This window comes from Pseudonocardia hierapolitana, assembly GCF_007994075.1.
Lineage (GTDB): Bacteria > Actinomycetota > Actinomycetes > Mycobacteriales > Pseudonocardiaceae > Pseudonocardia > Pseudonocardia hierapolitana.
The window spans coordinates 2203770-2260480 of sequence record NZ_VIWU01000001.1 but is presented as its reverse complement, the minus strand read 5'-3'; the positions used below and the strand labels follow the sequence as shown (position 1 = coordinate 2260480).

Sequence of the window (56711 nt, the reverse complement as noted above, 5' to 3'; positions counted from 1 at the left end):
GTCGTCGGCGCCGCCGTGCAGGCCGCGCAACCGGTCGTCCACGGCGTCGCGCGCGGTCAGCATCACCACGCCCGCGTCGCTGTGGCGACGCACGACGTCGAGCAGGGCGAAGCCGTCGCGGCCGGGCAGCATGACGTCGAGGACCACCAGGTCGGGGCGGAACGTGGCCAGGTCGTCCTCGAGACTCCGCCCGTCGGGGCGGCCGGTGGCGCCGAACCCGGCCTCGCCGAGGCCGGCGACCACGGCGGTGCGGATCGCCTCGGCGTCCTCCACCACCAGCACGCGCGCGGTCACGACGCCCATTCTCCCGACGCCCGCCCCGGACAGCCTGAAGATCGGCTGAAGGTGTGGGCGGACTTCAGGCCGCCTTCAGGAACGGGCGGAAGCGTCAGTGGGGAGTTCAGCAACGTCCCGAGGGGAGAACCGAGATGAGCACCACCGAACCACCCACGAGCAAGATCGAGGAGCCGCGCCGGTCCTGGCGGCCCCGGCTGCGCAGCCGCGGCGTCGTGATCACCGCGGTGGTCGCGGCGCTGGTCGTGATCGGCGGCGTCACGGCCGCCCTCCTGCTGCCCGACCACGACCGCGACCGCTTCGGTCCCGGCTTCGACCGGGCCGGCTGGTCGGGCCAGGGGCCGTGGGAGGGCGGCCGCCACGGCGGATGGGGCCCCCACGACCGCGACGACTTCGACGAGGACGACTTCGAAGGCCGCGGACCTGGTGGTCGCCCGTTCGGCCTCGCTGACGAACCGGTGGTCACCGGCACCGTCGCATCGGTGGCGGGCGGCTCGATCGTCGTGAACGTCGACGGCGCAGGTCAGCGCACCATCCGCACCGACAGCGACACGCGGGTGCGCGGCTCGTCGAACAGCGGGCTGGGCGACCTGCAGGTCGGTGAGCGCGTGGTGGTCGGGGTCGAGGGCACCGGTGACGCCGCGACCGCCGAGTCGATCTGGGTGCCGCAGGCGAGCGTCAGCGGCACGGTCACCGCGGTCAGCGGCGAGACCGCCACCGTCACCTCGGTGGACGGCCTGCCCGTCACCGTGAACACCACGGCGCTGACCCAGAAGCCGGTTGTCGGCGACGTCGTGGTGCTCACCGGCACCGCGGACGCCGGGACGATCCGCGCCGACGGGATCCGGGTGCTGCCCAAGGCCTCGTGACGACCCGACCGCGCCCATGATCCGCTGTGTCGGTTGTCCATTGCTGTCGCTGCAGCAATGGACAACCGCCGGTTCGGATCATGCCGCTCGTGCGCGGTGAGCACGGGCCCGTCGAGTCGAGGTTCGCCCGGGCGTACGTGGACGTACACGGCCGCACCGGGCCGGCCCCGCAGCGTCGCCCGGCTCATCCCCGCGCCGAGCAGTCGGCTGCTCACGTCCAGATCGGTCCGGGGGTGCCGCCGTCGACGGTGATGACGGCGCCGTTGGCGGCAGTGGCCCGGGGGGACGCCAGGAATGTGACGACGGCAGCGACCTCCTCGGCGGTCACGGGCCGGCCGAGGCCGTTGTTCGAGGCCGCCTCGCGGAACGCGGGGTCCTGCTGAACCCGCTCGGTGAGGGTCAGGCCGGGATGGACGCAGGTGACGGTGATCCCGCTCCGCCCCAGCTCGTCGGCGAGGTTCTTCGTCAGCGCGACGACGGCGATGTTGCGCACCGACCCGGTGATCGAGCCGGTCCTGCGGGCGTTCATCCCGCTGATGTTGACCACCCGTCCGCCCCTTGCGGCGAGGAGGTGGGGCACGGCGGCGCGCACGACGCGGGCGTAGCCGAGCGCCTTGGTGTCGACCTGGCGGAGGAAGTCCTCGTCGTCGAGGCCGGAGAGCCCTGAGGGCCTCCCCGGCTCAGCACGCGGAGCAGCGCAGTTGACCAGGGCGTCGAGGCGGCCCAGCTCGGCGACCGACTCGTCCACCGCCGCGCGCACCTCGGCGTCGGCGGTGGTGTCGGCGCGCACCGTCACGGTGCCCGGGCCGACCACCTCCGCTGCTGCCGCCAACGCTGCGGTGTCCCGCCCGAGCAGAGCGACCCGGGCACCCTCCGCCGCCAGCGCCGCGGCCACGGCGAGGCCGATGCCGCGGCTGCCGCCGGTCACGAGTGCCGCCGTGTCGCGCAGTCCCAGGTCCACTTCCACCCTCCGCCTTCAACCGGTCCACCACCTCGCCGATCAGTCTGGCCGGTTCACTGGGTCCCCGGCGAGCTGACGGAGGCGCTCCTCTCCTTCCTCACCTGACCCTGCGCGCCGATCACCGCACCCGGATCGGCCAGCACGTCCTGCACGACCGTGGTGGCAGCCCCCCGCAGGGCGGCGTCGGCGCCGAGTGCCGAGTAGCGGACCTCGACGCCTGCCCGCGAGAAGGCCCGGGCGGCCAGCTCGGCGCGCACGGCGTCGAGCAGGAGGGGGCCGACGCCCGGATAGCCGCCGCCCAGCACGACGGCCGGGACGTCGAGCAGGTGCACGGCGCCGGTCAGGGCGATGCCGAGCGCCCGACCGGCCGCTCGGACGGCGTCGGGACCGGTCAGGGCCTCCAGCCCGGCGACGGTCTCCAGACAGCCCCGGCCGCCGCAGTGGCAGGTCCGCCCGTCGGGCTCGACGACGACGTGCCCGATCTCGCCCGCGCGCCCGCCCGCTCCCGCGAACAGCGCGCCGTCCAGCAGGATCCCGGCGCCCACGCCGATCCCCCCGGAGACGACGACCGCGTCGGCCGGCCCACCCGCCCACCGCTCCGCGAGCGCGGCGAGGTCGGCCTCGTTGCCCGCGCGCACGGGCAGGCCGCGTAGCTGCGTGCTGAGCGCGGCGCCGACGGCCACGTCGACCCAGCGCGGGAGGTTGGGGGCGCGCTCCAGCACCCCGTCCGGCCCGACGACGCCCGGCAGGGCCACCGTCGCGCCGGCGATCGGGAGCCCGGCCTCGGCCACGACGTCGGCGGCGAGCGCCGCGAGGCGGCCGAGCGCGGCGTCCGGTGCGTCCTCGCGGTGGTCCGACGGCGCGGTGCGTTGCACGCGCACCGTGCCACCGAGGTCGACGACGCAGGCGCCGACCGTGTCGACACCGACCTCGAGACCGAGCCCGGCCGGCCCGCGCGGGTCCAGCCGCAGCGGGCTCGCCGGCCGGCCCGGACCGCCGCGCGCGGCCGCGAGCTCCGTGACGAGCCCGGCCGCGATCAGCTCCTCCACCAGGGACGACACGGTGCCGCGCGTGAGCCCGGTCCGTGCCGCCACCCCGGCCCGGGACAGCGGCTCCGGCCCGGCGACCTCCCCCAGCACGAGCGCCAGGTTGTGCCGCCGGACCGTGTGCTGCCCCGCGGGAACGCTCACCCCGACTCGCCCGCGCTCATCCAGCGACTCGCGTTCACGAGCCGAGGCGCGGCGCCGTCAGCTCGCGTACCTGCGCGTAGCGCTCGCGGACCGCGGGAGTGGGGTCGGCCTCGAACGTCTCCGTGTCGGCCGCATCCCACGCCGGCGGGGCGTCGCCGCCCGCCAGCACCCATGCCGCCTGCCGGGCGGCGCCGTCGGCCACGTACTCGCCCGGCGTGGGCCGCAGCACGGGACGCCCGAGCACCGCCGGGGCGATCCGGGCGAGGGCCTCCGAGCGCGCACCGCCGCCCACCAGGAACGCCCGCTCCAGCGGCACGTCGGCCGCGAGGAACGCGTCGAGCGCGTCGGCGAGCCCGCACAGCAGGCCCTCGACCGCCGCGCGCGCCAGGTGCGCGGGTGTGGAGCTCGCGAGGGTGAGCCCGTGCAGGGCGCCGGTGGCGTCCGGCCGGTTCGGCGTGCGCTCGCCCTCCAGGTACGGCACCAGCACGAGCCCGTCGGACCCGGGCGGGGCCGACAGCGCGAGCCGGGACAGCGCCTCGTGGTCGACGCCGAGCATCCGCGCCGCCGCGTCGAGCACGCGGGCGGCGTTCAGCGTGCACACCAGCGGCAGGTGCTCTCCGGACGCCGACGCGAAGCCGGCGATGATGCCGGTCTCGTCCGCCGTCGGGGTCGGGCTGATCGCGGACACCACCCCGGACGTGCCGATCGAGATCACGACGTCCCCGACGGCGGCGCCGAGCCCGAGCGCGGCGCCCGCGTTGTCGCCGGCTCCGGGCCCGATCAGCACCCCGTCCGGGGTGCGGCCGGCCGCCTCGGCCGGGCCGAGCACCCGCGGGAGGCGGACGTCGGACCGCCCGAACGCGCGCTCCAGCAGGTCGAGCCGGTACCCCCCGCTGACGCCGGAGAAGTAGCCCGTGCCGCTGGCGTCGGAGCGATCGGTGACGAGGTCGTCCAGCGACCCGGTGCCGAGCAGCTTCCAGGTGAGCCAGTCGTGCGGCAGGCACACCGCCGCGGTGGCGGCGGCGTGCTCGGGCTCGTGCTCGGCGAGCCAGCGCAGCTTCGTGGCGGTGAACGACGCGACCGGGACGCTGCCGGTGGCCTCGGCCCACACCTTCGCACCCAGCTCGGCGACGAGGTCGGCGGCCGCGCCCGCGGAGCGGGTGTCGTTCCACAGCAGCGCGGGCCGCACCACCTCGCCCGCGTCGTCGAGGCAGACCATGCCGTGCTGCTGGCCCGCCACGGCGATGGCCTCGACGCCCTCGAGCCCGCCTGCCTCGGCGATCGCGGCCTGCAGCGCCTCCCACCAGGCCGAGGGGTGGACCTCGGTGCCGTCCGGGTGCTTCGCGTTGCCCGAGCGGACCAGCGCGCCGGTCTCCGCGTCCCGGATCACCACCGTGCACGACTGGGTCGACGAGTCGACCCCGGCCACGAGGGTCATCGGGCGCCCAAGAGGTGCTCCACCGCCAGCTGGTTGAGCCGGACGTAGCCGTAGCCGCGCTCACCCGCCTTCACGGCGTCGTAGTCCTCGAACGCGGACCGGTCGGCCTTCAGGTCCGCCACGGTCTCGCCGGGGTTCAGCGTCGGCTTCGCCAGCTCGGCAACCCCCGCCACGGCGAGGGCCTCGGCCACCTCCGGGTCGGCGCGGAACGCGGCGGCCCGCTCCTTGAGGATGAGGTAGGTGCTCATGTTGGCCGCGGCCGATGCCCAGACGCCGTCGAGGTCCTCGGTGCGCAGCGGCTTGTAGTCGAAGTGCAGGGGGCCGTCGTACTTCGGCCCGCCGCCGGGCGCGCCGTTCTCCAGCAGGTCGACGGTGGCGAACGCGCTGAGCAGGTCGCCGTGACCGAACACGAGGTCCTGGTCGTACTTGATGCCGCGCTGGCCGTTCAGGTCGATGTGGAAGAGCTTGCCCGCCCACAGCGCCTGGGCGATGCCCGCGGTGTAGTTGAGCCCGGCCATCTGCTCGTGGCCGACCTCGGGGTTGACGCCGACGATGTCGCCGTGCTCCAGCTCGGCGATGAACGCGAGCGCGTGGCCGAGGGTGGGCAGCAGGATGTCGCCGCGGGGCTCGTTCGGCTTCGGCTCGATGGCGAAGCGGATGTCGTAGCCCTGCTCCTTGACGTACGCGGCGAGCAGGTCGATGCCCTCGCGGTAGCGGTCGAGGGCGGCCGCGATGTCCTTGCCGGAGTCGACCTCGGCGCCCTCGCGGCCGCCCCAGAACACGTAGGTCTTGGCGCCGAGCTCGGCGGCGAGGTCGAGGTTGCGGATGACCTTGCGCAGCGCGAACCGGCGCACGCCCCGGTCGTTGCTGGTGAACGCCCCGTCCTTGAAGACGGGGTGGGTGAACAGGTTGGTGGTCATCGTCGTGACGACCGTCCCGGTCTCGGCCAGGGCCGCCTTGAACCGGGCGATGATCCGGTCGCGCTCGGCGCCGTCGGTCCCGAACGGGATGAGGTCGTCGTCGTGGAAGTTCACGCCCCACGCGCCGAGCTCGGCGAGCCGGTGCACCGACTCGACCGGGTCGATCGCGGGCCGGGTGGCGTCCCCGAACGGGTCGCGCGCGGGCCAGCCGACCGTCCAGAGCCCGAAGCTGAAGCGGTCCTCGCGGGTGGGCTGCGGCATTGGGAAACCCCTTTGTTCGACCATCGTACAAACTCTGCAACGGTAGCGTGCTGCGGGTGCGTCTGGCTACGTGGAACGTGAACTCGGCCCTCACCCGCCTGCCCCGGCTGTTGCCATGGCTCGACGAGCGCGCCCCGGACGTGGTGTGCCTCCAGGAGACCAAGCTGACGGACGAGGCGTTCGCCGAGACCTTCGACGCGCCGCTCGCCGAGCGCGGGTACGCCGTCGCCCATTTCGGCGAGGGCCGCTGGAACGGTGTGGCGCTGCTGTCCCGCGTGGGGCTCGACGACGTCGTGCGGGGCCTGCCGGGGGAGCCGCGGTTCCCCACGCCCGACTCGCCCGCCGAGGCCCGCGCCGTGACGGCGACGTGCGGCGGTCTGCGCGTCACGTCCGTCTACGTGCCAAACGGCCGCACCCCCGACGACCCGCACTACCTCTACAAGCTCGAATGGCTCGCCGCGCTGCGTGAGTCGGTGGCCGACCCGGTGACGGCCGTGGTGGCGGGCGACATGAACATCGCCCCCACCGACGAGGACCTGTGGGACCCGGCGCTCTTCGTCAACTCGACGCACGTCACCCCGGCCGAGCGCAAGGCGCTCGCCGAGATCAAGGGCCTCGGCCTGCACGACGTCGTGCGCGAACGCTGGCCGGCCGACCGGATCTTCACGTACTGGGACTACCGGGCCGGGCGGTTCCACAAGGACCTGGGCATGCGCATCGACCTCGTGCTCGCGGGCGCGGACGTGGCCACGCGCGTGCAGGCCGCGTGGGTGGACCGCAAGGCACGCAAGGGCAGCGGCCCGAGCGACCACGCGCCCGTGATCGTCGACCTCGACACGGCGCCGGACGGCGACGCCGGGCCGGTGGTTCCCCCGCCCTCGACGCCCGCGAAGCTGCCGCACCGCCCCTGATCGGGGCGTGATCCAACTCCGGGCGGGTACTGCTGCTCGATGACCGTGCTGGAGAACCGTGAGCTGACCGTTCTCGATCCGCGCACCGACGAGGTCGTCGGGCGCGTCCCGATCGCCTCGCCCGAGCGCTGCGACGAGGCCGTGTCGTCCGCTCGGCGGGCCGCGGCCGGCTGGGCGCGCACCCCGGCGGCGGAGCGCGGCGCGGCCCTGCACGCCGCCGCGGCCGCCGTCCGGGCCGCCGCCGACGAGCTCGCCGCGCTGAATGCCCGGGAGACGGGCAAGCCGGTCGACGACGCCCGGGGCGGTGTCGACGCGGGCATCGGCACTCTCGTGCAGTACGCCGAGCTCGGGCCGGTGCACCGCGGCCGGAGCCTGCACGGCGGCTGGGACGCCACCGACCTGATGGTGCCCGAGCCCCGTGGCGTCGTGGCCGTGCTGACACCGTGGAACGACCCGGTCGCCGTCGCGGCCGGGCTGATCGGGGCGGCGCTCGCCACGGGGAACACCGTGGTGCACAAGCCCAGCGAGCGCTGCCCCCAGACCGGCCGCCGGTTCGCCGAGCTCGTGGCCGCGCACCTGCCACCGGGTGTCCTCGAGATCGTCGACGGGGACGGGGCGGTCGGCGCCCGCCTCGCCGAGGCCGAGGTGGACGTCGTGGCGCACGTCGGCAGCACCGCCACCGGTCGGGCCATCGCCGAGGCATGCGCCCGCACCGGCGCCCGCGCCCTCCTGGAGAACGGTGGCAACGACGCGTTGGTCGTCGACGCCGACATCGACCCGGAGTGGGCCGCCGCCCAGGCAGCGCTCGGCGCGTTCGCGAACGCCGGGCAGATCTGCGTGTCCGTCGAGCGGATCTACGTGCACGCCTGCCTGGCCGACGCGTTCCTGGACGCGCTCGTGCGGGAGGCGGAGCAGTGGCGGGAGCGGATCGGTCCCCTCGTCGACCGGGCGCACCGCGGGCACGTCCACGGGCACGTCGAGGCCGCTCTCGGCGGCGGCGCCCGAGCGCTGACCGGCGGCGCCGTCCCGGACGGCCCGGGCGCCTTCTACCCGCCGACCGTCCTGATCGGGTGCGTGCCGCACATGTCCGTGATGAGGGACGAGACGTTCGGCCCGGTGGCCCCGGTGCGGGTCGTCCCCGACTTCGCCACCGCGCTGCAGGAGGCGGGCGCCGACCGCTACGGCCTCGCGGCCACCGTGCTCACGTCCGACATGGCGCACGCCCAGCGAGCGTGGCGCGAGCTGCCCGTCGGCACGGTCAAGGTCAACGACGTATTCGGTGGCGCGCCCGGCGGGGCGTCCCAGCCCCGTGGCGCCAGCGGGTCCGGCTTCGGGTTCGGGCCGGAGCTGCTGGACGAGATGACCGCGGTGAAGGTCGTGCACCTCGCCCCGGCCCCGGGACCCGCCTGAGGGACACACATCCGGGCGGAGTTCGCCGGTCCCGGCTGCGGGGCGACCAGGATGGCGCAACGGTTTCGAGGGTCCACCGACGAAGGAGGAGCCGTGCGCACCCGTCCCATCAGGCAGGTCGCCGCCAACGCGGTCGCCCTGATCGCGGTTCTCGGAATCGTGTTCGGCGCCGTCACGGCGTGCGGATCGACCGATCAGGCCCAGCTCCCCACCCCGGTCACCACCGGCCAGCCAGGTGGGCTGGACTCCGCGCTCGGGATGGGCGCGGACGGCGCGCTCGGGGCGGCCGGGTCCACCGCGGCGGCCATCGCCGCCCTCGGCGGTCTCGGCCAGGCGCAGGGCGACGCGCAGAACGTGCGCACCCTGGGCGCCCAGTACTCCACCGACGGGCAGGCGCTGCTCGACCAGCTGAAGGCGGGCGCGGAAGGCGGCCTCGACGCCGAGCCGACCGCGGAGCAGCAGGCCACCCTCGCCGACCTGCGCGCCCGCAGCGGTGAGCAGTTCGACCAGGGGTGGCTGCGGGCAGCGGATCAGCTCCAGCAGCAGATGCGCGACGCGGCGAACGCCGTGCTCGCCGACGAGAACGCCTCCGCCGAGGCGAAGGCCGCCGCGCAGGAGACGCTGAACCGCCTCGACTCGCTCGCCGAACGGCTCCGGCAGGCTGCGGCACCGGCCGGCGCGTCGACCCCCTCGGCCGTCGACGCCGGGAGCGGTGGGCAGGCCGCGGGCGACGTGACGCCTGCAGCGGTCGTCCTGGTCGGGATCGGGGCCCTGCTGCTCGCCGGCGCGCTGTGGTGGCAGCGCCGCGCGGCCTGACGCCCCGCGGGGGCGGCGCCGCACCGGGGTTCGCCGAGCCGGCCGGCGCCGTCGCTCCGGCGAGCGGCCCGGCCGCCGGTTCAGGACGCCATCGCGCCCTGACCACCGGCCGCACCCGCACGGTGGCGACGAACTTCGACGCCCGCGGCCGTCGCACGGTCCGTGCGCTCATGGCCGCGGGTGCGGTGTGCCTCCTGGGCGGCCTGACGATGCTCGGCCCGGCCCCGGTCTCCATCGCGCCGTCGCTGGACGCGCCGGTCGGGCACCCGGCGCTCCCCGTGCCGGACCCGTTCTCGCCTGCGGCACCGGTCGTCGACGGGGTTCTCGCGCAGCTCGTCACGGGAAAGGCGCCCACGCCGCCGGTTCGGGCGGGCACGCCGCCCGTGGAGCTCGTCCTGCCCGCGCGGGACCTGCACGCCCCCGTCGTCGCCGTGACGACGGGACCGGAGGGTGCGCTCGTGCTGCCCGAGCCGCCGTCCACGGTGGGCTGGTGGTCGCCGAGCGCGCTCGCGGGCGGCGCGGCCGGGCCGACGGTGCTCGCCGGGCACGTCGACTCGCTCGCGGGCGGGCTCGGCGCGCTCGCGGTGCTGCGGAACGTCGCCGACGGCGAGGAGGTCGTCCTGCGCGGGGCCGACGGCCGGTCGGTCGGCTACCGCGTGACCACCCGCCGCCAGTACGCGAAGGCGGAGCTGCCGCCCGAGGTGTTCGCCGCGGGCGGGCCGCCCCGCCTGGTGCTGATCACGTGCGGCGGCGCGTTCGACCGCCGCACCCGGCACTACTCCGACAACGTCGTGGTGTTCGCCGACCCCGTCTGACCGGCGGTGCGCGGCGCGCCGAGCACCCCGACCAGCCCGAGCGCGACGAGCACCGCGATCAGCACCGGCAGCGCCGCCGCGGGTGTGCCGAGCAGCGCGAGCACCGCGCCGCCCGCGCCGATCAGGGTGGCGGTGCCGAGCTGGTCGGCGATCTGGGCGGCCGAGGTGTGGAAGCCGGTCTCGTGCGGCTCGGACTGCTGCAGCAGCAGGAACGACACCGACGAGAACCCGAGCCCCATCCCGAGCCCGGCGATCGCCCAGAACGGCAGGGCCAGCCACGGGACGCCCCACGTGGGGGCGACCAGCAGCATGCCGGCGGCGCCGACGGTGACCGCGCAGAACCCGATGCGCAGCAGCCTCTCGCGCGGCAGGTCCGGGTGCTTGCCCTGCCACGCCGACGCGCCCGACCACGCCAGCGCCCCGACGATCAGCGGGATCCCCGCCGTGGCGAGCGACCAGCCGTGCGTCGCCTCGAGCATGAGCGGCAGGTAGGAGTTGATCGTGAAGAACACGCCGGCGAGCAGCCCGCGCGATGCGACGATCGTGGGGATCCCGCGCCCCAGCCGGAACACCCCGCGCGGGAAGAGCCGCAGGAGCGCCGGGACGAGCACGGCGACGGACACCGCCCCCACGACGGCGGCGAGCACCGACACGTGCTGCGAGGCCCAGCTCAGTGCGGCGACCCCGGCGGAGGCGGCGAACGCCGCGGGCACCACGCCGCGGCGGCCTGCACCGGCCCCCCGCTCCGGCGGCGTGAGCGTGCGCACCGCGGGCACCACCAGCGCCGTGGCGACCAGCACGAGGGGAACCAGTCCGAGGAACACCCAGTGCCAGGAGAGGGCCTGTGTGACCAGCCCGGACACCGGCGGCCCGAGCAGCGCGGGGAGCACCCACGCCGAGGAGATGAGGCCGAACACCGCGGGCCGGGCCCGCTCCGGGTACACCGCGGCGATCAGCACGAAGATCGCCACGCTGGACATCCCGGCCCCCGCGCCCTGCAGCACCCGGCCCACGAGCAGCTGGGTCATGGTCGTCGCCGTCCCGGCGACCAGCAGGCCGACGCCGAACATCAACGGCGAGACCACCAGCGGCACCGCAGGCCCGGCCCGGTCGCACCAGCGGCCGCCGAGCACGGTGGCGAACACCGACGCGGCCATGAACGACACGAACGGCCACGCGTAGAGCGCGACGCCGCCGAGGTCGGCGACCAGCGCTGGCATCGCGGTGTTCACCCCCATCGCCTCGAACGCGATGAGGCTGATCAGGAGCACGATGCCGATCGTCGTCGCACGCCGGCTCGGTCCGAACAGCTCATCGCGGACGGCGGTGGGGGATTGCGCTGCGGTCACGCCGACGATCGTGCAACCTGAACACGGGTGCAGGTCAAATCGGTTCGTGGCGAAGGAGCTCCGCATGCCGATCAGAACGACGCACACCGGGAGCCTGCCGCGCCCGTCCGACCTGCTCGGGGCGATCGCCGAGCGGGAGCGCGGCGGGCCCGAGCTCGATCCGGCCGCCGTTCGCGCCGCCGTCGCCGGGTGCGTGCGCCGGCAGGTGGAGACGGGCCTCGACGTGGTGAACGACGGCGAGCTCGGCAAGATCAGCTACGTCACGTACGTGCGGTCGCGGATCACCGGGCTGGAGGCCGTCGAGCGCGAGCCCCGCCCCAACACCGCGTTGGAGGGCTTCCCCGAGTACGCGGAGCGGCTCGCCCGCCGGGGCGTGTCGCGCGACTTCGTCATCCCCGTCTGCCGGGGCCCGGTCACCTACCCGGACACCGCGGCCGTCGAGGCCGACATCGCCGCGCTCCGCTCCGCCGCCGACGCCGCCGGGGCGGGAGAGGCGTTCCTCACAGCCGCCTCGCCGGGCGTGATCGCGATGTTCGTCGACGACGAGCACTACGGCGACCGCACCGCCTACCTCGGAGCGCTCGCCGATGCGATGAAGGAGGAGTACGACGCGATCGTCGGTGCGGGCCTCCTGCTGCAGGTCGACTGCCCCGACCTCGCGGCCGGCCGCGCGGCCTTCCCCGACGGGGACGACGGCTTGCGCGCCCATCGCGAGCGCATGGCGGAGAACGTCGCCGCGCTGAACACGGCCCTGCGCGACGTCCCGCGCGAGCGCGTGCGCCTGCACGTCTGCTGGGGCAACTACGAGGGCCCGCACCACCGCGACGTGCCGTTGCGCGACATCCTCGACGTCCTGCTCACCGCGCGCGCCGGCACGCTGTCCTTCGAGGGCGCCAACCCACGGCACGGTCACGAGTGGACGGTGTTCGCCGACACCGACGTGCCCGACGACCTCGTCCTCATGCCCGGCGTCATCGACAGCACCACCAACTACGTGGAGCACCCGGAGCTGGTGGCCCAGCGGATCGAGCACTACGCGCGGATCGTCGGCCCCGACCGCGTGCTCGCCTCCACCGACTGCGGCATGGCCACCCTGGCCGTGAACGAGCACGGCGTCGACCCGCGCATCGCATGGGCGAAGCTCCGCAGCCTCACCGAAGGCGCCGAGCTGGCCAAGCCCTGAGCGGGCTCCGGCACGTTCAGGAAAGCCACATTCAGGAACTGCATGGCCCTGAATGTGGCTTTCCTGAACCTCCGCGCGGAGGCCACCGGCCGCGTGGCAACCTTTCCGCGTGAGCACCAGCACCGCCACCCCGACCGAGAGCCCCGAGGCCACCGCCGTGCGGGAGGCCGCCCAGCGTGCCGCGGCCGCCGCGCCGGGGGTGCGGGCCGCCGGCGGCTCGGCGGTCGACGCCGCGCTGCGCACCGCGGCCGGGCTGCTGCGGGAGCGGGAGGCCGAGCTGCTGGACGCTAACGCCGCCGACGTGGCGGCGGCCGAGCGGGCCGGGATGGCCCCCGGCCTGCTGGACCGGCTGCGCCTGTCGCCGGAACGGCTCGCGGACATGGCCACCCAGCTCGAGGTGCTCGCCGACACGCCCGAGCCGCCCGCTCAGCGCGAGGTGCGCACGCTGCCGAGCGGCGAGCGGGTCTACGAGCGGCGGGTGCCGGTCGGCGTGATCGGCGCGGTGTTCGAGGCCCGTCCGAACGTCACGGTGGACGTCGCGTCGCAGGTGCTGAAGGCCCGCAGCGCCGCTGTGCTGCGCACCGGGTCGGCGGCGCTCGGCTCGGCCCGCGCGCTCGTCGACCTCGTGATCGCGCCCGCCCTGGAGCGCCACGGCGTGCCGGCCGGCGCCGTGCAGCTGGTTCCCACGCCGGGCCACGCCGGGGCCGAGGCGCTCGTCGGGCTCCCCGACCTGGTCCCGCTGGTGGTGGTGCGCGGCAGCGGTGAGGTCACGCGCAAGCTGTCGGCGCTCGGAGCCACGGCCGGCACCCGGGTCCTCGCCCACGCCGACGGCGGCGGCGTGCTCTACCTGGACGCGAGCGCCGATCCCGCCGACGTCACCCGGCTGGTCACCGAGAGCACCGACCGGCTGGGCGTCTGCAACCGGCTCAACCTGTTGCTGATCGACCGTCCGGCCTACGACCGGTTGTGGCCGGTGGCCGAGCAGGCCCTGCGGGCGCGGGAGATCACGCCGAGCCTGCCGCCGCACACCCACCCGCTCGGCCACGAGTGGGCCCTCGACTCCGGCGCCGAGGCGCACGTCACCGTCGCGCCCGTGGACGGACCGGTGGACGCCGCGGCCACGGCGATCCGGGAGACCTCCGGGCTCGCGGCCACCGTCTGCGCCGCGGACGAGGCGGCGGCCACCGCGTTCATCGACGCCTACACCGGCACCGGCGTGTTCTGGAACACCACCACCCGGCTGCTCGACGGCTACAAGCTGCTCGGCCTGCCCGAGACCGGCATCAACGTCGATCGCACCCCGGGGCCGCGCGGGCCCGTGACCTACCTCGACCTGTCGCTGCGCCAGTTCGTGGTGCTCCCGGCCTGACGCACCTCGCGCGCGGTGCACCCGAACCGGGCCTTGAACGCCCGGCTGAAGTGCGACGCGTCCACGAAACCCCACGAGAAGGCGATGTCGCTGATCGTCCGGTGGCGCAGCGCCGGGTCGCACAGGTCCGCCCGCACCGCGTCGAGGCGCTGAGCCCAGACCCACTCCGCGATCGAGCACGGCTCGCCCGCGAACGCCCGGTGCAGCGTGCTCACCGACGTGTGCAGCGCGGCGGCGATCGCGGCCACCGTGAGGCCCGGGTCGCGCAGGCGGGCGCGGGCGCAGGTCTTGATCTGCTCCCGGCGCGCGGCCAGCTCCGGTTCGCGGACGGGTGCGCTCGGGGCCAGCGAGCTGAGCCCGGCGACCACGATGTGCTCCACGCTCTGCGCCACGGCGGCCGCCGCGGCCGGTTCGAGCACGCCGATGTCGTCGGCGAGCGTCCTGATCATCTCGATCATCAGGTGCCCCGCACCGCGGGAGCCGTGCACGGCCCGCGCGGTGAGCTCCGGCGCGCGCCGCAGCTGGGAGCGCAGCGTCGGGCCGGGGAGCATCAGCACGTACTGCTGGAACTCCCCGTCGAAGCGCAGCTCGTAGGGGCGGGTCGAGTCGTAGAGGGCGAAGTCGCCGGGCGCCAGCACGGCGGCGCGCCCGTCCTGCACGACGGCACCCGCACCGCGGGTCTGGATGCTCACGAGGAAGTAGTCCTCGGCGGCAGCGGCGATGAGGGACGGCGTGCGCCGGACGTGCTGCGCCGTGGCCGTGACGCGGGAGAGCTCGAGAGTGGCGAGGGAGTCGGCGCGGATCTCCCCGACGACGTCGCGGCCCGGCGCGGTGGTGTCGAGCCGGACGTAGGTGTCGGACACGGCCTCGTTCCAGTACGCGAGCCGCTCGCGCGCCTCCACCACGTCAGTGGTGAGCAGGCGCGACATGCGCCGACGGTAGGGAGGGCGGCGGGCCGGGGCAAGGGAGTGCGTCGCACAGTCAACCGAACCGACACGCACGGACCAGCGCCGAAGCCATCCGCGGGCCACGCTTCCCCAGCATGACGCACCCCCGCTTCCGCGCCGCCGCCGTGCAGGCCGCCCCCGAGTTCCTCGACCTCGACGCGGGCGTCGAGAAGTCGATCGCCCTGATCGCCGAGGCGGCTGCGAACGGCGCTCAGCTCATCGGCTTCCCGGAGACCTTCCTGCCGGGCTACCCGTGGTTCATCTGGCTGGACGCGCCGGCGTGGGGCCTGCAGTTCTTCCCGCGCTACCACGACAACTCGTTGGTCTACGGCTCGCCGCAGGCCGAGCGGCTCGCCGCCGCGGCGCGCCGGCACGGGATCACCGTCGTCATGGGGCTCTCGGAGCGGCAGGCCGGCAGCCTCTACATCGCGCAGTGGATCATCGGCCCGGACGGGGAGACGGTCGCGCAGCGCCGCAAGCTCAAGCCCACCCACGTCGAACGCACGGTGTTCGGCGAGGGCGACGGCAGCGACCTGTCCGTGTACGACACGCCGCTCGGCCGCCTCGGCGGGCTGTGCTGCTGGGAACACCTGCAGCCGCTGTCGAAGTACGCGATGTACGCGCAGAACGAGCAGGTGCACGTCGCCGCGTGGCCGAGCTTCTCGCTCTACTCGGGCGCCGCGTACGCCCTCGGCCCCGAGGTGAACACCTCCGCGAGCCGGATCTACGCCGTCGAGGGCGGCTGCTTCGTCGTGGCGCCGTGCGCCACCGTCTCGTCGGAGATGGTCGAGCTGATGTGCACCGACGACACCAAGCGCACCCTGCTGCAGCCCGGCGGCGGGCACGCCCGGATCTTCGGTCCCGACGGGAGCCTCCTGCACGAGCCGCTCGCGCCGGACACCGAGGGCATCGTCTACGCCGACCTCGACCTCGGCATGATCTCCCTCGCCAAGGCCGCCGCCGACCCGGCGGGCCACTACGCCCGTCCCGACGTCACCCGGCTGCTGCTCAACAAGACCCCCGGCGACCGCGTCGTGCCCTTCGCCACGCCCGGTGTCGAGATCGAGGGCGAGCTGCCGGGCGCGCCGACCCGCATCCCTGCGGACGTGTGACGTGGAGTCGGCGATCCCGGAGCACCTCACCGTCGCCCGCACCCACCCCGGCCGGATGAGGGACGGCTGGACCCCGCCGTACCCGTCCTTCGTGGCACGGATGGAGCCCGCCGTCCGCCGGGTCGTCATGGCCTACTTCGGGCTGCAGTTCCGCGGGGAGCCGCCCGCTGGAGCGCTCGGCGTGCTCGACGCCGCCTTCGCAGCCCCCGACGGGCCCGGCCACCACGACCGGGCGCGCGAGGTCGCACCGGACGGGACGACCGACGTCGTGGCGATCGCCTACTGGGACGACCCTGCCGCGTTCGACCGCTGGTCCGCCACCCACCGCGAGTCCTGGCTCGGTGCGGGAGACGGTTGCGGCCGCTGGGCCGAGGTCCTGCGGCCCACTGTCCAAGAGCACGAGACGCTGTTCTCGTCCCTCGGCCGCCCGGAGGGTGTTGCGGCGCTGGCCACCGGGTGGAGCGGCGAGATCGCCGAGCACGCCTACTGGGGCGGGATGCGCGACCGCATCCCGCTGTCGCAGACCGACCCGCTGGTGCCGGTGGGCACCCCGGTCGTCGAGCGGGACGGGGGCCGGGTGCGGATCCGGCCGCACGGCGGCATCTGCCTGATCCGGTCCGGCCAGGACTGGACCGACACCGGCGACGCCGAACGGGAGATGTACCTGAACGACGTCGAGCCGGTGCTGCGGGCCGGGATGGACTTCCTCACCACCGAGGGCCGCGCGATCGGCTGCTACGCCAACCGCTACCTCACGGTGGTGCAGGACGGGCGGCCGGTGGATCGCACCTTCGGCATGGGGTGGTGGCGCAGCGTGGCTGACCTGGAGCGCTGGGCCGAGTCCCACGCGACGCACGTCGCGATCTTCGGGGCCGCGATGCGTCACCTGTCGACGCTCGGCCCGGCGGCGCGGTTGCGGCTCTACCACGAGGTGTCCGTGGTGGCCGAGGGCGAGGCGTTGTTCGAGTACGTCGACTGCCGGCCCGGCACCGGCCTGCTCGGCGCGCTGCCGGGGTAAGCGGCAGGTCCCCGCAACGGGATACATTCGGCGGCGTGCCTGCGCCAGAACTGCATCGGACGACGTTGCCCAACGGGCTGCGGGTCCTCGTCGTCCCGGACCCCGTCACCCCCGTCGTCGGCGTCGCCGTGCACGTCGACGTGGGCTTCCGCTCCGAGCCGGAGGGGCGCACCGGATTCGCGCACCTGTTCGAGCACCTGATGTTCCAGGGCAGCGAGAGCCTGGAGAAGCTCGCGCACTTCCGGCACGTCCAGGGCTCCGGCGGTGTGTTCAACGGTTCGACGCACCAGGACTACACCGACTACTTCCAGGTGCTCCCGGCCGCGGCGTTGGAGCGCGCGCTGTTCCTGGAGGCCGACCGCCTGCGCGCGCCCAAGCTGACGCAGGAGAACCTGCGCAACCAGGTGGACGTGGTGAAGGAGGAGATCCGGCTCAACGTCCTGAACCGGCCGTACGGCGGGTTCCCCTGGATCCTGCTGCCGCCGGTGCTCTACGACACCTTCCCCAATGCGCACAACGGCTACGGGGACTTCTCCGAGCTGGAGCAGGCGTCGCTCGACGACGCCGCGGCGTTCTTCGACACCTACTACTCGCCGGCCAACGCGCAGGTCACCGTCGCCGGCTACCTGGACGTCGAGGAGACGCTCCGGCTGGTCGAGAGGCACTTCGGGGACATCCCGGCCCGCCCCGCGCCGCGGCGTCCGTCGTTCGGTGAGCCGCTGTCCACCGGCGAGCGGCGCCAGTCCGTCATGGACGCGCACGCCCCGCTGCCCGCCATCGCGCTGGGCTACCGGATGCCCGACCCGGGCGCCGACCTCGACGGATACCTCGGCCACGCGCTGCTCGGATCGGTGCTCGGCGACGGGGAGGCCGCGCGCCTGCAGCGCAGGCTCGTGCACACCGACGGGCTCGTCACCGACATCTCCGCGAGCGCCGGGCTCATGGGCCCGCTCGACGCGCGCGACCCCGACACGTTCACGATCACCGCCGTGCACCCGGCCGCGGTCGACCCGGACCGCGTGCTCGCCGCCGTCGACGAGGAGCTGGACAAGCTCGCCGCGGAGGGACCGAGCGAGGACGAGCTCTCCCGCCAGGTGGCGCGCTGGTCGGCGGGCCTGCACCAGGAGAACGACCGAGTCATGTACCGGATGCTCGGCCTCGGCGCCCGTGAGCTGCTCTACGGGCGGGCCGAGATCAGTGCGGAGCTGCCCGACCGGCTCGCCGCCGTCACCCCCGAGCAGGTGCGCGCCGCCGCGGCCGCGCTGCGCTCCGGCGGGCGCGGCGTGCTGCTGGTGGAGCCGAAGGAGAGCGAGTGAGCACCACGTCCCATCGCAGCGCGGAGGAGATCGGCCGCACCGAGCTGGGGCCGCGCCCGCTGCCGCCGCTCGGGCCCACCCGCGCCGTCCCGTTGCCCGACGTCGAGGAGCGCATCCTCCCCAACGGCCTGCGCGTGCTCGCCGCGCACCGGCCGGGCGTACCCATGGTGGAGGTGCGACTGCGCGTGCCGTTCGCCGGTGACGCGCCGGAGCACCCGGCCGTCGCGGAGCTGCTGTCGTCCACGCTGCTGACCGGCACCGTCGCCCGCGACCGGATCGGCATCGACGACGAGCTCGCCGCCGTCGGCGCCGACCTGGGGGTGAACGTCGACCCCGAGCGGCTGCAGATCGGCGGCTCCGGCCTCGCCGACGGCCTGCCCGACCTGCTCGCCGTGCTCGCCGACGTGCTCACATCGGCCACCCACCCCGACGGCGAGGTGGCGCGCGAGCGCGACCGGCTCGTCGAACGGATCAGCGTGGCCCGCGCACAGCCGCGCACGATCGCCCGCGAGGCGTTGCAGCGCAAGCGCTTCGGTGACCACCCGATCACCAGGGAGATGCCCACGGGGGAGGAGGTCGCCGCCGTCACGGTCGAGCAGGTGCGAGCCCTGCACACCGCGGCGCTCGTGCCCGGCGGGTCCATCCTCGTCGTCGTCGGCGACATCGACCCCGCCGCCGCGATCGCGCAGGTCGAGAAGGCGGTCAGCGGCTGGACGGCCGACGCGCCGGCACGGGAGCTGTCCCCGCCGCCGCCGATCACGCCGTCGGACCTGCAGCTGGTGCACCGCGCCGGCTCGGTGCAGTCGCAGCTGCGGCTCTCGGCGCCCGCCCTGCGCCGCCACGACCCGCGCTACGCGGCGCTGCAGCTGGCCAACCTCGTGTTCGGCGGCTACTTCTCCTCCCGGTGGATGGAGAACGTCCGCGAGGACAAGGGCTACACCTACGGAGCCCACTCCGGCATCGAGTTCGTGCCCGGCGGCGCCGTACTGGGCGTCGAGACCGACGTGGCGAGCGACGTCACCGCCGCCGCGTTGCTCGAGACCCGCTACGAGCTGGGCCGGCTCACCGCCGTCCCGCCCACCGCCGCCGAGGTCGACGCCGCCCGCGCCTACGCCGTCGGGTCGCTGCTGATCTCGCTGGACAACCAGGGCGGGCTCGCGTCCACCCTGGCGGCACTGGCCGCCGACGGGCTCGGGATCGACTGGCTGCGCGCCCACCCCGGGCGGCTGGAGTCGGTCACGGTCGAACAGGTGGCCGAGGCGGCGCTGGAGTTTTTCGCGCCCACGGCGTTCACCGGTGTCGTCGTCGGCGACGCCGACGTGATCGGTGCGCGGGTGCGTGCGCTGGGCGGGATCACCGGCCCGTGACCGACGAGCTGCGGTTCCGGCTGAACGCCCCGCCGGTCCTGTCCCGCTCGGTGGTGATGCGCGACGAGCCGATACGCACCGACCGCGAGCGCCAGCTCACCGGCTGGCCCAAGGCGCGGCTCGTCGTGCTCGACGAGGGCGGGCGCACGCCCGTCGACTGGGGGGACGTGCGACGGCCCCGCGACCGCTGGGACATGATCTCCGGCTCGGGCGCCCGGCTGATCACCCGGCCCACCACGGGCGACGAGCCGCCCGAGGAGGCGGTGCTGCTCGGCGAGCACGACGGCATCGCCTACTGGGCCGTACGCGGCGAGGTCGATCTCGTCGCCGGTGAGGACCCCACCGACTGGGCCGACCTGCGCACCGTGGGCGCCGCCCTCGACGCACTCGGCGCCGGCCTGCTCACAGGCGCGGTCGCGGTGCTGAACTGGCACGCAGCCGCCCGGTTCTGCGCGCGCGACGGCTCGCCGATGCACCCGCGCAACGCGGGCTGGCACCGGGTCTGCGAGGCGAACGGGCACGAGGAGTACCCCCGCACCGACCCCGCCGTCATCTGCCTGGTGCACGACGGCGGCTCGGGCGAGGGGGCCCGCGTCCTGCTCGCCCGCCAACCGGTGTGGCCCGAGGGGCGGTACTCCGTGCTCGCCGGGTTCGTCGAGGCGGGGGAGTCCCTCGAAGCGTGCGTCCTGCGGGAGATCCACGAGGAGGTCGGTGTCCGGGTCGAGGACGTGTCGTACCTGGGCAGCCAGGCCTGGCCGTTCCCCCGCTCGCTGATGATCGGCTTCGAGGCCCGTGCCGACCCGGATGCTCCGCTGATCCCGGCCGACGGCGAGATAGCCGAGGCGATGTGGGTCAGCCGCGCCGACCTGCGCGCAGCCCTGGAGGAGGGCGACTGGGGCGCAAGGCCGCAGGGGGAGCGCCCCTTGCTGCTCCCCGGGAAGGTGAGCATCGCGAGATCGATGCTGGAGAGCTGGGCCGCCCTCGACTGACCGTGCACACCGCGGGGGCGCGCTGCCGACGAGATCGTGCTCGTCGAGGGTGTGCCGCTCACCTCGGTGCCTCGCACGATCGTCGACGTCGCCCGCACGGTCGGCATCGAGCAGGCCGTCGTCGTGGCCGATGCCGCACTCGAGGCAGGTCTCGTCGACGAGGCCGCCCTCGCAGCCGCCTTTGCCCGGTGGTCGCGCCGGCCAGGGCTCCCGGCGGCACGCCGGGCGATCGGCTTCGCGGCCCGGGGCGGCGGGAGCGTCGGGGTGTCCCGCGGCCGGGTGGCGATCGCCAGGGCCGGTCTGCCCGCCCCGCTCCTGCAGTGGGAGGTCCGGCGCGCCGACGGCACCTTCGTCGGGCTTCCGCGACTGACCGGGTGACCGTGCACACCATCACGCCACGGTGCAGACGGCAGAACGTGTGCAGGGTGGCCGCGAGATGTGCACGGCCAGGCTCAGGCCGCCAGGTCGGCGACCTTCTCCGCCACCACCGCGAAGGGTGGGTTGGTCAGGGCCGTGCCATCCGCGAAACGGACCGTCGGGACCGTCTGGTTCCCGCCGTTCACCTTCTCCACGTACGCGGCGGCCTCGGGGTCACGCTCGATGTCGATCTCCTCGTACGCGATGCCCGCCTGGTCCAGCTGCAGCTTGAGCCGCCGGCAGTAGCCGCACCACGTCGTCGAGTACATCGTCACCTGAGACATGCATCCTTCAACCACCCCCGCCGGTCCTGTCTTCCCCGGCTGTCAGGATGGGCCGGTGACTGCGCCCACCCTCGAAGCCGGCCTGGACGACGAGCAGCTCGCGGCGGTCACCGCGCCCCGAGGTCCGGTGTGCGTGCTGGCGGGAGCGGGCACGGGCAAGACGCGCACGATCACCCGGCGGATCGCCCACCTGGTCGCCACCGGCCACGTGGCGGCGGGCCAGGTCCTCGCGGTCACGTTCACGGCGCGAGCGGCGGGGGAGATGCGCACCCGGTTGCGCGCGCTCGGGGTGTCGGGAGTGCAGGCGCGGACGTTCCACGCGGCGGCGCTGCGCCAGCTGCGCTACTTCTGGCCGCGCGTGGTCGGCGGTGAGCAGTGGCAGCTGCTCGACGGCAAGCTGCGCCTGGTCGGGCAGGCGGCCGTGCGTGTGAAGGCGGGCACGGACGCGGCCGTGCTGCGGGACTTCGCCGGGGAGATCGAGTGGGCCAAGGCCACGCTCGTCACGCCGGACGAGTACCCGGCCGCCGTCGCGAAGCTCCGGAGGGAGACGCCGGGGCCCGCCGAGCAGGTCGCCGCCGTGTACGCCGGGTACGAGGCACTCAAGAATCGCGCGGAGATGCTCGACTTCGACGACCTGCTGCTGCACACGGCAGCCGCGCTCGAGGAGCACGCGGGCGTCGCGGAGGAGTTCCGCGACCGCTACCGCTGCTTCGTGGTGGACGAGTACCAGGACGTCACGCCGCTGCAGCAGCGCGTGCTCGACGCGTGGCTCGGCGAGCGCGACGACCTCACCGTGGTGGGCGATGCCAACCAGACCATCTACACGTTCGCCGGTGCCAGCCCGCGCTACCTGCTCGAGTTCCCACGCCGGTTCCCCGAGGCCGTGGTCGTGCGGCTGCAGCGCGACTACCGGTCCACGCCGCAGGTGGTGGCGGCGGCGAACACGTTGATCGGCTCGGCGCGTGGACGCGTGGCCGGCACCAGGCTGCGGCTGGTCGGCCAGCTGCCCCCGGGGCCCGAGCCCGACTTCAGCGAGCACGACGACGAGCCCGCGGAGGCCGCCGCCGTCGCGAAGCGGATCGCCCGTCTGATCGCCGACGGCACCCCGGCCGGCGAGATCGCCGTGCTGTTCCGGATCAACGCGCAGTCGGAGGTGTACGAGCAGGCGCTCACCGACGTCGGCGTGCCGTACCAGGTGCGCGGCGGGGAGCGGTTCTTCAACCGGCCGGAGGTCCGCCGCGCGATGATGGCCGTCCGGGCCGCCGGTGACGTCGGCGCGCCGCTGGTCGACGCGGTGCGCGCCGTGCTCACCCCCGTCGGGCTCACCGCCGACCCGCCCGCCGGTGCGCAGCAACGCGCGCAGTGGGAGTCGCTGCTCGCGATCGTCGAGCTGGCCGAGGAACTGGTGGCGGTGGAGCCCGACGCCGACATGCCCCGGTTCGCGGTCGAGCTGGAGACCCGCGCCGACGCCGCCCACCCGCCCACCGTGCAGGGCGTCACGCTCGCGTCCCTGCACGCGGCGAAGGGCCTCGAGTGGGACGTGGTGTTCCTCGTCGGACTGGTCGACGGCACGCTGCCGATCCAGCACGCCGAGGGCGACGACGAGGCGATCGAGGAGGAGCGGCGCCTGCTCTACGTCGGCATCACCCGCGCGCGGCGGCGGCTCGCCCTGTCGTGGGCGCTCTCGCGGCAGCCCGGCGGGCCACGGCGCCGCAGGCGGAGCCGTTTCCTCTACGGGCTCATCCCCGACGAGCACCCCGCTTCGCGCGTGGCGAACGGCGGTGGTGGCCGAGGCGCGCCGAAGCCGCGCTGCCGGGTCTGCGGCTCGCCGTTGATCGGCGCCGACGCGATGAAGCTGCGCCGGTGCGCCGACTGTCCGTCCGATGTGGACGTCGAGCTGCTCGACCGGCTACGGGTCTGGCGGGCAGACCAGGCCAAGGAACAGCAGGTCCCGGCCTATGTGATCTTCACGGACGCCACCCTCACCGCCATCGCGGAGCACCGGCCCGCCGACAACGCGGCCCTCGTCCGGATTCCCGGGATCGGTGCCCGGAAGCTCGACCGGTACGGCGAGGCGGTGCTCGCCCTGGTGACCGAGTCGGGTAGTTGATCGGAGAAACTTCCCGTAAATGAGTTGTGCGGCCTCCGTCAAGGTCGCTAACGTCTTCGCTCGACGGACCTCACCAGCCCGTCATCTGCCACGACCTCACCCGTGAAGGGGGTGCCCTGATGATCACGATGACGCTTCCCGTCGCCACCGTCCACGGCGCCCTGCCGCGTGTGGAGTCCGTGGTGCCGACGTACGCGCGCGCGTGGAAGCAGCGCCCGTCCGGCGTCATCCTCGGTGGCTTCGGGACCGATAACAGCACAGGTGTGTCCGCAGAGGAGCGTCGTCATCTATAGACGCCTTCAGAGCCCCAGGCCAGAAGACCGAGGCCGCGGACCCCACCAGGGATCCGCGGCCTTTTTGTTTGTCCTGCACGACCACTCACCGCAGGAGGTTGAAGTGCTAGTCCGATCAGTTCCGTTGGACGGCGGAACGATCACTCCGGAGCAGCTCGGCGGCGACTGCGCCACCGGGCTGGGGACCCTGCTCGACGCGGCACCCCACGCCGGGCTGGATCTGCCGTGTCGTTCCGGCGACGCGGACCTGTGGTTCGCCGAGGCTCCCGCGGAGCTGGAGCGGGCCAAGGCGCTCTGCGCGTCCTGCCCGATCAAGGCCGACTGCCTCGCAGGCGCGCTGCAGCGCGCCGAGCCGTGGGGCGTCTGGGGCGGCGAGATCTTCGAGCGCGGCACGGTGATCCCGCGCAAGAGGCCTCGCGGCCGCCCGAGCAAGGCCGACCTCGCCCGGGACCGCGCGTACGCCGCGGCCATGTCCGCCTGATCGCACCGCCCCACCCGTAGGTCCTTCGAGGACCAGCAACAGGAGACCGATACCGATGACCGAACTCATGACGCCGCAGACCGCCGCCGAGACGCGACCTGTCGTGCGCGACCGCGAAGGAACCGCGATGTTGCTCCATGAAGCACTGGCGAGATGCCGACACCAAGAGGCCCTCGCGGCCGCCCGGCAGCACGCGCTCGTCCGGCAGTTCACTGCCGGCCGCAGGTGGGCGTCGCTCGCCGGCTACGCCGCCCGGAAGGCCGCACGCGCCCGCGCCCGTGCGGTGGTGAGGGTGGCGTAGCCACCACGCGGACCGGTCCTCCCGCGGCCGGTCCGCAGGGCGGCGTCTCTCCGCGACGCCGCCCGTCCGACGCCGCCCATCCGACGGCGCCCCGGGCCGTGGCACCCCGGGGCGCCGTCACATTCGAGATGCCGGACTCGCCGAGTCGAGGTGTCGGACTCGCCGTGTCGAGATGTCGGACTCGCCGTGTCAGGACGTCGGACTCGCCGTGTCGAGATGTCGGACTCGCCCCACGGAGAGCGAGTCTTGCCTTCGAGCACGGCGAGTCGGGCGTTTGGGCACGGCGAGTCGGGCGTTTGGCACGGTGAGGCCCGGGTTTCGGCTCGGCCGGGACGTCAGGCGTGGCGGCCCGCCGTCTCGTCCTCTGCGTCGAAGATCCACGGCTGCCAGTGCTGGACGATGCCGCGCAGGGGGACGTCGGCATCGAGCTGGCAGAGCACGCCGAGCGTGCCCATCGTGACGCGGTGCACCAGCAGGTACTGCGGCGGCAGGTTGAGCTCGCGCCCCGTGCGGAACTCGGGACGTCGCAGGTCGCCCACCCGCTCGGCCTGCCGCTGCAGCCACTTGCGGTTGAAGCGGAAGGAATCGGTGCGCAGGGGTTCGGTGAACGGCGCGAGGTACTCGATCGCCTCCTCCGCCACGAGCGGTGATCCCTCCCGCACGAAGCCGTGGTCGCGCAGGAGCTGCAGCAGGTCTCCGGGCCTGTTCTCGAGGGCGAGCCGCACCATGATCGACAATGGTCGGGGCAGACCGTCGGGGAGCCGGGCGACCGCGCCGTAGTCGAGCACCATGAGCCGGCCGTCGTCGAGCACCTGGAAGTTGCCGGGATGCGGGTCGGCGTGCAACAGCCCGACCCGCGCGGGGGCCGAGTAGTGGAACTCCGCGAGCAGGGCAGCGGCCCGGTCACGATCGGCCTGCGTGCCACTGCGGATGACGTCCGACAGCCTCCGGCCCGTGACCCACTCGCTGACCATCGCCCGTGGGGCGGACGCCACCACGCGCGGCACCTTGACCATGTGGTCGCCCTCGTAGGCGGCGGCGAAGACGCGCTGGCTGGCCGCCTCGTCGCGGTAGTCGAGCTCCTCCTCCATGCGCTCGCGCAGCTCGGCGATCAGCGGCTTGATCTCCAGGCCGGGCACGAGCGGCTGGATGATCCGGCTCATCCGGGACAGCTGCCGCAGGTCCGACCGCAGCGCCTCCTCGGCGCCGGGGTACTGCACCTTGACCGCGACCTCCCGCCCGTCGCGCCAGATCGCGCGATGGACCTGGCCGATGCTCGCCGCAGCGGCGGGTGTCTCGTCGAACTCCCGGAAGCGCTCACGCCAGCCGCGGCCGAACTGCTCGGCGAGCATCCGGTGCACGTCCGCGCTGGACATCGGTGGCGCAGCGGACTGCAGCTTCACGAGCGACTCGCGGAACGGTGCCGCGAACTCGTCGGGGATCGCGGCCTCGAACACGCTGAGGGCCTGGCCGAACTTCATCGCGCCGCCCTTGAGCTCGCCGAGGACGGCGAACAGCTGCTCGGCGCTCTTGGCCATGAGCTGGGCGGAGATCTCCTCGCCGTCGCCGCCCACCAGCCGCCTGCCCCATCCGGCTGCTGCGCGACCGGCCACGCCGAGCGGGAGGCTCGCGAGCTTGGCGGTGCGAGCTGCCGTGCGACGGGGGATATCGGTCACGTCGTCACCTCGGCCTGCGTGCTGACCGGGCGCGGGAATCCGTCCACTCCTTGATTGTCTCCCGAGCACGACCGTCCGCGCATATCACCAGCTCACGCCCGGGTGAGTCGCGTCACGCCCCGCAGCGGCAGTCGGGATGCGGCGCCCAGGTGCGCCGGACGATCGTGCCCGCGTCGACGTCGAGCTCGAGCGTGGCGTCCAGGACGGGCGGTCCGCTCGCGCTGTCCGGACCGTCGAGCGCGACGAGGGCCTGCGCCGTGGCCAGGCCGGCCGTCGCCGCGACGCAGGCCGGGGCCGCGCGGCCCGGGACACCGACGAGCTGGGCCGCCGCCGCGGTCCACGCAGGCTCGCGGGCGCAGCGTTCGATCTCCATGCAGCCGAGGCAGGTGGTGCGCCCGGGGAGCACGAGCGGCCCGACGACACCGACGCCGTCCCGCACGCGGACCACCAGGTGGGAGGTGCCCGTCGCGTGCAACCCGGCGACATGCACCGGATCGGGTGTGCCCGCATCGGCGAGCACGACGAGGTCGGGCACGGTGCGCTGGCGCGGCGGACCGGTGCTGGCCTGGGGATGCAAGCGGGCCAGCGCGGCCGCGGTCGCGGAGCCGCGGTCCCGGCCGCGGTCGGCGTCGACGAGCCCGGTGCCCAGGTCGGCCTCGAGCACAGTGCCCGATGCGACGACGTGCACCGTGCCGACGCCTGCCGTGGCGAGTCCCAGCACCACGCCGACTGCGAGCGGTCCACAGCCGTGCACCACCACCGTGCTCACCGCGCGGCGGCGCTCCTGCCGCTGCACGTCGGCGGCATCGACGACCACGCCGCTCGCGACGAGCTCGGCGAGCAGCAGCTCCGCCTCGCCCCGATCGGCACCGCGTCCCGCCGCCCGATCGACGAGCTGGGCCGTGGGCACCGCCCCGGTGAGCTCGTCGAGCATCTCGGCGAGCGGCGGCGGGAGGTCCTCGACGGCCATCGCGGCGGCCGGGTCGAGGCCGAGCATCCGGGATCCGGCCCCCAGTTTCAGCACGGATCGGTGCCGCGCCAGCTGGAGGGATCGGGGCAATGGGTGTGCCGACCGGGTCATGGCTCGATGGTGCGCGCACCCGGCTGTCGCCTGCCCCGAGTTGTCCACAGGCCTGTGGACAACTCGGTGTGCCGCCTCTCCCGTCGGCCGGGGTCCGGGTCGAGGTGGCACTAGGCTGGCCTGATGGCGCAGCCCGCGGTCGTGGAGGTCCGGCGCAGTGACCGCCGCCGGCGCATGGTCAGTGCCCGGCGCGAAGGCGACACCGTCATCGTCTTCATCCCAGGTTGGATGAGCGACGCCGAGGAGCGGCGTTGGGTGGACGAAATGGTGCGCAGGTTGGAACGCAGCGAGGCCCGCCGCCGGTCACCCGGCCGCAAGGGCGACGACGCGCTGCGGCGGCGGTCGGTGGAGCTGTCACGGCGTTTCCTCGAGGGCAGGGCCCGGCCCACCAGCGTCCGGTGGGTGCCCCCGATGCGCACGCGCTGGGCGTCCTGCACTCCGGCCGACGGCACCATCCGCATCAGCGAGCGGCTGCGCGACGCGCCTGGCTGGGTGGTCGACTACGTGCTGGTGCACGAGCTCACGCACCTCCTCGAACCCGGCCACGACGCCCGCTTCTGGGCCTGGGTCAACCGCTACCCGCGCACGGAGCGCGCGATGGGATACCTGGAGGGGCTGTCCGCGGCCGCAGGCCTCGGGCTCATGGGCATCGACGGCGAAGAGCCCGACACCGCCGAGCCCGAGGAGCCCGCTTCCGCCACGGGGTAGACGGGCGGGCGCTGTCAGCCGGTCTTCTCCGGGCCGTCCGACTCGCCGTCCGCGTCGCCCCCCGTGTCGCCGTCGGGCTTGCTGCCGGGGCTGTCCTCCTGCGGCGCCTTCTGGCCCGCCAGCTTCTCCAGCTCGGCGATCGGGTCGCCCATCTCGGTGCGCCCGACGAACGCGGCCGGGTCGTCGAGGTCATCTGCCGTCGGGATGAGGTCGGGGTGGGCCCAGAGCGCGTCGCGACCAGCGGTGCCGCGCTGCTCGCCGAGCAGCCGCCAGAGCTCGGCGGCGGCCCGCAGCCGGCGGGGGCGCAGCTCGAGCCCCACGACGGTGGCGAACGCCTGCTCGGCGGGGCCACCGGCGCCGCGGCGGCGGCGCAGTGCCTCGCGCAGCGCTTCTGCTCCCGGCAGCCGCTCGCCGACCGCCTCGGCGACGACGGCGTCCACCCAGCCCTCGATCAGCGCGAGCAGCGTCTCGAGCCGGGCCAGTGCGGCCTTCTGCTCCGGGGTGGTCTCGGGCTCGAACATGCCCGACCGCATGGCCTCCTCGATCGCCGCCGGGTTGGACGGGTCGATGCCGCGTGCCAGCTCCTCGATCCGGGACGAGTCGACGCGGATGCCGCGCGCGTACTGCTCGACCGTGCCGAGGAGGCGCTCCTTCAGCCACGGGACGTGGGCGAACAGGCGCTGGTGGGCGGCCTCCCGCGCGGCCAGGAAGATCATGACCTCGCTGGAGGGGCGATCGAGGTCCTTCGTGAACTTCTCGATGTTCTCCGGCAGCAGCGCGACGACGCGGTCGGGCCCGACCGGCACCCCGATGTCGGTGGACGAGACGACCTCGGCGGCGAGCTGCGCGAGCCCGTTGCCGAGCTGGCTGCCGAACGCGAGGCCGCCCATCTGCCCGAGCATCGCGATCATCGGTCCGGCGGCGGCTCGGACCTCCTCCGGCATGGCCTCGACCCACGCGCTCGACACGCGCTGTGCCACCGGGTCGCACAGCCGCTTCCAGGTGGGGAGGCTGGCGTCGACCCACTCGCTTGCCGACCACGCCTTCGTCTCGGTGGCCCCGGCCGGGAACTCGGTGGCGGGGTCGAGCCACAGCTCGGCCAGCTTGACGGCGTCGCTGACGGCCGCGCGCTGGGCGCCGGTGAGCGAGGAGGTGGTGGCCGCCAGCCGCTGGCGCGCGAGCTGCGCGGCGAGGTCGTAGTTGACCGGACCACCGCCGCTGGACTGCGCCTGGCTGAGCATCTGACCGAGCTGGGTGAGCATCTGACCGAGCTGGCTGACGTCGAAGCCCTGCGCCCCACCGGGCATCCCGGGCATGCCGGGGAAGCCGCTGAACCCGAGCGGGTCGTTCGCCCCTTCGCCGCGGCCCTCCAGGTCGCGCCGCCGGCGCTCGTCGTCGGGATCGCGGTCGGCCGATCCGAAGCCGAACGGGATGTCACTCATGGTGTCCACGGTACGCGGGTACGGGCTGCTCAGTGTCGATTGCCGACGCTCCGCGTCGGCGGGCGAGCGGTGTTCGCGCTCGGCGTGAGCGCCACACCGCACGAGGATCCCACGCGCCCGCGGCTTAGGCTCTCGGGTCGTGACCCGCCGGACATGGACCGTCGTCTCCGCGAGCATGCTCGCGCTGGCGCTCGGGGTGCTCGGCGCCACGCTCCCCGTGCCGCTGGTGGCGCTCGGACCCGGGCCGACGTACGACACCCTCGGTACGGTCGACGGCGCCACGGTCATCGAGGTCGACGGCCTGCCGGTCTACCCGACCACCGGGCACCTGAACATGACCACCGTGTCGGTGACCGACCGGCTGACGATGTTCTCCGCGCTCGAGCTGTGGGCGTCGCCGGACAACCAGGTCGTGCCGCGCGAGCCGATCTACCCGTCCAGCATGTCGCTGGACGAGATCCAGCAGCAGAACACCGCCCAGTTCACCTCGTCGGAGGCCAACGCCGAGGCGGCCGCGCTCGGCGAGCTGCAGCTGCCCGTGACCGTCCTCGTCACCAGCCTGGTGCCGGACACCCCGGCGGCAGCCATCCTGCAGCCCGGCGACGAGCTGCTCGCCGTCGCCGGCCAGCCCATGGACTCGGTGCGCGAGGTCTCCGACGTCCTGGGGCCGACCCGCCCCGGTGACGTGGTCGCGGTCCAGTACCGCCGCGCGGGCGAGGTGCGCGACACCCAGATCCCCCTGGCCGCCCGGCCCGACCGCGACCAGGGCCTGCTCGGCGTGATCCTGGGCGCCAAGCTGCGCGACGGCGAGATCCGCATCAGCCTCGGCGGCGTGGGCGGGCCGTCTGCGGGTCTGATGTTCGCGCTCGCGGTCGTCGACAAACTCACCCCCGGTGACCTCGCGGGCGGCCGGTTCGTCGCCGGAACGGGGGCGATCGAGCCGACGGGGAACGTCACGCCGATCAACGGCATCCCGTTCAAGATGCGCAAGGCGTACGACGAGGGCGCCACGGTGTTCCTCGTCCCGGCGGCGAACTGCGCCGAGGCCGTCGCCACCAACCCCGGTGACCTGCAGCTCGTCCGCATCGGCACGCTGCACGACGCCGTCACCTCCCTCGAGTCGCTGAAGTCGGGGGCGCCGGTCACCGGCTGCTGATCGCCCGTCCGCGGAACCGGGAATCTCGGACATACGAGGCCCCCACGGGAACTCCACACCCGGTCCGTAGAGTTGGGTGAGCAGGCGCGCGATCCGGCCGGCTGGAGGGGATCCGAGCAGGTCTCCGCCGCCCCGGCCGGCACGGGCGCCTCGCGGCCGAACCTCGATCTGCTGGAGCGTGCCCTGTGGCCATGCGGCCCCCGGTGGGAGCCCCGACGCTGACCCGCCGCACCCGGATCCTGCTTGTCGTCGCCGGGCTGCTGGTGCTGCTGCTGCTCGGCGGTTCCCGATTGATCAACTTCTACGTCGACTGGCTGTGGTTCGGCGAGGTGGGGTACCGGGGCGTCTTCGCCACGGTGCTGTTCACGCAGATCGTGCAGTTCCTGGTGGGTGCGCTGCTGATCGGCGGGCTCGTCGCGCTGTCGTTGTGGATCGCCTACCGCACGCGCCCGGTGTTCGTGCCGGTCAGCGGCCCCGAGGACCCGATCGCGCGGTACCGCACGGTGATCATCCAGCGGCTGCGCCTGTTCGGGATCGGCATCCCGGTCGTCATCGGCGTCATCGCGGGCCTCGCCGCGCAGGGCGACTGGCAGATCGTCCAGCAGTTCCTCAACTCCACGCCGTTCGGCATCGCCGACCCCGAGTTCGGCATCGACATCAGCTTCTACGCCTTCCAGCTGCCGTTCCTGCGCTACGTCCTGGACTGGATGTTCGTCGCGGTCGCCATCTCCTTCGTGGTCTCGCTGATCACCCACTACATCTTCGGCGGCATCCGGCTCACCGGCCGCGCAGGCCAGGTGTCGGCGGCGGCGCGCGCCCAGCTCGCGATCCTCGCGGGCGTCTTCGTCCTGCTGAAGGCGGCGGCCTACTACCTCGACCGCTACGAGTTGCTGTTCAGCAACCGCAGCCCGCTCTTCACCGGCGCCACCTACACCGACCTCAACGCGGTGATGCCGGCGAAGCTGATCCTGCTGTTCATCTCGATCATCTGTGCAGCGGCGTTCTTCGCGGCGGTGTTCCGGCGCAACCTGCAGCTGCCGGCCATCGCCACCGTCCTGCTCGTGCTCTCCAGCGTGCTGATCGGTGCGGCGTGGCCGCAGGTCCTGCAGCAGTTCTCGGTGGCACCGAACGCCCAGCAGCGCGAGGCGCTCTCGATCGAGCGCAACATCGCGGCCACCCGTGACGCGTACGGCCTGAACAACATCAACGAGATCTCCTACAGCGGTCAGTCCGCGGCGACCCCCGCCGAGGTCCGCGCGGAGACGGCCACGATGTCCAACATCCGGCTGCTCGACCCGGCGAAGATCGAGCGGACGTTCACCCAGCGGCAGCAGCTGCGCGCGTTCTACGGGTTCCCGCCCCAGCTCGACATCGACCGCTACGAGGTCAACGGGCAGCTCCAGGACTTCGTCGTCGCGGTGCGCGAGCTCGACACGAGCGGCCTCTCCGGCAACCAGACCGAGTGGATCAACCAGCACCTCGTCTACACGCACGGCAACGGGATCGTCACCGCGCCTGCCAACGAGATCAACGCTGCGCTCGAGGACAGCGGTGGCCAGGGCGGGCTTCCGGTGTTCACCCAGGACAGCCCGGACATCCCGGAGAGCCTGCGCGTCCAGGAGCCGCGTACGTACTACGGCGAGTTGATCGACACGTACTCGATCGTCGGCGCCCCGGACGGTGCACCGCCTGTGGAGTACGACACCGACACCGAGCGCTACACCTACAACGGGCGCGGTGGTGTCCCCCTGGACAACATCGTCAACCGGCTGGTCTTCGCCCTGTTCTACGGCGAGCGGAACATCCTGTTCAACAGCTCGATCAACGAGAACTCGAAGATCATGTACGTCCGGGACCCGGCGGACCGGGTCCGGGCCGCCGCGCCGTGGCTCACCATGGACGGCGACCCCTACCCGGCCGTGGTGGACGGCCGCATCACCTGGATCGTCGACGGCTACACCACGCTCGAGAACTACCCGTACGCCCAGCGCACGTCGCTCGGTGAGTCCACCACCGACGCGCTGCAGCCGGGGCAGGGCGGGGTGCGTCCCGAGCTCGACCGGGACGTCAGCTACCTGCGCAACTCGGTGAAGGCCACGGTCGACGCCTACGACGGCACGGTCACGATGTACGCGTTCGACGAGCAGGACCCGGTCCTGCAGACGTGGATGAAGACGTTCCCCGGCACGGTGCGCCCGGCCTCGGAGATCAGCCCGAGCCTGCGCTCTCACTTCCGGTACCCGGAGGACCAGTTCAAGGTGCAGCGCGAGCTGCTCACCCGCTACCACGTCGACACGCCGGGCGACTTCTTCAACAACGTGTCGTTCTGGAACGTCCCGTCGGACCCGTCGCCGCAGGGCGCCGGCAGCGGGAGCGCGCTGCCCCAGCCGCCGTACTACATCCTGGCCGGCACTCCGGCGGAGCCGGGGTCACCGCCGTCGTTCCAGCTCACGAGCGCGCTGGTGTTCCAGCAACGCGAGTTCCTCTCCGCGTACCTCTCGGTCAGCTCCGATCCGGACACCTACGGGCAGATGACCCTGCTCCGATTGCCGGACAACACGACCACCCAGGGCCCGCAGCTCGTCCAGAGCGCCCTGGTCAGCGATCCTGACGTGAGCCAGGAGATCGGGCTGCTGTCCAGGAACGGGCAGAGCACGGTCGACTACGGCAACCTGCTGACATTGCCGGTGGCAGGCGGATTGCTGTTCGTCGAGCCGGTGTACATCGAGAGAGCGAACCAGGAAGTCAGCTATCCGCAGCTCGCTCGGGTGCTCGTGTTCTACAACGGCCGGGTGGGCTTCGATCCCACGCTGGCCGGCGCGCTCGACGAGGTGCTGCCGGGCGCCAGCGCGGTGGTGCCGAACATTCCGGGGCAGGCGCAAGCGCAAGCGCCGGCTCAGGCGGGCACTGTGCCGGCCGCGCCCGCTGGGCCACCGGGGGCGGCCAACCCCCAGACCGCCGCGGCCGCGTCAGCCATCCAGCAGGCCATCAGCGACCTGAAGGCGGCGCAGCAGAATGGCGACTTCGCGGCTCAAGGGCAGGCGCTTCAACGGCTCGACCAGGCGGTGCAGCAGTTCCAGCAGGCGAACGGCCAGACGCCGGCCCCGACTGCTGCGCCCGCGCCGGCCCCGGGAGGATGAGCCTCGTGTAGTAGGCGGGTCGCTTCCCGGTCCGGCGGGCCGGGAAGCGACCCGTTTGACGCCGCGTGGGGCCCGTGGGCTCGATCTGTGTGGGCTCGAGCAGCCGCGCGGGCCCATCAGCACTCAGTGGGCTCGCGGGCGGCTTGGTCAGCGTGCCGGGCGCTGTGGCCGAGGCTGGATCGCCCGGGTCCCCGCCCGGGACCGCAACCGACCCCCCGCTGCAGGGGCGTTTCGGGCGGGTGTACAGTAGTTCTCACAACAGCAACGCGGGGTGGAGCAGCTCGGTAGCTCGCTGGGCTCATAACCCAGAGGTCGTAGGTTCGAATCCTACCCCCGCTACCAGGTCGAACGGCCCTCGGGAGATCCTCCCGGGGGCCGTTCGCATGTGGTCGTCGTAAGAACGGTAGTACGCGGGTCAGCTCAGTACGTCTCGTCGGCCGGTGCCACCGCCACGTCGCCGCGCGGGTGTGCGGCTCGACGTGCTGGCCGCCGGGTCCGGGGATCGGCTCCGCGCGCCCGAGGTCCAAGAGGGAGCGCGCCGCGCGCCGGCCGGATTGTCGGCTGCGGTCGACGCCGGCGTCGGGGAGATCGGCAGCCGGGTCCGGCGCGATCGTGCGGGACCCGGATCTGACGCGCGAGCCGCTCGGGGCGCGGGCCGTGACGTCGACGCTCAGGCAAGGACACCGAACCGACCGTCGAGCAGGACCGTGTCACCCGAAGTGAGGATCGTGCCCACCGTGCAGCCGCCTGCCGAGCTCTTCGTCCCGGCTCAGCGGGAACCCCTCGACGACGAGCCCGACCGTGAGCCCGATCCACCCGGCTCAACGGCCGGCCACACGAGGATTCGGGCCACTCGGAAGCAGTCGATCGCGATCGCGGCGGTGCTGCTCTCCGGGCTGCTCGGTGTGGTGACCATCGGGACGTTCCCCGAGCCCGACGGAGCCACGACCCAGAACGCACCGTCGGTCGTTCCGGACCGACCACTCGACGACACCCGGAGCACTGGCGGGGCCGGCACCGCCGTGGTCGTCGTGCCGCCCGGAACATCGGTGAGCCTGCCCGGGCCGAACTCGCGGGACTGGGTGGCACCGGGTGCCCGCAGCGACGGTGCACTGGTGCGGGCCGCTCTGGCCGAGGAGTCGATCGAGTTCCGGGCGGCCAACACGCAACCCGGCCGACCCGGCGCGTTCCGGATGTCGTGGAGCGGCGGTACTCCGCTGGCCGAGAGCGGCGAGGCAACCTCCATGCTGGGCATTCGTCCCGGCGGCTGGGTCGCGTTCGTCGTCCGCCCGCTCAGCTCGCCTGCCGAGCTCGTCGTGCATCTGGGCGGGAACGACGTCGCGGTCACGGTGGACACCGGGCACGGCTCCACACGCCGCACCGTGTCCGCCCCGGCCGTGATCGCGACCGTTGCACTGCCCGCCGCCACTGCGGCCACGGTGACGGTCACCGCCGAAGGGGACCAGGACGTCGCCGTCGCGTCCGCCGAGCTGCAGGACATCCCACCCGCTCGATGACGCCGTTCGTCCGAATGGGTTCGCCAACTTGTACCCATGTGTGGGTTCTCACCGCACAACAGCACCCGCTCGGCCCACTGCCCGCGATTTCGTGAACCGCTTCCCACCCTTCCACGTGCCTGCCGGTGACCTTGAAACCGTGCGCGACCGAGGGGAAGTGATCGTGTGCGACACAGTGTGGATGCGCGGCTGTTCCAGCAGACCGCACACAGTCCGTCGTACTTCGAGCTGTCGAGAAGCATGGGCGAGCACGGCAGACAACTGATCGACTTCTGCATCCCGTGCAACCCGTACTTCCCGACGAAGGGGATGTTCGAGGAGCTGGCCGGAAACCTGGAGAACATCCTCAAGTTCTATCCGAGCGACGCAGACACGATCACCGGACAGCTCGCGCGGGTCATCGGGCTCAACCCGAGCACGATTGCCATGTCCAACGGATCGACCGAGCTCATCACGTGGATGGACCACCTGTGGGTGACCGAGAGCATCGCGATCCCGATCCCGACCTTCGGCAGGTGGACCGACCAGCCGATGGAGACCGGCAAGCGGGTCGACATGTTCCCGCTGCAGGAGCGCGACGCCTTCGAGCTGGACATCGATCGGTACATCGCGTTCATCCGGTCCCGCGGATCGCGAGTCGCCGTGCTGTGCAATCCGAACAACCCGGACGGCGGCTACCTCCCCCAGCGGGAGATCATCCGATTCCTCGACGAGCTGGCGGACCTGGACCTGGTGGTGATCGACGAGTCGTTCATCGATTTCGTCGACGCGGAGCAGTACCCCTCCGTCGCGGCGGAGGCGACGATCCGCCCGAACGTCGTCGTGCTCAAGAGCCTCGGCAAGAACTTCGGCCTGCACGGGATCCGGTTCGGGTACCTGGTGGCGAACCCCGGGCTCGCCGGCATGATGCGCAAGACGCTCCCGAAGTGGAACCTCAACTCCCTCGCCGAGGCGATCGTGTTCATGCTGAAGGAACACCGCAACGAGTACGACGAGAGCCTGCGCATGCTGGCGCATGACCGCTTCAGCATGGGCGTGGAACTGGCGAGACTGCCCGAGCTCAGCGTGTTCTCGTCCCAGGCGAACTTCTTGCTGGTGAAGCTCGCCGACGGCATCGACGGCGGCGAGCTGCGCGACCACCTGATCTCGCAGCACGGCGTCCTGGTCCGTGAATGCGGCAACAAGCTGGGCATGAGCAGCCAGTTCCTGCGCCTCGTCGTACGGCCTCCGCAGGACGTCACCCCTCTGGTCGAGGGCATCCGCTCCTTCATGGTGTCCCGCTGGAGGACCGAGAATCGCGTCTCGGCCCTGCACAGCATCCCGCCCGATGCTCCCGAGCTCCCCCGCCCGCGCACACCGGACGCATCAGGACCGATGCCGAGCATCAACGGCCACCGGTCACGAGGTCGCCACCGCTGACCCCGCTCGGTGGCCCCCGCCGCCAGGTCTGCGGGGGTCATCGAGTGCTGCTGGCGGAGATTCGGGAGAACCGGCCCGCCCGGAGCCGCGAGGCGTTCGCGCTACGAACGGTCGTGGACTGGTCGTTCGAACGCCGGGACGCCGGCGTCCGACGCCATCGGCCGCGGCGGCGAGCGCGCCGGCGTGGAGTTCCCAAGCACCGGCCATGGCTCACCGTGACCAGAGGTGCGGGTGGTACTTCGGGCAGACGCAGTGCGGGTCGTCAAGGGGCGGGTCGATCACGGAGGATGTGAGCGTGCCGAGCGCGGCCTCGATCCTGATAGCGGATTCGACCGTCCGGGCGGTCACCTCGTACGGCTGGTCGGGGTCGGACAGCCGGAGCTCCAGGCGGCCGAGACGGGACCAGACGTAGGCGTTCTCGCCCGCGATGCGGACGTGTCCGAGCTCGGTGATCCCGAGCGCCGCGAGAACGGCGGCCAGCTCGTGCTCGGTCTCGGCCCGCAGCGCGAGCCGGAGATCGTCGCCGTCGTTGTTGTGCGCGCCGAACGCGCTGCAGAACCGGAACCACCGCAACCGGGTCACCCAATCACGCAGCTGCCTCGGCGAATGCCGTCGGTAGAGGTAGCAGGAGTCCCAGCTGTGGTCGGCCATGGCGGCAACTATCGCGGGACCGTCCGTCCCCGGTGTTGGGCCGGGCTGATGCCGCGTACCCGTTTGAACGCGGTGCTGAGGGCGAAGCCGTTGCTGTAGCCGACGCGGAGGGCGACGGCCTCGACGGTGGTTCCGGGCTCGCAGAGGAGGTCGGCGGCCAGGGCGAGGCGCCAGCCGGTGAGGTAGGTCATCGGTGGCTCGCCGACGAGTTCGGTGAACCGACGGGCGAACAGGCCGCGGGAGACGCCGGCGGCGCGGGCCATGGTTGCCACCGTCCAGGGATGGGACGGCTCGCTGTGCAGCATGCGCAGCGCTCGGCCGATGACCGGGTCCCGATGGGCGCGGTACCACGCGGGGGCGTGCCCGTCGGGTCGGGCGAACCAGGCTCGCAGCGCGGCGATCAGCAGCAGGTCGAACAGCCGGTCCAGGACGGCCTGTTGGCCGGGCTCGTCCTTGGCGATCTCGGTGTCGAGCAGTTGCAGCAGTGGCGGATCCCACATCGATGGGGTCAGCACCAGGATCTCCGGCAACGCATCGAGCAGCCGCTGGCTGATCTCACCGCTGACGTGGTAGCAGCCCAGGAGCGCCACCGTGGATCCTTCGGGGTCGTTGCCCCAGGCGCGCACGCCGAGATCCATCGTCGATCCGAGATCGTCGCCATGGGTCGTGCTGGGTCGCCACCCGGGATTGATCACGACCTGTGGGACGGTGGCGGGGCTGTCGGCGAAGGTGAACGCGTCGGGACCCTTGAGGACCGCGACCACGCCGTTGTCGAGCCGCACCGGGGCGCCGGCCTGGGGCACCACCCAGGCCGAGCCGCGCAGCATCGCGATCATCCCCACCAGCGCTTGGTCCTGGACACGCACCGACCATGGCGGCCGCATGGTCATCCGAACCAGCACGGGGGCCCGGCCACGGGGTCCGTCGAGCAGGTTCGCCAGCGCGTCCATCCGCCCACGGTAGACGGACAGACATGGAATATGGCCTGCTCGGCCATGGCCCGGCGCATCCTCGCCGGATTGACTTCATCCATGACGAACTCGTACCCCCCAGCAGGCGGTGGACCGACCACCAGCGGACCGGTGACCTTGGTCGTCGGCGGTACCGGACAGAGCGGGAGCCGGGTCGCCGCACGGCTGTCGGACCGGGGCGTGCCGGTGCGGATCGCGGCGCGGTCGAGCCGACCGCGGTTCGACTGGCAGGACGACTCCAGCTGGGCGCCGGCCCTGGACGGGGTCGCCGCGGCGTTCCTGAGCTACCACCCCGACATCGGTGACCCGAGCGCCCCCGAGCACATCGGGTCCTTCGCCCGGCAGGCGGTCGAGCGCGGTGCTGGTCGGCTGGTCCTGCTCAGCGGGCGAGGCTCGCACAACGCGCTGGCGGCGGAACGAGCGCTGCATGAGTCCGGGGCGGACTGGACGATCGTGCGGTGCAGCTGGTTCGCCCAGAACTTCACCGAAGGCTTCCTGACCGACCTGGTCCGTAGTGGTGAGCTCGCGTTCCCGGCCGGCCGGGTGGCCGAACCGTTCATCGACGCCGACGACGTCGCCGAGGTGGCGGTGGCGGCGCTGCTCGAGGACCGCCACATCGGCCAGGTCTACGAGGTGAGCGGTCCGCGGTTGCTGACCTTCGCTGACGCCGCCGCGGAGCTGTCGGCCGCCGTCGGTCGGCCGCTGCGCTACCGGCCGATCTCCTTCGACGAGTTCGCGGACGTGCTCATCCAGGCCGGGGCGCCGGCCGAGGCCGTCGCCGGGACGGTCGCGGTGCTCCAGGAGATCCTCGACGGCCGCAACGCCCACCTGGCCGACGGCGTGCAGCGCGCGCTGGGCCGGCCGGCCTCTGACTTCGCCGACTACGCACGCGCGGTCGCACGGACCGCGGTGCTGGGGTGACGGAGTCATGACGCCACTGCCATTTCTGGTTGCCTTGCATAGATAATCCTGATCCATGAACCTGACGCACCTCCGGGTGCTGGAGGCCGTCGCCCGCCACGGGTCGGTGACGGAGGCGGCCAAGGAGCTGCACTACTCCCAGCCCTCGGTCAGCCACCACCTCGGGCGGTTGGAGGCTGCGACCGGGGCGCGGCTCGTCCAGCGCGTTGGCCGCGGCATCCGGCTCACCCCGGAGGGCGAGCTCCTCGCCCTGCGAGCCAGCGAGATCGTCGGCCGCGTGGACGCGGCCGCCGTCGAGCTGGCCACCCGCGTCGGGCTCCGGGCCGGACGGGTCCGAGTCGCCGGTTTCCAGACGGTCCTCAGCACGATCGTCCCCAAGGCGGCGGCCGAGCTGTCCGCGTCGTACCCGGGTATCGAGCTGAACCTCGTCGACGTACACCCGGTCGAGGGGCTGCGGATGCTGCGCGCCGGGCACGTCGACGTCGCGCTGGTCTTCCGGCACGCCGACGCCCCGGACGAGGAGGAGGGGTTCCGGCTGACCCATCTGCTGGACGACCCGCTCCACCTGATCAGCCGGGAGCCGGACCAGCGCCTGGATGACCACCGCGCCTCCGCCTGGGTCGGCGGGTGCGAGCGCTGTCGCGCGGCGATGATCACTGCCTGCGAACGCGCCGGCTTCACCCCGCGGATCGCGTACTCCAGTGACGACATGGTCGTGACCCAGTCGCTCGTGGCGGCCGGCATGGGTGTCGGCACCCTGCCCGGGCTCGCGCTCGAAGCGCACCGCGCGCCGGGGATCCACGCCACCGAGATCGCGGGCAACGCCCGGCAGATCTTCGCCGCCACGTACGGCGAGCCACCCGACCCGCCCGCGACCACCGCGCTGATCGAGATCCTGGAGGCGACCGCACATGCGGTGGCGTGGACCACACCTGGCGCGCACGTGGAACGGCCCTCAGGACGACGTCCTGAGGGCCGTTCCGTCGCTCCGACCGAGGATCAGACCAGGTCGTAGCGGTCCAGCATCATGACCTTGTTCCACGCGGCCGCGAAGTCGCGCACGAACTTCTCCTGCGCGTCGTCGCTGGCGTAGACCTCGGCGAGGGCGCGCAGCTCGGAGTTCGAGCCGAACACGAGGTCGACGCGGCTACCGGTCCACTTGACCTCGCCCGTGTCGTCGCGGCCCTCGAAGAGCTCCGCGTCCTCGGAGGCAGGCTTCCACGTGGTGCCCATGTCGAGCAGGTTCACGAAGAAGTCGTTGGTCAGGGCCTCCGGCCGGGAGGTGAACACGCCCAGCGGGGACTGCTGGTGGTTCGCGCCCAGCACCCGCAGGCCACCGACCAGCACGGTCATCTCGGGGGCGCTGAGGCCGAGCAGGTTCGCCCGGTCGAGCAGCAGGTACTCCGAGGGCAGCCGGTTGCCCTTGCCGCGGTAGTTGCGGAACCCGTCGGCCTTCGGCTCGAGCGGAGCGAAGGACTCCACGTCGGTCTGGTCCTGGGTGGCGTCGGTGCGGCCCGGGGTGAACGGCACCTGCACCTCGTGACCGGCGTTGCGGGCGGCCTGCTCCACGCCTGCGACGCCGCCGAGCACGATCAGGTCGGCGAGGGAGACCTTCTTGGCGCCGCTCTGGGAGCTGTTGAAGGACTCCTGGATGCCTTCCAGGGTGTTCAGCACGTGGGTGAGCGTGTCGGGGTCGTTGACCTCCCAGCCGCGCTGCGGCTGCAGGCGGATGCGGGCCCCGTTGGCCCCGCCGCGCTTGTCGCTGCTGCGGAACGTGGAGGCCGAGGCCCATGCGGTGGAGACCAGCTGGGACACCGACAGCCCGGAGGCGAGGATCTGCTGCTTGAGCGCGGCGACGTCGGCGGCGTCGACGAGCTCGTGGTCGACGGCGGGGAGCGGGTCCTGCCAGATCAGCGTCTCCTGCGGGACCAGCGGCCCGAGGTAGCGCTGGATCGGGCCCATGTCGCGGTGGGTCAGCTTGAACCAGGCGCGGGCGAACGCGTCGGCGAACTCCTCGGGGTTCTCGTAGAACCGCCGCGAGATCTGCTCGTAGATCGGGTCGAACCGCAGTGCGAGGTCGGTCGTGAGCATGCTCGGCGCGCGGTTGAGATCACCGGTCTCCGGGTCGGGGACGGTGTTCGAGGCGGCGCCGTTCTTCGGCCGCCACTGGTGCGCGCCAGCCGGGCTCTTGGTCAGCTCCCACTCGTACTGGAACAGGTTGTGGAAGAACCAGTTGCTCCACTTGGTCGGCGTGGGGGTCCACGTGACCTCGAGGCCGCTGCCGATCGCGTCGCGGCCCTTGCCGCTGCCGAACGTGCTCTTCCAGCCGAGGCCCTGCTCCTCGATCGGGGCGGCCTCGGGCTCCGGACCGACGTGGGGCTCGGGGTCGGCCGCACCGTGGGTCTTGCCGAACGTGTGGCCGCCTGCGATCAGAGCGACGGTCTCCTCGTCGTTCATCGCCATCCGGCGGAACGTCTCGCGGATGTCGCGGGCCGCGGCGAGCGGGTCCGGGTTGCCGTTGGGGCCCTCCGGATTGACGTAGATGAGGCCCATCTGGACCGCGGCGAGGGGGCCCTCGAGCTCCCGGTCACCGCTGTAGCGCTCGTCGCCGAGCCAGGTGCGCTCGGGACCCCAGTAGACGTCCTCGTCGGGCTCCCAGACGTCCGCGCGGCCGCCGGCGAAACCGAAGGTCTTGAAGCCCATGGTCTCGAGGGCCCGGTTGCCCGTGAAGATCATCAGGTCGGCCCAGGAGATCTTGCGGCCGTACTTCTTCTTCACCGGCCACAGCAGGCGGCGCGCCTTGTCGAGGTTGACGTTGTCCGGCCAGCTGTTGAGCGGCGCGAAGCGCTGCATGCCTGCGCCGGCCCCACCGCGGCCGTCGTCGATCCGGTACGTGCCCGCGCTGTGCCACGCCATGCGGATCATGAGCGGGCCGTAGTGGCCGAAGTCGGCGGGCCACCAGTCCTGCGAGGTCGTGAGCACCTCGTCGACGTCCCGGGTGAGGGCGTCGAGGTCGAGCGTCTTGAACTCCGCGGCGTAGTCGAAGTCCTCGTCCATGGGGTTGGCCACGGGCGAGTGCTTCCGAAGGATCTTGAGGTTGAGCTGGTTCGGCCACCAGTCGCGGTTCCCCGCGCCCTCGGTCGGGTGGTTGCGGCGGCCGGCGGAGACGGGGCATCCGCCTGCGCTCTCCTCGTTCACCTCGCTGATCACAGCGTCATGGCTGTCAGACACGGGCATCCTTCCGGGAATCGGTGGTGGTGGTGGTGGAGCAGGTGGGGCACAGGCCGCGGTAGACGACCTCGGCCTCGTCGATCACGAAGCCGTGGTCGTCCGACGGGGTCAGGCACGGGGCGGGCCCGACGGCACAGTCGACATCCGCGATGGCGCCGCACGATCGGCACACGATGTGGTGATGGTTGTCGCCGACCCGCGCCTCGTAGCGCGCCACCGAGCCCGGCGGCTCGATGCAGCGCACCAGATCCGCCGCTGTCAGCGCCCTCAGGACGTCGTAGACGGCCTGGTGGGACACCTCGCCGAGGTCCTCGCGCACGGCTGCGATGATCGCGCTCGTGTCGGCGTGGGGATGGTGGTGGACCGCGGACAGCACCGCGACCCGGGGACGGGTCACCCGCAGGGCGGCCCCGCGCAGCATGCGCTCGAAGTCGGCGGTCGTCGGCACGCGGCGAGTCTGGCCCGTTTTCTGGAATCAGTCAAGAAAGTGCGTCCGGGCGCGCGCTGACCAGCAGCTATCCTGGGCCCCGGCGTGTCGTCCGACGTCGAGGAGCCCCGCGATTCCCTGTCACAGCCAGTGCGCGTCACGCTGATCGGGCCGGCCTTCCCGTGGCGGGGCGGCATCCCACTCCTCACCAACGAGCTGGCGCACCGCCTCGCCGCGTCCGGCCACACGGTGCATGTGCGGACCTGGACCCGCCAAGGTCCGGCCCGGCTCCTCCCGGCGGAGCTGCACCCGCTCGCGACGCCAGAAGCCGATGTCTTCCCGACCGTCCGGGAGCCGCTGTCCTGGCGCAACCCGCTCCAGTGGGCACGCACGGGCCGGCGGGCCGCGGCGGCGTCGGACGTCGTCGTGCTGCTCTACTACGTCCCGTTCCAGGCTCCCGCGCTGGCCACGATCGCCCGCGCGGCGCGCCGCGCCGCCCGGGTCGTCGTGATCTGCGCCAACGCGGTGCCCCACGAGCCCCGGCCGGGTGACCGGCTGCTCATGTCGTTGCTCATGCGGTCCGCCGACGCGATCCTCGTGCACACCGAGGCCGAGCGGGACGCGCTCCGGCGGCTCACCGATCGGCCTGCCGCGGTCGCCGCGCTGCCCCCGCACCTCCCGGCGACGGGCCGGTCGCCGGTGGGACCGGACGGCCCGCCGCGGCGCAGGCTGCTGTTCTTCGGCAAGGTGCGGCCGTACAAGGGTGTGGATGTCCTGCTCAGGGCGCTGACACTCGTCCCGGACGTCGAGCTGCGGATCGTCGGCGAGTTCTACGAGGACCGTGCGCGACTGGACGCGCTCGTCGACGACCTGGGGCTCGGCGACCGGGTCCACACGAGTCCCGACTACCTGCCGGCCGGGCGGATCCCCGAGCTGTTCGCCGGGTTCGACGCGCTCGTGCTCCCGTACCGCACAGCGACCGCGTCACAACTCGTGGCGCTCGCCCACTGGCACGGGCTGCCGGTGGTGGCCACACGCGTGGGGAACTTCCCCGAGACCGTCCGCGACGGCGTGGACGGCCTGCTCTGCTCCCCGGGCGATGTGCTCGACCTGGCCCGGGTGCTGCGCTCGCTCTACGAGCCCGGACGGCTGGCGGCGCTCCGCGCGGGTGTCCGCCCCGCCGACGGGGAGGCGACCTGGCGGAACTACATCGCGGCGCTGTGGAGCCTGGCCGGCGTGGACGGCGGACGTCCCCGATCCCGGACCGAGCCGACCGGGTAGCGTTGCGGCATGGGTGAAGCCCTGATCAAGCGCCCCCGTTCCGCCTGAGGCGGTGCACCTCGCCGACCGGTGTTGACGGTCGGCCTCTCGCGCGTGCCGACCCGAGGTCCGCGTGCAGACGTGACGCCGCCGCGAGTTGACGTGCGATTCGACGGGACGACGCGGACATGGCATCCGACCCTCCTTCCTCAGCGCTCGACGCCGTGGCCGACCGGCTGCGGTGTCCGATCTGCAGTGACTCGCTGCGGCGTGACGACCGCCGCCTGCTGTGCCCGGCGGGGCACGCCTTCGACATCGCCCGCCAGGGCTACGCCAACCTGATCACCGGCCATCGTCGCCACCGGGGCGACGACGCCCGGATGGTCGCCGCCCGCGAACGGTTCCTCGGTGCCGGTCATTACCGGCTGCTGAGCGCCGCGCTCGCCGAGCTGGCCGCCGCGCACGTCCCGATCGGTGACGGCATCGTGGTGGACCTCGCCGGCGGCACCGGGCACCACCTTGCGGCGGTGCTCGACGCCTGCTCGCACCGCTACGGGCTGTGCGTCGAGGCGTCTGCGCCGGCGCTGCGTCGTGCGGCGAGGGCCCACCCCCGGGCCGCCGCGATCGGCGCCGACGTGTGGGAGCCGCTCCCCGTGCGGACCGGTGCGGCGGCCGCGGTGCTCAGCGTGTTCGGGCCGCGGGGCGTCGCGGAGGTCGAACGGATCCTCGAGCCAGGGGGCATCGTCGTCGTGACCAGGCCGCTTCCGGGGCACCTGGCGGAGCTCGGGCGGCTCGTCGGCGGCATCGGGATCGATCCCCGCAAGCCCGAACGCCTCGCCGGCTCGTTCCGCGGCTTCGAGCGCCTGGCGCTCGAGCAGGTGACCCGGCGGATCGCGCTGGGCCATGCGGAGGTCCACGCCGTCATGGCGATGGGGCCGAGTGCCCGCCACCTCACCGACGACCAGCTCGACCGTGCGATCGCCCGCCTCCCCGCACGCGCGGATGTCACGCTGGCCGTCGAGATCTCCGTGCACCGCTCACGACGCGGTGAGCACGGCGCGTCCGGCCGGTGAGGACGAGCAGCACCACGAGGCACAGCACGGCCACGACGCAGGCGAACGACTGCACGGCGGCGAGGAGCCCGGCGGTGGTGGCGAGGAAGCCGACGCCGATGGCGGGAACCCCGGCGCCGAGGTAGATGATCACGTAGAAGGCGGCGAGCGCCTCGGCGTGGCGGCCGGCGGGCGCCGACCTGTTGATCGTGGTCAGGCCGCCGAGGAACGCCAGGCCGTGGCCGGTGCCGGCGATGACGGTCGCGCGAGGAGCAACCACGACGAGGACACGCCGCCCGCGACCGCGAGCAGTACCAGCCCGGCGGACAGCAGCGGCAGGCCGAGGAGCTCCAGCGTGCGGGCGCACCTGCCGTAGCCGACGAGCTGGGCGACCGCCGAGCAGACGAGCAGCATCGCCACGGCGGCACCGACGATCAGCAGGTTCTCGCTACCCGACAGCGTGGCCACGTACGTGGGGACGAGGGTGAGGAACAACCCGATCACGGTGAACGCGAGGAAGCCGGCCGTCTCACTGGTCGCGAAGTGGCCCTTCATGCCCGCGGGGATCTCCGGGCGACGGGGCCGCCCCCGGGTCCTCGGCGCCGTCTCGGGCAACATCGTGATCACGGCAGCGGCCGGCACCAGCAGCACGATCTCCAGCGCGAACGGGCAGAGCTGCGGTTCACGGCGGTGCTGGCCGCGCTGAGCGATCCGGTCCGCCTGGCCATCGTCGCCCGGCTCGCTGCTGCCGGACCGACGGGGAGTTGGCGTGCGGGGCCTTCGCCCTTCCGGTCAGCGAGTCCACGCAGAGCGGCCACTTCAAGGTCTTGCGCGAGACCGGTGTGATCCACCAGCGCGACGAGGGGACCCGCCGGATGAACCGGTTGCGCCGCGACGATCTCGACGCCCGCTTCCCCGGCCTGCTCGATCTCGCCCTCCGGCACGGGCGCGACGCGATCGGCAGCGGCTGAGCAGGGTCGGAGCACGAACACGCCCCAGCCCGGGTAGCGACGGTGAAGACCGGGCCGAGGTCCACGCCGGCCCCGCTCGAGCCGATCAGCGCCGGCAACCGGGTCACGGGAGGATGAGCGGGTGAGCCGCGCCCCGATCCAGGACGTCCCGGTCGCCGAGCACCCGATCCGGCTCGGCCAGTTCCTCAAGCTGGCCGGGCTCGCCGAGCACGGCGCACACGCGCGGGAGTTGCTGGAAGCCGAGGAAGTGCAGGTGAACGGCCGACTGGAGACGCGCAGGGGCGCGCAGCTGCGAGCCGGGGACGTCGTGGCGGTCGGCGGGCAGCGGGCGCGGGTGGCCTCGTTCCACTAGCCGCCGACGGCCGACACCACCTGATCCTCGATCACGGGCGCCATCGTGGTGGCGTAGGAGGCCGTGAGGTGGTTGTCGTCGAGGTACACGAGCACGTTGCCGATCTCGGCCGGGCAGCGCGTGTCGGTGCAGACGTAGTCGGCGAGGTCGAGGAAGCTCACGTTCGACGGCACGTCCAGCTGCGCGTACGGCGGGTCGGCCGCGTACACGGTGTCGCGGTCCACCCCGCAGGGATCCCCTTCCCGTCCCTGCCTGCGGATGCAGTCGGGCACGTCCTGGGCGAACCGTGGGTTGTCCCGCACGGCCAGCACCGGGATGTCGAGGTCGGCGAGGCGCCGCCACTGCTCGACGAACCCGGGCGGGGTCTGCTCGGTGAGGCCGCTGCGCACGTCGCGGGTGGCGAGGGTGATGACGGCATCGGGTCGTAGCTCGGTGATCTCGTCCGCGACAGCGGCGTTCCAGGCGACGCACTCGGCGTCGTCCGGGTCCACCTCGGACGCCGTCGAGAATGGGCACGCTCCGCGCAGCGCACCGATCAGCTGCCAGTCGTGCTGCCGGGCGATCGGCACGAGGGCGGCGATGAACTGCTCCAGGTGCGAGTCCCCCACGACGAGGATCCGCCGCTCCGGTGGGGCCTCCACCGGCTGCGTGCAGATGTCGGCGGCGACCTCGGAGAGCGGGGCGCAGTCCCAGTCCTGGACCCAGACCCAGTCCTGGTACACCGACACCGGCGCCGGCAGCAGCGGGGCAGGCTCGGGTTCGCCGTCGACGAGCGCGGCAGCGCCGGGGTACTGCGGCCCGCCGAGCCCGTCGCTGGGGATCTCACGCCGAGTGGCCGCGGACTGCCAAATCGCGGCGGCGAGCAGCACGACGGCCACCGCGGCCGCCCCGTACCGGTACGCGTCGCCGTCACTGAGCCGGACGCGCCGCAGCGGGCTCTCGACGAAACGGGAGGTGAGCACCGCGAGCACGAACGACACCATGATCACGGCGATCCCGCCGAGCGGCCCGACCTCGTCCTGGTCGCGGGCCACCATGAAGAGCACGAGCACCGGCCAGTGCCAGAGGTAGAGCGGGTAGCTGACCTCGCCGAGGAACTGCACGGGGCGGAGCAGGAGCAGCCGGTGGACGCCGTAGCCGGACCGCGTGACCCCGCCCAGCAGCACCAGCGCACCGGCGAGCGTCGGCCACAGCGCGGCGTAGCCGGGGAACGTCGAGCCGCCGTCCAGCACGAAGCCGCACGCCACCAGGCCGAGCACGCCGGCCCAGCCGAACGCGACGCGCTCGCCGCGCGTCCACGGGACGCGGTCGATCCACAGGGCGAGCAGCCCGCCCAGCGCGAACTCCCACAGGCGCGTGAGCGAGTGGAAGTACGCCAGCGGCTGGTCGGCCGCCGTGAGCGCGATCGAGCACGACAGCGACACCGCGAAGACGCCGAGCAGCGTCGCCGTGAGGTGCGCGTGCAGGCGGTGCGGGGCGCGGCGGGCCACGAGGGCCACGAGCGCGACGGCGAGCGGCCACACCAGGAAGAACTGCACCTGGATCGACAGCGACCAGAAGTGCTGCACCACGCTCGTGGTGTTGTTGCGTGCGGTGTAGTCGACGGCGTCGGCGGCCAGCTGCCAGTTCTCCAGGAACAGCGCGCTGGCGATGATCTCGCGCACGGTCTGGGGCCACCGCGTCTCGGGCAGCAGCAGCGCGCCCGCGGCGATCGTGGCGAGCAGCACCACCGTCGCCGACGGCAACAGCCTGCGGGCCATCCTGCTCCAGCGAGCCGGCAGGTCGAGGGGGCCGCGCTCGGCGGCACGGGCGAGCTGACCGGTGAGCAGGAAGCCCGAGACCAGGAAGAAGACGTCGACGCCGCCGGAGACCCGCCCGTCCGAGACGTGGTGGACCACGACGAGGGCGACCGCGAGCGCACGCAGACCCTGCAGCTCCGGGCGGAACCTGACAGGTGGGATGGAGAGGCCGGGCCGCCCGGTGCCCGGGAGGTGCTCAGTAACCGACGTAGTTCCCGGCGCTGTTGGTGCGGCCGCCGGCCTCGAGCGTCTTCATCCCGTAGTTGTCGATCATGTACCGGATCCCCGCGGTGATGTTCGCGACCGGGTCGGTGATCGGGCGGTTCTTGAGCTCGGGATGCACGTAGTGCTTGTAGGTGGTCGGGATCGTCTGCATCAGGCCCTGGGACGGGGTGCCGCGGCGGGCGTTGGAGTCCCAGTTGTTGATCGCGCGCGGGTTGCCGCCCGACTCCTTCATCACGATCTTCTTGACGGCGGGGGCGAGCGTCTGCGGCAGGTCGAGGATCTGCAGGGCCTGCGCGATCCATCCGTCGACGCCGCCGCGCTCGATCAGGGCGGCGACCCGTTCCCGCTCGGCCTGCTCGCGGGCCTGCTCGGCGTGCAGCTTGGCCAGGTCGGCGGCCTGTACGACGCGGGCCACGTGGTCCTCGACGGACTCCGCCTCCGCGGTCAGCTCGACCGGGACCATCGAGACGACTGCCGCGACCGGGTCGAGGTCCGTGCTGGCGGAGGCGAGCGCTGCGTCGTAAGGGGCGTCGGCGGCCGCCGAGGTGGCCGTTCCGTCGTCCAGCGCCGGGACGATCGCGGTGAACGCGCCGGTGGCCACCGCGCCGACGGCGGCCGTGGTGGCGATCACCGTCGTGCCGAGCGACGGCCCGGCGGGCGCAGGCCGGTGGGCCGCCTGGTGGCGGCCGGTGCCGGAGGATCCGGCGGTGCGGGGCGCACGAGCACCACGGGGGGAGCGGTGTCCTGCCACGTAACAGCCCTTTCAGCGCTGGGGAGCGATCCGTTCGCGCGCTGCCGGTCGGGGGTCCGGGGACCGGGTGGGGAGTCCGGTCCAGTCGTTGCACGTGATCGGATCGTGACGCTGGGCGAAAGAGTATTGGGGCGGGCAGCCCCCCGACAAGCGGAGGCACTGCAATTCAGCGCAGCTCAGATGCCGTTCGGCGGCTCGAGGCAACCGAAGGCGATGCCCTGAAAGTGCGGTGAGCGGTCACCCACTACGACGAGTGGACTGGGCCGGGAGGAGGAGGCAGGAGTCGCCGAACTCGTGCCACCGATACCGGTGTTCCACCGCCGCGGCATACGCCCTGCTCACCAGCCGTGCGCCGGCGACCGCCTCGAGCAGCAGCAGGTGCGACGCCTCCGGCTCGTGCCATCCGGTGACGAGGCCGTCGACGACGCGGGCGGGGCGGTCGGGGCCGAGCACGAGGTGCGTCCAGCCGGCGCCCGCCGTCACGTGCCCGTCCGGTGCGGCGACCGTCTCGAGCGCCCGCGTCGTCGTGGTGCCGACGGTGACCACCCGCCCGCCGGCCGCCCGCGTGGCGTTCACGGCGTCCGCGGTCTCCGGTGGGACGCGGTAGCGCTCCGGGAGCGGCGGCTCGCCGACCTCCGGCGACGACACCCCGGTGTGCAGCACGATCCGGGCGACGCGGACGCCTCGGGCGTGCAGGGCGGTCAGCACCGCGACCGTGAACGGGCGGCCCGCGCTGGGCATCTCGGCGCTGCCGAACTCGGCCTCCGCACGGGCGAACACCGTGCGGTAGGCGTCGAGCGGCCACTGCCGGTGCACGTAGGAGTAGCGGATGGGCCGCCCGAACTCGGCGAGCCACGACCGCAGCCCGCCCGCCACCGGGATGCGGGCCCGCCACAGCCTGCTGCCGGTGGCGATCCGGGGATCGGGGTGGCCGGTGAGCAGGGTGGCCACCACGCCGCACGGCAGGGCGATGCCCTCTCCGGCGTTCCCGTCGGTCACCCGCTGCCCGTCCGGCGTCCGCAGCTCGACGACGTGCAGGTTGTCCGGGGCGGGACCGGACACGTGCACCGTGACGGGAGTGCCGTCCGCGCGGTGACCGTCGACGGCGGCGGGCTCCGTGTCGGAGGTGTTCACGACCACGAGGTCGCCGCGGCGCAGCGCAGCCGGAAGGGAGCGGAACGTCGTGTGCCGCACCGGGCTGCGCCCCCGGGCGACGAGCAGGCGCACCTCGTCGCGGGCGAGCCCGCGGGCCTCGGGCGGCTCGGTGGCCGAGAGCTCGGGCGGCACCGTGAACGTCGTGGCCGATGCGGTCACTGCGGGCTCCTCGCCGCGGGCGCGAGGTCGGCAGCCCGGTACCGGCCGCTGGGGAGGCGCTCGTCGAGCAGGCGCAGCAGCGACGGCACGACGGTCTCCGGTTCGGGACGGTCGGAGACGTCCTCGCCGGGGAAGGCGCGCTGGTGCATCGCGGTGCGCATGTCGCCGGGGTCGAACGCGTGCACCCGCAGGCCGGGCTCCTCCACCGCCAGCACGGCGGCGAGGTGGTCGAGCGCGGCCTTGGCGGCGCCGTACCCGCCCCAGCCGGCGTACGCCTCCACGGCGGCGTCCGAGCTGAGGGTCACGACCGTCCCGGTGGCGGAGGCGCGCAGGGACGGCAGTGCGAGCTGGGTGAGCGCCAGCGGGGCGAGCACGGTGGTCTCCAGGACCCCGCGCAGCGCGTCGAGCGGGTAGCGCTCCAGGGTGGGCAGGGGCGACGGGCCGAGCTCCCCGGCGTTGTGCACCAGGAGATCCAGCCGGCCGTCGGCGGCATCCACGAGATCTGCGCGGAACGCCGGATCGGTGACGTCCCCCGCGAGCGCGACCACCCCGGGCAGGGCCGCGGTGGCGCCCCGGAGCCGGTCGGCGTCGCGGGCGCACGCGATCACGGTGGTGCCGCGCGCGGCGAGCGAGGCGGTGAGGGCGAGGCCGAAGCCCTGGCCCGCCCCGGTGACGATGGCGGTCGCGAAGGTCATGCCTGTACCGTGCGACTTGAAGTCAGGTTCAGGTCAAGGAGGAACGGACCCCGTGGAGACGACGGACCTGCTCACCATCGGGGAGGTGGCGCACCGCAGCGGCTTCCCCCAGTCGGCGCTGCGGTACTACGAGCGCGAGGGGCTGCTGAAGACCACGCGCACGTCCGGCGGGCAGCGCCGCTACGAGCGCTCGGCGCTGCGCAGGCTCGCGTTCATCCGCGCCGCCCGCACCATCGGCGTCGGGCTGGACGAGCTGCGCGAGGCCCTCGACGAGCTGCCCGAGGGGCGCACCCCGACGAAGGCCGACTGGTCGCGGCTGTCGAAGAAGTGGCGCGGGCGGCTCGACGAGCAGATCCAGGCCCTCGTCGCGCTGCGGGACGGGCTGGACTCGTGCATCGGCTGCGGCTGCCTGTCGCTCAAGCGCTGCCGCCTGTACAACCCGGAGGACCGGGTCTCGGAGCTCGGGCCGGGTGCGCGCCTCCTCCCGCCCCTGCTCCGCCGCACCCCGGCAGAGGGGGTCTGAACCTGCCGGGCCCTACGAGGAGAGCAGGCGCGGGCGGGCCGACCAGCGCGCGGGGAGCGTCTGGTCCACCCACGAGTGCAGGTCCTCGACCGGCGGGCGGGTGCTGATCGCCGACTGCTCGTGCTCGGCCAGGAACGCCGTGGTGCGCTCTTCCCAGCCGACGCCCAGGCAGGGCACGCCCATGGACACCGCGAAGACCAGTGAGTGGATGCGCAGCCCGAACAGCGCGTCGGCCTCGCCGACCACGGCCTTGGCCAGGGTGGGCTCCAGCTGCGGGCCGAGCACGGGCACCTTGCGCCCGAGCCGCTGGCCGAGCTCGTTGATGAGCACCTCGTCGCGGCGGGCGAGGCCGAGGCCGTAGTCGGCGTGGGTGCTGATCGCGAGGCCGGCGACCGCGCCGCCGCGCTCGATCCAGCGGCGCCCGAGGATCTCCGCCGCGTCCTGCAGCGCGTCGACGAGGATGGGGTTGGGCAGCGCCTTCGGGGCGACGAGCAGCAGCGGCACCGCGGGGTCGACGCCGGCGGCGGCGAGTGCGCGCCGTGCGTCGGCGGGCGGGGCCGGCTTGAGGCCCATCGCGAGGTCGCCGACGACCGGCGCGACGATCCGGTCACCGAGCACGGCCGCCGAGACCTCGTCGCGCACGCTGATCCGCCCCGGCTTGCGCACCGAGCGGCGCAGCAGGTCGAGCACCCGGTCCGGGGTGCCGGGGTACACGCCGATCGCCAGGTAGGTGATGTCGCGGCCACGGGCTGTGGCCGCCCACACGATCGCGGGAAGGGCCTGCACCAACGACGACGCGCCGGTGCCGAAGAGACCGCCACCCACGACCGCGATCCCGTCGCACCACTTCAGCGACTTGATGAAGGGGATGCCCTCCATCGGCACGGCGGGCACCCGGTGCAGCGCCTCCACCATCCGAGGGTTGCGCGACACGACGCGCACATCGGTGTCCTCGGGCAGCTCCTGCAGGGTGCGGGCGAGCATCGCCTCGTCGCCCGTGTTGCCGTTGCCGAAGTTCCCGATGATGAGCACGCGGGTTGCGCGTGGTGTGGCCGCTTTGGCGTTCTCCTCGGCGGCGTGCCGCCTGCCCAGGTCGGCGAGCTGCTGGCGGATCAGGTTGGCGCGGGGGTCCGTCATCGATTCCCTCGGGTCCGTGGCGGCGACTCTGCGTGACCTTCGTCGGTCACTCATTCGCCGCAGCCTACGGTGTGGCTCGCGGCACTCGTTCAGCACGTGCGGCACCTCGTGGTCCCCACCCACCACCATGATCATCCGGCAGCGCCGGGACCAGCGCCGACCGCCCGTGGACGACCGGCTCGCCGTCGGCAGGACCCGCGCCGGGACGGGCGCTCGTGGCGTACCCGATCGGGTGAGGCCGAGATCAGGTCGCGACCGCGCGGAGATAGGTGCTCGCGAGCGTGTCGGTGATCTCGTCGACGGACGGTAGTTCCCCGCCCGGCGCTGCCTCGAGGGTCGGACGCAGCAGCATGTGCGTGACGATCGGCCCGAGCAGGAGCTGGACGAGCATCGGGAATGGGAGCGGCTGCAGTCGTCCCGCCTCGATGTGCGGGGACAGCAGCGCCCGCAGGCTCTCCGTCGTGCGCGGGACCATCGCCTTCAGCATCGCCTGGCCGGGACCGCCGGGCCGGCCGCATGCGTCGGCGAAGATCGCCGGCAGCACGCGAGGTTCCCGCGCGAAGGCGCTGATGATCGCCCGGTGTACCTCGCGCAGGAGCTCGCAGAGGTCGTCCGGCGGATCGGCGGCGAGCGCCTCGAGGTCGGGCAGCGGGCCGAAGCGGTCGAACACCGCGGTGAGCAGGCCGTCCCGCCCCTCGAAGAGGCCGTGCAGGGTGGGCAGGGCGCAGTCGGCCGCCGCGGCGACGGCGTCGAGGGTGGTGGCGCCGAGCCCCTGCTCGGCGATGAGCGACGCGGCGGCCGCGATCGCGCGCTCCCGGGCCGGGGGGCGGCCACCCGGGTCGACGCCCGCGCGCCGCACGGCGTCGTCCAGCGGCCCGCGGGTGCCGCCGAGCCGCCGCAGCAGCGTGCTGCGGGACATGCCTGCCGCGGCGGCGATCGCCGCGAGCGGCACGTCCGCGACGTCGCGGCCACGGGCGCGCGCCACCGTCAGCGCCGCGGCCACCAGTTCCTGCTCCACCTGACACACGATACGTGGTGGTGTCTGATGATGTTCCGCATGCGAGGGTGGTGTCGTGGCTGCACCCGTGGATCGCTGGCTCGCTCTGGAAGGTCTCGACAACATCCGTGACGTCGGCGGGCTGCCGCTGCGCGACGGCGGCACCACCCGGCGAGGGGTGCTGTTGCGGAGCGCCTCGTTGCGGTACTGCACGCAGGCCGACATCACCCACCTCGTCGAGGAGTTCGGGCTGCGGCTCGTGCTCGACCTGCGCACGGAGCGCGAGCGGGAGCGGTCGGTGAGCCCGGCGGCCTTCGCGGAGGCCGGCGTCGAGACCGTCGCGCTGAGCTTCATCCCCGAGGAGGGGCGCGAGCTCCCCGAGACCGAGGAGGACGTGGATCCGCTGGTCCACATCTACCTCGGTTACCTGCGCGACCGCGCCGAGAACGTCGTCGCGGCCGTACGGAGGCTCTCCGCGGCCGGCCCGACCCTCGTGCACTGCGCGGCGGGCAAGGATCGCACCGGCGTGCTCGTGGCGCTCGTGCTGGACGCCGTGGGCGTCGAACGCGACGCCGTCGTGGCCGACTACGCGCTCTCCGGGGAGCGGATCGAGGCGCTGTTCCGGAGGTGGACCGCGGCGTCGGGCGACCCCATGCCGGACGACCTCACCCCGCACCTGCCGCGGGCCGAGGCGATGGCCGCCGTGCTCGACCACCTGGACGCCGAGCACGGCGGTGCCGCGGGCTGGTTGCGCGCCCACGGGCTGGAGGAGGATGCGCTCGCCCGGCTGCGCGACCGGTTGACGGGCTGACGCGACCGCCCCGCTCGCACCGACCTGCCGATCAGGGGAGCTCCTCGATCGCCACCGTCGTGTCCAGCTTGCGCAGGGCCGCGGGATCACCCGTCACCGCGGGCCAGCCCCGACGCTTGGCGCTGGCGGCCACCTGACCGGCCACGATGTCGTCCTGGCCGGACGCGGCCAGCAGCAGCCCGGACTCGTGCGCCGACACCGTGCCGAGCTCGTCGATCACCGTGTTGGGCAGGTCGAGCAACACCTGGAGGGCCGGGTGGTGCTCGGGCTCGAGCATCGACCACGCGCGGCCGAGAGCGGCGCTCGGCACGGCCAGCACGATGTTCTCCTCGACGGCCGCCCACACCAGCGCCCGCACGTACACGGGCCGGCCGATGGCGAAGGCGGCGAGCGCGGTGGCGTCGAGGACCCGCCCGCCGATCATGCCGGCATCAGACGGCGGCAGCCCGACGCACCAGGCGCAGAGCTCGTCGTGCCTCCGCGAGCTCGTCGGGAGGGGGCGGGCCGCCGTAGAGATCGGCGAGCGCCGCCAGTGACCGGTCGCGCAGCTGCCGCGCCGACACGGCCTCCGCGATGTAGGAGGAGATGCTCCGCGCGGTCCCGCGCCGCACGGCGTTGCGGGCCTCGGCCACCAGTTCGGCCGGCAGGCTCACCGTCACCCGCTCAGTGCGCATATGCGGAGAGTACCTGGGAACGCCGGGCGTCCTCACCCACCGTGCCGGAGGTGGCGCAGGTTACCCGCGGGTATGCCAAGGTGGGTGGCGAGTCGCCGATGCGCGCGAGGAGGCCGCGATGGACCTGACCTACACCGCAGCGGAGGAGGAGTTCCGCCGCGAGCTGCGGACGTGGTTGCGGGCGAACATCCCGGAGGAGTGGACGCGCCCGGGGTTCTGGGAGGCGCTCGACCCCGATGAGAGCTTCCGGCTGCGCCGGGACTGGGAACGCGACAAGGCGGAGGCGGGCTTCGCCGGGATCGCATGGCCCACCGAGTACGGCGGCCGCGGCGGCACCGCGGGCATGAAGGCGATCTACGACGAGGAGATGGTGCGCGCGAACGCGCCCCGCACCGTCAACGCGCTCGGCCTGACCTTCCTCGCGCCCACCGTCATGGCGATCGGCACGGACGCGCAGAAGAAGGAGATCATCGGGCCGCTGCTGCGCAACGAGGTGATCTGGTGCCAGGGCTTCTCCGAGCCCGGCGCCGGGTCCGACCTCGCCGCGATCTCCACCCGCGGGGTCCGCGACGGCGACGATTTCGTCGTCAACGGGCAGAAGGTGTGGACCACCAACGCCGTCCACGGCGACAAGATCTTCACCATGGTCCGCACGGAACCGGGGTCGCAGCGCCACCGCGGCATCTCCATGCTGCTCATCGACATGCACCAGCCGGGTGTGGACGCCCGGCCGCTCAAGCAGATGAGCGGGGCCAGCGAGTTCGGCGAGGTGTTCTTCGACGACGCCCGCGTCCCGGCCGGCGAGTGCCTCGGCGAGATCGGCGAGGGCTGGCGCACGGCGATGCTGCTGCTGTCGTTCGAGCGCGGGGCGTCCGGGATCGCGCAGTACACGGAGTTCCGGCGCCAGTACGACGAGATCGCCGCCGTCGCGAAGCGCCTCGGCCGCCACCGCGACCCGGTGGTGCGCGGCGAGCTCGCCCGCGTCCTCACCGAGCTCGAATGCCTGCGGTTGCACGCGATGCACGTTCTCACGCAGGTCGAGCAGGGCCGCGACCTCGGCTTCGAGGCGTCGATGACCAAGCTGCAGTGGTCGGAGACGTACCAGGACCTCTGGGAGGTCTTCGACGACCTCCTCGGCGAGGACGCCACGCTCGACTCGATCGACGGGCTGGACCTGCGCCCGCTGCACGCCCAGTCGATGTGGTCCCGGTCGGTCACCATCTGGGGCGGCTCGTCCCAGGTGCAGCGCAACGTCACCGCCGAGCGCGTGCTCGGCCTGCCGAGGTAGCGGACGCCGAGAGGACGCGATCATGTTCTTCGCACTCACCGAGGACCAGCGCGAGTTCGACGGCGCCGTGCGCGGCTACCTCGCCGACCGGTTCGACCTGG

56 protein-coding genes and 1 tRNA gene (2 of these 57 cut by a window edge) are annotated in these 56711 nt (G+C 73.2%); 32 read left to right on the top strand and 25 right to left on the bottom strand.

Annotation, left to right across the window (positions count from 1 at the left end; genetic code table 11):
- Positions 1 to 303, bottom strand: partial view of a response regulator transcription factor gene (locus tag FHX44_RS10685; protein WP_147255382.1) — the start only. 381 nt of this gene lie to the left of the window's left edge; only the first 303 of its 684 coding nucleotides appear in the window; its start codon is at positions 301 to 303; the stop codon falls past the left edge of the window.
- Between the two features lie 125 nt (positions 304 to 428).
- Here FHX44_RS10685 and FHX44_RS10680 point away from each other — a divergent pair, with 125 nt between their 5' ends.
- Complete coding sequence (locus FHX44_RS10680) at positions 429 to 1163, top strand: hypothetical protein (protein WP_147255380.1); 735 nt, start codon at positions 429 to 431, stop codon at positions 1161 to 1163.
- Between the two features lie 211 nt (positions 1164 to 1374).
- Here the strand turns inward: FHX44_RS10680 and FHX44_RS10675 are convergent, their stop codons facing one another.
- From FHX44_RS10675 to xylA, 4 genes are read right to left on the bottom strand one after another with little or no spacing between them, the layout of a single operon-like run.
- A complete protein-coding gene (locus FHX44_RS10675; protein ID WP_147255378.1) occupies positions 1375 to 2124 on the bottom strand; it encodes an SDR family NAD(P)-dependent oxidoreductase in 750 nt (249 codons plus the stop codon).
- Between the two features lie 53 nt (positions 2125 to 2177).
- Positions 2178 to 3314 carry an ROK family transcriptional regulator gene (locus FHX44_RS10670; protein ID WP_147255376.1) on the bottom strand — a complete coding sequence of 379 codons (1137 nt, stop codon included), beginning with the start codon at positions 3312 to 3314 and terminating at the stop codon, positions 2178 to 2180.
- 34 nt (positions 3315 to 3348) lie between these two features.
- Positions 3349 to 4752 carry a xylulokinase gene (xylB, locus tag FHX44_RS10665; RefSeq protein ID WP_147255374.1) on the bottom strand — a complete coding sequence of 468 codons (1404 nt, stop codon included), beginning with the start codon at positions 4750 to 4752 and terminating at the stop codon, positions 3349 to 3351.
- Positions 4749 to 5933 carry a xylose isomerase gene (gene xylA / locus FHX44_RS10660; protein WP_147255372.1) on the bottom strand — a complete coding sequence of 395 codons (1185 nt, stop codon included), beginning with the start codon at positions 5931 to 5933 and terminating at the stop codon, positions 4749 to 4751. The genes xylB and xylA overlap by 4 nt, the downstream gene beginning before the upstream one ends.
- A gap of 56 nt (positions 5934 to 5989) precedes the next feature.
- Here xylA and FHX44_RS10655 point away from each other — a divergent pair, with 56 nt between their 5' ends.
- The 4 genes from FHX44_RS10655 (at position 5990) to FHX44_RS10640 (ending at position 9885) form a co-directional block, all read left to right on the top strand.
- A complete protein-coding gene (locus FHX44_RS10655; RefSeq protein ID WP_147255370.1) occupies positions 5990 to 6844 on the top strand; it encodes an exodeoxyribonuclease III in 855 nt (284 codons plus the stop codon).
- 39 nt (positions 6845 to 6883) lie between these two features.
- A complete protein-coding gene (locus FHX44_RS10650) occupies positions 6884 to 8254 on the top strand; it encodes an aldehyde dehydrogenase family protein (RefSeq protein WP_147255368.1) in 1371 nt (456 codons plus the stop codon).
- Positions 8255 to 8347: 93 nt separating this feature from the next.
- Positions 8348 to 9070: a DUF4142 domain-containing protein gene (locus FHX44_RS10645; RefSeq protein ID WP_170308868.1), complete on the top strand. Its 723-nt coding sequence runs from the start codon at positions 8348 to 8350 to the stop codon at positions 9068 to 9070.
- On the top strand, positions 9049 to 9885 hold the full coding sequence (locus FHX44_RS10640; RefSeq protein WP_147255366.1) for a sortase domain-containing protein: 837 nt from the start codon (positions 9049 to 9051) through the stop codon (positions 9883 to 9885). Before FHX44_RS10645 ends, FHX44_RS10640 begins: the two co-directional genes overlap by 22 nt.
- On the opposite strand, the gene FHX44_RS10635 is transcribed toward FHX44_RS10640, so the two are convergent.
- The gene (locus FHX44_RS10635; protein WP_246170300.1) at positions 9846 to 11234 is read right to left on the bottom strand and encodes an MFS transporter; all 1389 of its coding nucleotides are present in this window, start codon (positions 11232 to 11234) and stop codon (positions 9846 to 9848) included. The genes FHX44_RS10640 and FHX44_RS10635 overlap by 40 nt on opposite strands.
- 64 nt (positions 11235 to 11298) lie before the next feature.
- Between FHX44_RS10635 and FHX44_RS10630 the strand changes: the two genes are divergently transcribed.
- Positions 11299 to 12417, top strand: a complete 1119-nt coding sequence (locus tag FHX44_RS10630) for a cobalamin-independent methionine synthase II family protein (protein ID WP_147255364.1) — start codon at positions 11299 to 11301, stop codon at positions 12415 to 12417.
- Positions 12418 to 12526: 109 nt separating this feature from the next.
- Positions 12527 to 13786 (top strand): aldehyde dehydrogenase family protein, encoded by a 1260-nt coding sequence (locus FHX44_RS10625; protein WP_147255363.1) that lies wholly within the window; start codon positions 12527 to 12529, stop codon positions 13784 to 13786.
- On the opposite strand, the gene FHX44_RS10620 is transcribed toward FHX44_RS10625, so the two are convergent.
- Positions 13741 to 14715: an AraC-like ligand-binding domain-containing protein gene (locus FHX44_RS10620; RefSeq protein WP_147255362.1), complete on the bottom strand. Its 975-nt coding sequence runs from the start codon at positions 14713 to 14715 to the stop codon at positions 13741 to 13743. The genes FHX44_RS10625 and FHX44_RS10620 overlap by 46 nt on opposite strands.
- A 113-nt stretch (positions 14716 to 14828) precedes the next feature.
- Between FHX44_RS10620 and FHX44_RS10615 the strand changes: the two genes are divergently transcribed.
- The 6 genes from FHX44_RS10615 to FHX44_RS10590 all read left to right on the top strand — a co-directional run bounded on the left by FHX44_RS10615 (position 14829) and on the right by FHX44_RS10590 (position 20913).
- Positions 14829 to 15845: a carbon-nitrogen hydrolase family protein gene (locus tag FHX44_RS10615; RefSeq protein WP_147255361.1), complete on the top strand. Its 1017-nt coding sequence runs from the start codon at positions 14829 to 14831 to the stop codon at positions 15843 to 15845.
- A 1-nt stretch (position 15846) separates the two neighbouring features.
- Complete coding sequence (locus tag FHX44_RS10610) at positions 15847 to 16863, top strand: phenylacetaldoxime dehydratase family protein (RefSeq protein ID WP_147255360.1); 1017 nt, start codon at positions 15847 to 15849, stop codon at positions 16861 to 16863.
- 35 nt (positions 16864 to 16898) lie between these two features.
- Positions 16899 to 18179, top strand: a complete 1281-nt coding sequence (locus FHX44_RS10605) for a M16 family metallopeptidase (protein ID WP_147255359.1) — start codon at positions 16899 to 16901, stop codon at positions 18177 to 18179.
- Complete coding sequence (locus FHX44_RS10600) at positions 18176 to 19546, top strand: M16 family metallopeptidase (RefSeq protein WP_147255357.1); 1371 nt, start codon at positions 18176 to 18178, stop codon at positions 19544 to 19546. The genes FHX44_RS10605 and FHX44_RS10600 overlap by 4 nt, the downstream gene beginning before the upstream one ends.
- 56 nt (positions 19547 to 19602) lie before the next feature.
- Entirely contained in the window at positions 19603 to 20535 is a 933-nt protein-coding gene (nudC, locus tag FHX44_RS10595; RefSeq protein ID WP_147261061.1) for an NAD(+) diphosphatase, read from the top strand.
- Between the two features lie 66 nt (positions 20536 to 20601).
- Positions 20602 to 20913, top strand: coding sequence for a hypothetical protein (locus tag FHX44_RS10590; RefSeq protein WP_212612415.1), 312 nt, complete (start codon positions 20602 to 20604; stop codon positions 20911 to 20913).
- A 74-nt stretch (positions 20914 to 20987) separates the two neighbouring features.
- Here FHX44_RS10590 and FHX44_RS10585 read toward each other — a convergent pair whose 3' ends face one another.
- A complete protein-coding gene (locus FHX44_RS10585; RefSeq protein WP_147255354.1) occupies positions 20988 to 21236 on the bottom strand; it encodes a mycoredoxin in 249 nt (82 codons plus the stop codon).
- A gap of 55 nt (positions 21237 to 21291) precedes the next feature.
- Between FHX44_RS10585 and FHX44_RS10580 the strand changes: the two genes are divergently transcribed.
- From FHX44_RS10580 to FHX44_RS10570, 3 genes are all read left to right on the top strand, one after another.
- The gene (locus FHX44_RS10580; RefSeq protein ID WP_246170299.1) at positions 21292 to 23346 is read left to right on the top strand and encodes an ATP-dependent DNA helicase UvrD2; all 2055 of its coding nucleotides are present in this window, start codon (positions 21292 to 21294) and stop codon (positions 23344 to 23346) included.
- 417 nt (positions 23347 to 23763) lie between these two features.
- Positions 23764 to 24120: a WhiB family transcriptional regulator gene (locus FHX44_RS10575; protein WP_147255350.1), complete on the top strand. Its 357-nt coding sequence runs from the start codon at positions 23764 to 23766 to the stop codon at positions 24118 to 24120.
- Between the two features lie 55 nt (positions 24121 to 24175).
- Positions 24176 to 24421: a hypothetical protein gene (locus FHX44_RS10570; RefSeq protein WP_147255348.1), complete on the top strand. Its 246-nt coding sequence runs from the start codon at positions 24176 to 24178 to the stop codon at positions 24419 to 24421.
- Between the two features lie 335 nt (positions 24422 to 24756).
- Here the strand turns inward: FHX44_RS10570 and FHX44_RS10565 are convergent, their stop codons facing one another.
- Complete coding sequence (locus FHX44_RS10565; protein ID WP_147255346.1) at positions 24757 to 26097, bottom strand: ABC1 kinase family protein; 1341 nt, start codon at positions 26095 to 26097, stop codon at positions 24757 to 24759.
- Positions 26098 to 26209: 112 nt separating this feature from the next.
- Positions 26210 to 27178 (bottom strand): hypothetical protein, encoded by a 969-nt coding sequence (locus FHX44_RS10560; protein WP_147255343.1) that lies wholly within the window; start codon positions 27176 to 27178, stop codon positions 26210 to 26212.
- A 123-nt stretch (positions 27179 to 27301) separates the two neighbouring features.
- On the opposite strand from FHX44_RS10560, the gene FHX44_RS10555 reads away from it, so the two are divergent.
- A complete protein-coding gene (locus tag FHX44_RS10555) occupies positions 27302 to 27886 on the top strand; it encodes a M48 metallopeptidase family protein (RefSeq protein ID WP_147255341.1) in 585 nt (194 codons plus the stop codon).
- A gap of 14 nt (positions 27887 to 27900) precedes the next feature.
- Here the strand turns inward: FHX44_RS10555 and FHX44_RS10550 are convergent, their stop codons facing one another.
- Positions 27901 to 29328 (bottom strand): zinc-dependent metalloprotease, encoded by a 1428-nt coding sequence (locus FHX44_RS10550; RefSeq protein ID WP_147255339.1) that lies wholly within the window; start codon positions 29326 to 29328, stop codon positions 27901 to 27903.
- Between the two features lie 139 nt (positions 29329 to 29467).
- On the opposite strand from FHX44_RS10550, the gene FHX44_RS10545 reads away from it, so the two are divergent.
- The 5 genes from FHX44_RS10545 (at position 29468) to FHX44_RS10525 (ending at position 36560) form a co-directional block, all read left to right on the top strand.
- Positions 29468 to 30484: a YlbL family protein gene (locus tag FHX44_RS10545; RefSeq protein ID WP_212612414.1), complete on the top strand. Its 1017-nt coding sequence runs from the start codon at positions 29468 to 29470 to the stop codon at positions 30482 to 30484.
- Positions 30485 to 30675: 191 nt separating this feature from the next.
- The gene (locus FHX44_RS10540) at positions 30676 to 33624 is read left to right on the top strand and encodes a UPF0182 family protein (protein WP_170308867.1); all 2949 of its coding nucleotides are present in this window, start codon (positions 30676 to 30678) and stop codon (positions 33622 to 33624) included.
- 265 nt (positions 33625 to 33889) lie between these two features.
- Positions 33890 to 33966: transfer RNA gene (locus FHX44_RS10535), tRNA-Met, on the top strand.
- Positions 33967 to 34352: 386 nt separating this feature from the next.
- Positions 34353 to 35141, top strand: a complete 789-nt coding sequence (locus tag FHX44_RS10530; RefSeq protein WP_147255335.1) for a hypothetical protein — start codon at positions 34353 to 34355, stop codon at positions 35139 to 35141.
- Between the two features lie 165 nt (positions 35142 to 35306).
- Positions 35307 to 36560: a pyridoxal phosphate-dependent aminotransferase gene (locus FHX44_RS10525; RefSeq protein WP_212612413.1), complete on the top strand. Its 1254-nt coding sequence runs from the start codon at positions 35307 to 35309 to the stop codon at positions 36558 to 36560.
- 210 nt (positions 36561 to 36770) lie between these two features.
- Here FHX44_RS10525 and FHX44_RS10520 read toward each other — a convergent pair whose 3' ends face one another.
- On the bottom strand, positions 36771 to 37211 hold the full coding sequence (locus FHX44_RS10520) for a hypothetical protein (protein WP_147255334.1): 441 nt from the start codon (positions 37209 to 37211) through the stop codon (positions 36771 to 36773).
- Between the two features lie 8 nt (positions 37212 to 37219).
- Complete coding sequence (locus FHX44_RS10515) at positions 37220 to 38161, bottom strand: AraC family transcriptional regulator (protein WP_147255331.1); 942 nt, start codon at positions 38159 to 38161, stop codon at positions 37220 to 37222.
- Between the two features lie 81 nt (positions 38162 to 38242).
- Between FHX44_RS10515 and FHX44_RS10510 the strand changes: the two genes are divergently transcribed.
- Positions 38243 to 39103 carry an NAD(P)H-binding protein gene (locus FHX44_RS10510; protein WP_147255329.1) on the top strand — a complete coding sequence of 287 codons (861 nt, stop codon included), beginning with the start codon at positions 38243 to 38245 and terminating at the stop codon, positions 39101 to 39103.
- Between the two features lie 55 nt (positions 39104 to 39158).
- Positions 39159 to 40118: a LysR family transcriptional regulator gene (locus FHX44_RS10505; RefSeq protein ID WP_147255327.1), complete on the top strand. Its 960-nt coding sequence runs from the start codon at positions 39159 to 39161 to the stop codon at positions 40116 to 40118.
- Here FHX44_RS10505 and katG read toward each other — a convergent pair.
- The gene (gene katG, locus FHX44_RS10500) at positions 40103 to 42340 is read right to left on the bottom strand and encodes a catalase/peroxidase HPI (protein WP_170308866.1); all 2238 of its coding nucleotides are present in this window, start codon (positions 42338 to 42340) and stop codon (positions 40103 to 40105) included. The two genes, FHX44_RS10505 and katG, sit on opposite strands and share 16 nt — an antisense overlap.
- On the bottom strand, positions 42327 to 42782 hold the full coding sequence (locus FHX44_RS10495) for a Fur family transcriptional regulator (RefSeq protein WP_147255322.1): 456 nt from the start codon (positions 42780 to 42782) through the stop codon (positions 42327 to 42329). Before FHX44_RS10495 ends, katG begins: the two co-directional genes overlap by 14 nt.
- An 84-nt stretch (positions 42783 to 42866) precedes the next feature.
- Between FHX44_RS10495 and FHX44_RS10490 the strand changes: the two genes are divergently transcribed.
- Positions 42867 to 44042: a glycosyltransferase family 4 protein gene (locus FHX44_RS10490; RefSeq protein WP_212612412.1), complete on the top strand. Its 1176-nt coding sequence runs from the start codon at positions 42867 to 42869 to the stop codon at positions 44040 to 44042.
- A 167-nt stretch (positions 44043 to 44209) separates the two neighbouring features.
- A complete protein-coding gene (locus FHX44_RS10485; protein ID WP_147255320.1) occupies positions 44210 to 45094 on the top strand; it encodes a putative RNA methyltransferase in 885 nt (294 codons plus the stop codon).
- On the opposite strand, the gene FHX44_RS10480 is transcribed toward FHX44_RS10485, so the two are convergent.
- Together FHX44_RS10480 and FHX44_RS10475 are read right to left on the bottom strand one after the other, a co-directional pair.
- Positions 45027 to 45353, bottom strand: coding sequence for a hypothetical protein (locus tag FHX44_RS10480; protein ID WP_147255318.1), 327 nt, complete (start codon positions 45351 to 45353; stop codon positions 45027 to 45029). The two genes, FHX44_RS10485 and FHX44_RS10480, sit on opposite strands and share 68 nt — an antisense overlap.
- Positions 45287 to 45715, bottom strand: coding sequence for a hypothetical protein (locus FHX44_RS10475; protein WP_170308680.1), 429 nt, complete (start codon positions 45713 to 45715; stop codon positions 45287 to 45289). Before FHX44_RS10475 ends, FHX44_RS10480 begins: the two co-directional genes overlap by 67 nt.
- A 122-nt stretch (positions 45716 to 45837) precedes the next feature.
- Here FHX44_RS10475 and FHX44_RS10470 point away from each other — a divergent pair, with 122 nt between their 5' ends.
- Together FHX44_RS10470 and FHX44_RS10465 are read left to right on the top strand one after the other, a co-directional pair.
- Complete coding sequence (locus FHX44_RS10470; protein ID WP_425469124.1) at positions 45838 to 46044, top strand: ArsR/SmtB family transcription factor; 207 nt, start codon at positions 45838 to 45840, stop codon at positions 46042 to 46044.
- Positions 46045 to 46165: 121 nt separating this feature from the next.
- Positions 46166 to 46396, top strand: coding sequence for an RNA-binding S4 domain-containing protein (locus tag FHX44_RS10465; RefSeq protein ID WP_147255315.1), 231 nt, complete (start codon positions 46166 to 46168; stop codon positions 46394 to 46396).
- Here FHX44_RS10465 and FHX44_RS10460 read toward each other — a convergent pair.
- The 4 genes from FHX44_RS10460 to FHX44_RS10445 form a co-directional block, all read right to left on the bottom strand.
- Positions 46393 to 48294: an acyltransferase family protein gene (locus tag FHX44_RS10460; protein WP_246170298.1), complete on the bottom strand. Its 1902-nt coding sequence runs from the start codon at positions 48292 to 48294 to the stop codon at positions 46393 to 46395. The genes FHX44_RS10465 and FHX44_RS10460 overlap by 4 nt on opposite strands.
- A gap of 97 nt (positions 48295 to 48391) precedes the next feature.
- Positions 48392 to 49171, bottom strand: a complete 780-nt coding sequence (locus FHX44_RS10455; protein WP_147255311.1) for a transglycosylase SLT domain-containing protein — start codon at positions 49169 to 49171, stop codon at positions 48392 to 48394.
- Positions 49172 to 49408: 237 nt separating this feature from the next.
- Entirely contained in the window at positions 49409 to 50485 is a 1077-nt protein-coding gene (locus FHX44_RS10450) for an S-adenosylmethionine:tRNA ribosyltransferase-isomerase (protein ID WP_147255309.1), read from the bottom strand.
- On the bottom strand, positions 50482 to 51180 hold the full coding sequence (locus FHX44_RS10445) for an SDR family NAD(P)-dependent oxidoreductase (RefSeq protein ID WP_147255307.1): 699 nt from the start codon (positions 51178 to 51180) through the stop codon (positions 50482 to 50484). Before FHX44_RS10445 ends, FHX44_RS10450 begins: the two co-directional genes overlap by 4 nt.
- A gap of 52 nt (positions 51181 to 51232) precedes the next feature.
- Here FHX44_RS10445 and soxR point away from each other — a divergent pair, with 52 nt between their 5' ends.
- The gene (soxR, locus tag FHX44_RS10440) at positions 51233 to 51703 is read left to right on the top strand and encodes a redox-sensitive transcriptional activator SoxR (RefSeq protein ID WP_147255306.1); all 471 of its coding nucleotides are present in this window, start codon (positions 51233 to 51235) and stop codon (positions 51701 to 51703) included.
- A 12-nt stretch (positions 51704 to 51715) separates the two neighbouring features.
- Here the strand turns inward: soxR and FHX44_RS10435 are convergent, their stop codons facing one another.
- Both FHX44_RS10435 and FHX44_RS10430 read right to left on the bottom strand, forming a co-directional pair.
- Positions 51716 to 52840, bottom strand: a complete 1125-nt coding sequence (locus FHX44_RS10435; protein WP_170308865.1) for a polysaccharide pyruvyl transferase family protein — start codon at positions 52838 to 52840, stop codon at positions 51716 to 51718.
- 244 nt (positions 52841 to 53084) lie between these two features.
- Entirely contained in the window at positions 53085 to 53858 is a 774-nt protein-coding gene (locus FHX44_RS10430) for a TetR family transcriptional regulator (protein WP_246170297.1), read from the bottom strand.
- A gap of 55 nt (positions 53859 to 53913) precedes the next feature.
- On the opposite strand from FHX44_RS10430, the gene FHX44_RS10425 reads away from it, so the two are divergent.
- Positions 53914 to 54648: a tyrosine-protein phosphatase gene (locus tag FHX44_RS10425; RefSeq protein WP_170308864.1), complete on the top strand. Its 735-nt coding sequence runs from the start codon at positions 53914 to 53916 to the stop codon at positions 54646 to 54648.
- Between the two features lie 31 nt (positions 54649 to 54679).
- Here the strand turns inward: FHX44_RS10425 and FHX44_RS10420 are convergent, their stop codons facing one another.
- Together FHX44_RS10420 and FHX44_RS10415 are read right to left on the bottom strand one after the other, a co-directional pair.
- Complete coding sequence (locus FHX44_RS10420) at positions 54680 to 55072, bottom strand: hypothetical protein (RefSeq protein WP_147255303.1); 393 nt, start codon at positions 55070 to 55072, stop codon at positions 54680 to 54682.
- A 7-nt stretch (positions 55073 to 55079) separates the two neighbouring features.
- Positions 55080 to 55322: a hypothetical protein gene (locus tag FHX44_RS10415; RefSeq protein ID WP_147255302.1), complete on the bottom strand. Its 243-nt coding sequence runs from the start codon at positions 55320 to 55322 to the stop codon at positions 55080 to 55082.
- A gap of 118 nt (positions 55323 to 55440) precedes the next feature.
- Here FHX44_RS10415 and FHX44_RS10410 point away from each other — a divergent pair, with 118 nt between their 5' ends.
- Entirely contained in the window at positions 55441 to 56610 is a 1170-nt protein-coding gene (locus FHX44_RS10410) for an acyl-CoA dehydrogenase family protein (RefSeq protein ID WP_147255301.1), read from the top strand.
- A gap of 22 nt (positions 56611 to 56632) precedes the next feature.
- Positions 56633 to 56711: the 5' portion of an acyl-CoA dehydrogenase family protein gene (locus FHX44_RS10405; RefSeq protein ID WP_147255300.1), read on the top strand. It continues 941 nt past the right edge of the window; 79 of the gene's 1020 nt are visible here — the first part of the coding sequence; the start codon lies at positions 56633 to 56635; its stop codon lies off the right edge, out of view.

Bases quoted from the DNA above. Each gene is read 5' to 3' on its own strand.
- FHX44_RS10680 (WP_147255380.1), top strand. From the start codon at position 429: ATGAGCACCACCGAACCACCCACGAGCAAGATCGAGGAGCCGCGCCGG.
- xylB (WP_147255374.1), bottom strand. From the start codon at position 4,752: ATGACCCTCGTGGCCGGGGTCGACTCGTCGACCCAGTCGTGCACGGTG.
- xylA (WP_147255372.1), bottom strand. From the start codon at position 5,933: ATGCCGCAGCCCACCCGCGAGGACCGCTTCAGCTTCGGGCTCTGGACG.
- FHX44_RS10650 (WP_147255368.1), top strand. From the start codon at position 6,884: ATGACCGTGCTGGAGAACCGTGAGCTGACCGTTCTCGATCCGCGCACC.
- FHX44_RS10630 (WP_147255364.1), top strand. From the start codon at position 11,299: ATGCCGATCAGAACGACGCACACCGGGAGCCTGCCGCGCCCGTCCGAC.
- FHX44_RS10620 (WP_147255362.1), bottom strand. From the start codon at position 14,715: ATGTCGCGCCTGCTCACCACTGACGTGGTGGAGGCGCGCGAGCGGCTC.
- FHX44_RS10615 (WP_147255361.1), top strand. From the start codon at position 14,829: ATGACGCACCCCCGCTTCCGCGCCGCCGCCGTGCAGGCCGCCCCCGAG.
- nudC (WP_147261061.1), top strand. From the start codon at position 19,603: ATGCGCGACGAGCCGATACGCACCGACCGCGAGCGCCAGCTCACCGGC.
- FHX44_RS10585 (WP_147255354.1), bottom strand. From the start codon at position 21,236: ATGTCTCAGGTGACGATGTACTCGACGACGTGGTGCGGCTACTGCCGG.
- FHX44_RS10570 (WP_147255348.1), top strand. From the start codon at position 24,176: ATGACCGAACTCATGACGCCGCAGACCGCCGCCGAGACGCGACCTGTC.
- FHX44_RS10560 (WP_147255343.1), bottom strand. From the start codon at position 27,178: ATGACCCGGTCGGCACACCCATTGCCCCGATCCCTCCAGCTGGCGCGG.
- FHX44_RS10555 (WP_147255341.1), top strand. From the start codon at position 27,302: ATGGCGCAGCCCGCGGTCGTGGAGGTCCGGCGCAGTGACCGCCGCCGG.
- FHX44_RS10550 (WP_147255339.1), bottom strand. From the start codon at position 29,328: ATGAGTGACATCCCGTTCGGCTTCGGATCGGCCGACCGCGATCCCGAC.
- FHX44_RS10540 (WP_170308867.1), top strand. From the start codon at position 30,676: ATGCGGCCCCCGGTGGGAGCCCCGACGCTGACCCGCCGCACCCGGATC.
- FHX44_RS10520 (WP_147255334.1), bottom strand. From the start codon at position 37,211: ATGGCCGACCACAGCTGGGACTCCTGCTACCTCTACCGACGGCATTCG.
- FHX44_RS10515 (WP_147255331.1), bottom strand. From the start codon at position 38,161: ATGGACGCGCTGGCGAACCTGCTCGACGGACCCCGTGGCCGGGCCCCC.
- FHX44_RS10510 (WP_147255329.1), top strand. From the start codon at position 38,243: ATGACGAACTCGTACCCCCCAGCAGGCGGTGGACCGACCACCAGCGGA.
- FHX44_RS10505 (WP_147255327.1), top strand. From the start codon at position 39,159: ATGAACCTGACGCACCTCCGGGTGCTGGAGGCCGTCGCCCGCCACGGG.
- katG (WP_170308866.1), bottom strand. From the start codon at position 42,340: ATGCCCGTGTCTGACAGCCATGACGCTGTGATCAGCGAGGTGAACGAG.
- FHX44_RS10485 (WP_147255320.1), top strand. From the start codon at position 44,210: ATGGCATCCGACCCTCCTTCCTCAGCGCTCGACGCCGTGGCCGACCGG.
- FHX44_RS10445 (WP_147255307.1), bottom strand. From the start codon at position 51,180: ATGACCTTCGCGACCGCCATCGTCACCGGGGCGGGCCAGGGCTTCGGC.
- FHX44_RS10435 (WP_170308865.1), bottom strand. From the start codon at position 52,840: ATGACGGACCCCCGCGCCAACCTGATCCGCCAGCAGCTCGCCGACCTG.
- FHX44_RS10420 (WP_147255303.1), bottom strand. From the start codon at position 55,072: ATGATCGGCGGGCGGGTCCTCGACGCCACCGCGCTCGCCGCCTTCGCC.
- FHX44_RS10415 (WP_147255302.1), bottom strand. From the start codon at position 55,322: ATGCGCACTGAGCGGGTGACGGTGAGCCTGCCGGCCGAACTGGTGGCC.
- FHX44_RS10410 (WP_147255301.1), top strand. From the start codon at position 55,441: ATGGACCTGACCTACACCGCAGCGGAGGAGGAGTTCCGCCGCGAGCTG.